Genomic DNA, 47639 nt, shown 5'->3' on the forward strand with positions numbered 1-47639 from the left:
ACTTGCGTGCACAACCCCCTTGGGCTTTCCGGTGGAGCCCGAGGTGTAGAGGATGAAGAGCGGGTCTTCGGCGTTCATCGGGCGCGGCGGGCAGTCGGGGGCGGCGTGCTCCATGAGGTAGTTGAGGTCGACATCGCGGCCCTGGATCCAGCTGGTCTGGTCGCCGGTATGCTTGACCACCAGGCAGCGGACCTTGTCCGAGCAGTGCAGGAGGGCTGCGTCGGTGTTGGACTTGAGCGCGGTCTTGCGGCCGCCGCGGGGGGCGGTGTCGGCGGTGATGACGATCTTGGCGCCGCAATCGTTGATGCGGTTGGCCAGCGCGTCGGGCGAGAAGCCGGCGAAGACGATGGAATGGATGGCGCCGATGCGGGCGCAGGCCAGCATGGCATAGGCGGCCTCTGGGATCATCGGCAGGTAGATCACCACGCGGTCGCCGCGCATCACGCCCTGGCTGAGCAGGACGTTGGCCATGCGGTTCACCTTGTCGTAGAGCTCGGCATAGGTGATGTGCTGGGCGGGATCCTCGGGGTTGTCGGGCTCGAAGATGATCGCGGTCTGGTTGGCGCGGGTCTTCAGGTGGCGGTCGACGCAGTTATAGGCGACGTTGAGCACGCCGTCCTCGAACCACTTGATATCGACGCGGCCGAACTCGAAGCTGGTGTTCTTGATCCTGGTCGGCCGGGCCATCCAGTCGAGCCGCTGTGCCTCGTCGGCCCAGAACCCCTCCGGGTCGCTGATCGAGCGGGCATACATCTCGTCATACTTGGCAGCGTCCACATGTGCGTTGCTGACGAAATCGGATGACGGCGGGTAGGTATCGGACATCTTGGCTCTCCTCCTCCTCGGAATGCGATGCGCAAGGGAACCGCGCCACGGGAGGGATGGCAATAGGCATTTGGTGGAATGTTTCGGCAACCTGCGCTGAAATTTTGCACTTGTTACCCTGGCCGCAAAGCGGTAACGGCGCGGCGACCCGGGGCCGCCGCGCGCAAGTCCTTGGAATCACGCCTCAGATGGCGAGATACTCGGCGCGCAGGCTCTCGTTTTCGAGCACCTCTGCCGCGGTGCCGTCGAACACGATCGAGCCTGTGTCGAGGATGATCGCCCGGTCGGCGAGCTGCAGCGCGCGCACCGCGTTCTGTTCCACCAGGATCGTGGTCATGCCTTGTTCCTTGACGTGGCGCAGGGTCTTCTCGATCTCGTCGACGATCACCGGGGCGAGACCTTCGTAGGGCTCGTCGAGCAGAAGAACCTTGATGTCGCGCGCCAGCGCCCGGGCGATTGACAACATCTGCTGCTCGCCGCCCGACAGCGTCACCCCCTCCTGCTTGCGGCGCTCGCCGAGGCGGGGGAACAGATCGTAGAGACGGTCGAGCGACCAGCCGATGGGCGGCGCGATCTGCGCCAGTTGCAGGTTCTCCTCGACCGTGAGGCCCGGGATGATGCAGCGATCCTCGGGCACCAGGCCCAGCCCCGCCGCCGCCGCTTCGTAGGAGGCCATCTTGTGCAGCGGCTGGTGGTCGAGCCAGATCTCGCCGTGGTTCACCTGCGGGCTGTCCATCCGCGCGATGGAGCGCAGCGTCGTGGTCTTGCCGGCACCGTTTCGGCCCAGAAGAGCGAGAATCTCGCCCTCGTGGACGTTGAAGTTGATGCCCTGCACGATGTAGCTCTCGCCGTAATAGGAGTGCATGTCCCATACGGAGAGGAAGGCCGGGGCGGTTTCCGCCTTGTTGCCGTGCTTGGAAAAATCCGGTCTGACGTTCATTCCCTGGTCTCCTTACGCATGCTCGCCCAGGTAGGCTTCCTGCACCTTGGGGTGGCCCTTGATCTTCTCCGGCACGTCCTCGACGAGGGGCGTGCCCTGCGCCAGAACGGTGATCCGGTCGGCAAGGCTGAAGACGACGTGCATATCGTGCTCGATGATGCACATGGTGATGTCGCGGCTCGCCTTGATCTGCTTGAGCAGGTCGATGGTATTGTTGGTGTCGGCCCGTGCCATGCCCGCCGTCGGTTCGTCGAGCAGCAAGAGCCGCGGCTCCTGCACCAGGCACATGGCCATCTCGAGCCGACGCTTGTCGCCGCGCGACATCGAGGCCGAGTGCATGTGCCGCTTGTCGAGCATGTTGACGTCCTCGAGCATCTGCTCGGCGCGGCCGCGCAGCTCGGATTCGCTCTCGACCGACTCGATGGCGTGCAGCCGGAAGACCCCGTCGCGCTTGGCGAAGAGCGGGATCATCATGTTCTCCATCACCGTCAGGTCGCCGAAGATCTCCGGCGTCTGGAACACCCGGCTGATGCCCATCTGGTTGATCTCGAACGGCTTGCGCCCGAGCACCGACTGGCCGTCGAACATCACCGAGCCGGTGTCGGGGATCAGCTTGCCGACGAGGCAGTTGAGCAGCGTGGACTTGCCGGCACCGTTCGGCCCGATGATGGCGTGCACGGTGTTCTCGACCACCGAGAGGTTGACCTCGGACAGCGCCTTCAGCCCGCCGAAGCGCTTGTTGACGTCCTTGACTTCAAGAATGCCCATTCTCGCTCTCCTTATTCAGCGGGTTCGGTGCTGGCCGACTTGGCGTCGTCCTCGGCCGGTTTGCGACGCAGGCGGCGCGAGATGCGCTGTCCGCCTTCGACGAGGCCACCGGGCAGGAAGATCACGATCAGCATGAACATCAGGCCCAGCGTGAGGTGCCAGCCCTTGCCCACGAAGGGGTGGATGAGAGCGACCACCAGATCCTCGAGCCCGTCGGGCAGGAACGAGACCCAGCCATGCACGACCTGGTCGTTGATCTTCGAGAAGATGTTCTCGAAATACTTGATGAATCCCGCGCCCAGCACCGGCCCGATCAGGGTGCCGGCACCGCCGAGGATGGTCATCAGCACGACCTCGCCGGAAGCCGTCCACTGCATCCGCTCGGCGCCGGCCAGCGGGTCCATGCAGGCCAGCAGGCCACCGGCGAGCCCGGCATACATGCCCGAGATCACGAAGGCCGCGAGCGTATAGGGCCGCGCGTTTAGGCCGGTATAGTAGAGCCGGTTCTGGTTCGACTTGATGGCGCGCAGCATCATGCCGAAGGGCGAGCGGAAGATGCGGATCGCGATGTAGAACGAGATCAGCATGATCACCGCGGCAACGTAGTAGCCCACCGAGAACTGGAACGCCCAGGGGCCGATGTTGAGGGTCTCGAAGCTGCGCATCTCGAGCCCGAAGAGGTTGGTCACCGGGATGCCGCCATCGGCGGTGGCCGAGACGCCGAGGATGCGCGGATCGTCGAGGGTGATCTGCAGGCCGGTCTCGCCATTGGTGATCGGAGTGAGCACCGAGTAGGCGAGGTTGTAGCTCATCTGCGCGAAGGCCAGCGTCAGGATCGAAAAGTAGATTCCCGAGCGGCGCAGCGAGACATAGCCGATCACCACCGCGAACAGGCCCGACACGATCATCGACAGCAGGATCGCCGGGATGACGTTCATGCTCAGCAGCTTGAACATCCACACCGCGGCGTAGGAGCCCACGCCGAGGAAGGCGGCGTGACCGAAGCTGAGATAGCCGGTCAGGCCGAACAGGATATTGAAGCCGATCGCGAGGATGCCGAAGATCACGAAGCGCTGCATCAGGTCGGGATAGCCCGCGTTGAACTGCGCCATGCCGCTGTCGGTGGGGAAGGGGTTGAGGATGAAGGGCGCGAACAGCGCCATCACCGCAACGATGAGAAACAGGGTGAGGTCTCTTTTGCCGAGTCCGAACATGGGTCAGTCCTCCATCACGCCCTTGCGGCCCATCAGGCCCCTCGGACGGGTCAGCAGAATGATGATGGCGACGAGGTAGATGATGATCTGGTCGATGCCGGGAAGAATGGACTTGATCTGGTTCATCGAGGCGAAGCTCTCGAGGATGCCGAGAAGGAAGCCGGCGAGCACGGCGCCCGGAAGCGAGCCCATGCCGCCGACGACCACAACCACGAAACTCAGTACCAGAAAATCCATGCCCATATGGTAGTTGGGCGAGTTGATCGGCGCGTACATCACCCCGGCAAGGCCCGCGACGGCGGCGGCGAGGCCGAACATGATGGTGAAGCGGCGGTCGATGTTGATGCCCAAGAGGCCCACGGTCTCGCGGTCGGCCATGCCGGCGCGGACCACCATGCCGAAGGTGGTGAACTGCAGGAAGGCGAAGACCGCGCCGATGATGATCGCGGCAAAGCCAAAATAGACCAGGCGCCAGTAGGGGTAGATGATCACGTTGGGATCGAAGCCCAGCATGGTGCCGAAATCGAACGAGCCGCGGAACACGTCCGGCGCCGGGGTCGGGATCGGGTTGGCGCCGAAGATCTGCTTGATGACCTCCTGCAGCACGATCGCCAGTCCAAAGGTCACGAGGATCTGGTCCGCATGCGGGCGCTTGTAGAAATGCTTGATCAGGCCGCGTTCCATGATCACGCCGAAGCCGATCATGATCGGGATCGAGAACAGGATCGCCAGCGGCACCGACCAGTCGATGATTGCGGCCCCCGTGGCCTCGCCGAAGATGTCCTGCATGTAGGGCACGTCGACCTTGAGCGGGTTGCCGAGAAAGTCGGTGCGGGTCTCGTCGACGACCTGATGCGACAGGGTGAGCAGCCGGTTGAGGGTGACGGCGCAGAAGGCGCCGATCATGAACAGCGCGCCGTGGGCGAAGTTCACCACACCGAGCGTGCCGAAGATGAGCGTCAGACCAAGGGCGATCAGCGCATAGGCCGATCCCTTGTCGAGCCCGTTCAGGATTTGAAGGATGATTGCGTCCATGATCCGTGGCCTTCGAGGTCAAAGAATGGGTGTGCGCTCCCGGCGGAAAGCCGGGAACGCTGGGGATACGCCGCTGACAACGCGATCAGCCGACGTATTCTGGGTTTTGGATCAGACGCCCGGGTTGCAGGAGCCGAGCGCACCACCCGCGAACATCGGGTGATCGGGCGCGTATTCCACCTGGCCGCGCGGGGTGATCTCGACCACCTCGAGCAGGTCGAACTCCGAGGTCGGGTTCTCCTTGCCGCGCACCACGAGCACGTCCTTGAAACACTGGTGATCCTCGGCGCGGTAGAGGGTCGGACCGTTGCCCAGACCGTCGAACTCGTAGCCCTCGAGGGCCTCGGCCACGGCGCAGGGATCGAACGATCCCGCACGCTGCACGGCATCTGCATAGAGCAGGGTCTGCACGTAGCAGGTGTGTGCCGCCTGCGAGGGCGGGAAGCCGTACTTGGTGCCGAAGGACTTCACGAAGGCCTTGGTGCCCTCGTCCTGCAGCGACCAGTGCCAGTTGGTCGAGCCAAGGATGCCCTTGATGTTCTCGCCGGCACCGCGGGCCATCAGGCGCGAGAACAGCGGCACGACGATCTCGAAGTTCTTGCCGTTGGCCTGCTTCTCGCGAAGACCGAACTGCACGGCGTTGGTGAGCGAGTTCACCATGTTGCCGCCGTAGTGGTTGAGCACCAGCACGTCGGCGCCCGAGTTCAGAACCGGCGCGATGTAGGACGAGAAGTCGGTCTGCGCGAGCGGGGTCTTCACCGCCTCGACGGTCTCCCAGCCGAGCGCCTCGGTTGCCGCCTTGATCGACTCTTCCTGGGTCCAGCCCCAGGTGTAGTCGGCGGTCAGGTGATAGGCCTTGCGGTCTTCGCCATAGGCCTTGGCCAGCACCGGCGCGAGCGCCGCGCCCGACATGTAGGCATTGAAGAAGTGGCGGAAACCGTTGGCCTTCTTGTCCTTGCCCGTGGTGTCGTTGGAGTGGGTGAGGCCGGCCATGAAGATCACGCCGGCCTCCTGGCAGAGACCCTGCACGGCCACGGCCACACCGGAGGACGAGCCGCCGGTGATCATGATGGCGCCGTCCTTCTCGATCATCGACTTGGCCGAGGCGCGCGCCGCATCCGATTTGGTCTGGGTGTCGCCGGTGACGTACTCGACCTTCTTGCCGAGGATGCCCGAGCCTTCCAGCGCCTTGGACGAGAAGGTCTGCATCATGCCGCCGTCGCCGCCGCCATTGAGGTGCTCGACCGCGAGCTCGTAGGCGCGCAGTTCGTCGGCGCCCTCGTCGGCATAGGGGCCGGTCTGCGGCACGTTGAAGCCCAGCGTCACCGAGCCGCCGGTGGGCTCGTTGGTGAAGGCCCGGGCCGACGAGGCGGTAAAGATCGTCGGCAGCGCGACACCGGCGCCGGCCACGGCACCCGTTCTCAGCACGCCACGGCGAGTCAGAGTCGTCTTGGACATGAAAATCCTCCCATTTTGTAAAAGTGCGCGGACGGGCTCCTCTTCCCCTCGGCGCGTGCACCCCTGAGTGCAAATTCAGTATTTCTCGGTATAGGTAAACCGATCAACAACTGCCTTGTTGAGAACAATTTTTTTGTCAACGACTGAACAGTATACTACAGTCTTCTGTAAATGAATTGATATTGCAGCGCAGAAACGCGTTGAAAGGACAGGGAAAGGCCTCATGGCGCGCGATACGCTGACCGGCTCCCGAATCCGCGAAAGGCGGATTATTCTCGGAATGAAACAGGCCGAGCTGGCCCGGCGCGTCGATATTTCAGCCTCCTATCTCAATCTGATCGAACACAACAGGCGCAGAATCGGCGGAAAATTGCTGCTCGATCTGGCCGAGATCCTCGGGGTGGAGCCCTCGGTCCTGACCGAAGGGGCCGAGGCCACGCTGATCGGGGCGCTGCGCGAGGCGGCGCTGCGCGAGGCCGAAGCCGGGGCCGAGCTCGACCGGCTCGACGAGTTTGCCGGCCGCTTCCCGGGCTGGGCCCGCCTGCTGGCCGAGAGCCGGGCGCGGATCGACACGCTGGAGCGCAGCGTCGAGGCGTTGACCGACCGGTTGGCCCATGACCCGCATCTCGCCGATGCGCTGCACGAGATGCTGTCGACGGTGACCTCGATCCGCTCCACCGCCTCGATCCTGGCCGAGCCGGGCGAGATCGACCCGGACTGGCAGCGCCGCTTCCATCGCAACATCTATGAGGACAGCGCCCGGCTGGCCGAAAGCAGCCGCAGCCTCGCCTCCTATCTCGAGGCCGAGGGCAAGGCGGCGGCCGAGAGCGGCACCCCGCAGGAGGAGGTCGACGCGCTGTTCGAGGCGGCGCAGTACCACATCGCGCCGCTCGATGCGGGCGAGGGGGCTGACGCGGTGGCCGAAGATCTGGGGCACGAGCTCTCGCCGATCGCGCGGGCGCTGCTGCGCCGCGCCTTCCGGCGCTATGCCGAGGATGCGGCGCTGATGCCGCTCGACAAGGTGCTGGAAGCGGTGGTGGTGACCGGCACAGACCCGCTGGCGCTGGCGCGGCGCTTCGGGACCGATCCGGCCCGCGCCATGCGCCGTCTCGCCACGCTGCCGGCGGATGCGCCTTGCGGCAGCGTCGGGCTGGCGATCTGCGACGCCTCGGGGGTGTTCACCTTCCGCAAGCCGCTGCCGGATTTCCCGATCCCGCGCTTCGGCGCCGATTGCCCGCTGTGGCCGCTCTTCGCGGCGCTCAGCCGGCCGATGTCGGTGCTGAGCCGGGTGCTGCAATCGGCCGGCCGCCAGAGCGGCGCCGTCACCGCCATGGCCTTCGCCCAGCCCTCGGGTCCGCCGCAGGTCAACCGCGAGCCGGTCTTCGAGGCGCATATGATGATCGCGCCCGCGGGCCCGCGGAGTTCCGAGATCCCCGAGGACGTGGGCATCACCTGCCGCATCTGCCCGCGCGCTGCCTGTCCCGCGCGGCGCGAGCCGTCTCTGCTGGGCGATGGGCTGGCGCAGGGCTTTTGATCTTTTGACACCCGCCGCCACATTCGCGATAAGTTTTTTACAGGGGGAGGACGGTTTTGGCTCGGGGAGGGCCGGGCTGCCCGGTGTCGGGAAGGGGACGTCATGTCGAAACGAGTGATGCTGATCGAGGATGAGCCGAATATCATCGAGGCGATCAGCTTCATCCTGTCGCGCGAGGGGCTGTCGGTGGAGACACATTCCGACGGCACCACCGCCAATGACAAGCTGCGCGCCAGCACGCCGGACCTGCTGATCCTCGACGTGATGCTGCCCGGCAAGAGCGGCTATGACATCCTGCGCGAGCTGCGCGAGGAGGCGGGCACCGCCGAACTGCCGGTGCTGATGCTGACCGCCCGTGGCCAGACCCGCGACCGCGAGATGGCCGAGCGCGCCGGGGTATCTGCGTTCATGACCAAGCCGTTCTCCAACGCCGAGATGCTCGACCAGGTCCGCGCATTGATGGCCGAGACCTCATGACCGAGGCCGGGCCGCCGCGCCGGGGCAAGCCTCCGGTGTTTCTTGAACGGCAGTCCTACCGCCGGCGGCGGGTGATCGACGCGGCACGGGTGCTGCCCTTCATCGGCATGCTGCTCTGGGTGATCCCGCTGCTTTGGCGCGAGGATGGCGCGGTCGCGGTGCGCTCGTCGAGCGCGATCCTCTACCTGTTCGGCGTCTGGATCCTGTTGGTTGCGGGCGCCGCCGTGCTCTCGGCCAAGCTCGCCGCGCAGGCCCGTGACGGCACGGCCGAGGTGGAGGCCCGGGGCGGGGAGGCGCCGTGACCATGCTCAACACGCTGGTCTTCGTCTGCAGCGCCTATGCGCTCTTTCTCTTCGCCATCGCCTTCGCCGCCGAGCGCGCGGCGATGCGCGGGCAGGCGCGCTGGCTGCGCTCGCCCATCGTCTACACGCTGTCGCTGTCGATCTACTGCACCGCCTGGACCTTTTACGGCGCGGTCGGCTCGGCGGTGCGCTCGGGCTTCGAGTACCTGACGATCTATCTCGGGCCCTCGCTGGTGCTGATCGGCTGGTGGTGGATCCTGCGCAAGCTGGTGCGCATCGGGCGCTCGCAGCGCATCACCTCGGTGGCCGACCTGATCTCGTCGCGCTACGGAAAGTCGAACCTGCTGGCGGTCGGGGTCACGATCCTCGCGGTGGTCGGCACCACGCCCTATATCGCGCTGCAGCTGCAATCGGTGACGCTGAGCTTCGAGGTCTTCGGCGTCGGCGACATCGCCACTGGCGAGGAGCAGGGCCACACCGCGCTCTGGGTCGCTGCCGGCCTCGCGCTTTTCACGGTGATCTTCGGCACCCGCAATCTCGACGCCAACGAGCGCCACAATGGCGTGGTCATGGCCATCGCCGTCGAGGCAGTGGTCAAGCTCGCGGCGCTTCTGGCGGTGGGGGTGTTCGTGGTCTGGGGGCTGTCGGGCGGAGTCTCGGAGGCGCTGGCCAAGATCGATGCCTCCAGCCTCGGACAATGGCAGATCGACGGCGGGCGCTGGGTCGGGCTGATGATGCTTTCTGCGGCGGCCTTCCTCTGCCTGCCGCGGATCTTCCAGGTGCTGGTGGTCGAGAACGAGAACGAGACCCACCTGCGCACCGCAAGCTGGGCCTTCCCGCTCTATCTCGGGCTGATGAGCCTCTTCGTGGTGCCGATCGCGGTGATCGGACTCGAGATGCTGCCCGAGGGCTCGAACCCCGACCTCTTCGTGCTCACAGTGCCGCTCAGTCAGGGCCGCGACGGGCTGGCGGTGCTGTCCTTCCTTGGTGGCTTCAGTTCGGCCACCTCGATGGTCATCGTCGCCGCCATCGCGCTCTCGACCATGGTCTCGAACCACGTGGTGATGCCGCTCTGGCTGCGCTACGCTGGCGGCGGCGCCAAGGTCTCGGGCGACGTGCGGGGCGTGGTGCTGCTGGCGCGGCGGTTGTCGATCATCGGCGTGGTGATGCTGGGTTATCTCTACTACCGCCTGTCAGGCGGCGGCGCGGCGCTGGCCTCGATCGGTCTGGTGAGCTTTGCGGGACTGGCGCAGATCCTGCCGGCGATGCTGGGCGGGATCTTCTGGCGTGGCGCCTCCCGGCTGGGCGCGCTCGTGGGGTTGACGCTGGGCTTCGGCTGCTGGGGCTACACGCTGTTCCTGCCAAGCTTCGGCGCGGGCGTGTTCCTGCCGGAGGCCTGGGTGACGGCGGGGCCGTTCGGCATAGGCTGGCTGCGCCCCCACGCGCTTTTCGGGATTGATGCCATTGATCCGCTGCTGCACGCGGTGTTCTGGTCGCTGGCGCTCAATACCGGCGGCTTCGTGCTGGCCTCGCTGGCCAGCTTCCCAGGTCCGCTCGAGCGCCTGCAGGGCGCGCAGTTCGTCAACGTCTTCGAGCATTCCGCCGCGCCGCGCAGCTGGACCGGTCGGGTGGCGCAGGCCGAGGACCTGATGATCATGGCGCAGCGCATCCTCGGCGCGCGCGATGCGCAGCGGCTGTTCGAGCGCGAGGCGCGGCGACAGGGCATGACCGATACCCTGCCGGCGCCGACCCCCAGCTTCCTCGAGACGCTGGAGCGCGAGCTGGCGGGCTCGGTGGGGGCGGCCACGGCGCACGCGATGGTCGGTCAGATCGTCGGCGGGATGTCGGTCTCGGTCGAGGACCTGATGGCGGTGGCCGACGAGACGGCGCAGCTGATGGAATATTCCGCCCGGCTCGAGGCGCAGTCGCAGGAGCTGGCGCGCACCGCCGCGCAGCTGCGCGAGGCCAACGCCAAGCTGACCCGGCTCTCGGTGCAGAAAGATGCCTTTCTCAGCCAGATCAGCCACGAACTGCGCACGCCGATGACCTCGATCCGGGCGTTCTCCGAGATCCTGCGGGACACCACCGGGCTGGCGCCCGAGGATCAGCACAAATATTCCTCGATCATCCATGACGAGGCGATCCGGCTGACCCGCCTGCTCGACGATCTGCTCGATCTTTCGGTGCTCGAGAACGGGCAGGTGAACCTGAACCTGCGCGAGGGGCTGCTCTCGGACGTGCTCGACCGGGCGGTGGCCGCGGCGGCGGCAGACGAACACGGCGCGCGTCTGCGGATCAGCCGCGATCCGGCGGCCGAGCAAATCTGGCTCAACACCGATCTCGACCGGCTCAGTCAGGTCTTCATCAACCTCGTGGCCAATGCCCGGAAGTACTGTGACGCCACGCGTCCGGCGCTCGAGATCCGGGTCCATAGCAGCGACCGGCTGGTGATCGACTTCGTCGACAATGGCACCGGGATCTCGCTCGAGGCGCAGGACGTGATCTTCGAAAAGTTCAGCCGGGTCAGCGACCAGAAGGCCGGCGGGGCGGGGCTCGGGCTGGCGATCTGCCGCCAGATCGTCACCCGTCTGGGGGGCGAGATCTCCTATCTGAAAGGGCAGGGCGGAGCGGCGTTCCGGGTTGTGCTGCCGGCAGATATCGCGATGGCCGCAGAGTAGCGGCCGACCCGGTTTCAGGGGCGCTCTAAAGCCCATGGTAACCAAATCCCTCCATACACTTCGCAGAGTCCGCCCGAGAACAGGCTGCCCGCACGATGGGAGATCCCGCAAGACAGGATGAGGTTCTGGCCCAGAAGGCCAGCGCGGCCCGCCGCGCCCTTGAGGCGCGGTCGATGTCGCCGTCCAAGGCGCTGCGCCGTGCGCTGTCGCGCACCGCGGATGTGCTTTGGGATCTCGCGCTGGTGACCCACGGGGTCGAGCAGGCGCATCTTGATCAGGACGGGGTCGTCGCCGCGCTTGGCGGTGATGCGCTGCTGATCCTGCTCGACGGGCCCGATGGCGTGCCCGGAGTGGCCCGGATCGAGCGCCCGGTGATGACCGGGCTCATCGAGGTGCAGACCATCCTGCAGGTCACCCAGATGCCGGTCGAGGAGCGACCGCTGACCCAGACCGACGCGGCGATGATGGCGCCGCTGCTCGACAGCGCGCTCGAACGGTTCGAGCGTTATCTCGAGGATCATCCGCTGCAGCCGCAGATTGCCGGATTCCGCTTCGGCGCCATGGTCGAGGATTCGCGCACGGCCGGGCTGCTGCTGGATGCGTCCGGCTATCGCGCCTTTCGGGTGTCTCTCGATCTCGCGCTTGGCCGGCGCACCGGAGAGCTGGCGTTGTTCCTTCCAGACCGTGCCGAGGCCGCCGCGGCGGACGAGGCCGGGGATTTGGGGCAGGAGGGGCCTCACGAGCAGAAAATGAAGCTGCTGCCGGTGCACATGGATGCGGTGCTGCACAGGCTGGTCTTGCCACTGTCGGCGGCGGAGAAACTGCAGCCCGGCGATCTGATCCCGCTGCCGCCCGAAGCGCTCGACGGGGTCGAGCTTCTGGCCGGCGACGGCTCGGGTGTCGCGGGCGGGCGGCTTGGTCAGATCAACGGCATGCGGGCGGTGCGGCTGGCCTGGCCCGAGGGCTGCGGTTTGCAGGATCCGGCAGAGGGCGGGAGCACGGCGCCGCCAGCTGCGTTGTCCGAGGGCGCGGCGCCGGCGGCGGCGGAAGTGGCCGCGGCACCAGCGCCCGAACGTGGGCCGGACCTTGCCGAGGATCTGCCCGAGCTGCCGCCGATGGAGTTCGACGCAGGAACCTTCGATACGGGCGCCACCGACACCGAAGAATTCGGTGGCGATTTTGGCACGGATTTCAGCGGGGAGTTCGGCTCCGGAGAGGATGCAGAGGAAAGCGGCGGGGCGGAGTTCGATTTCGCCGCCGCGCCGTTCGAGCTTGATGAGGACTGAGCCGGGGCTCAGCCCTTCTGGGCTGCCAGCGTCTCGAGCGTCGGGCGGATACCCTCGAGTTGGTAGCCGGCCTTGGCGGTGGTGGCGAGGATCTCGTCCACCGGCATCTCGCCGGCCTTGCCCATCGCCCAGACGATCGAGCAGCGGGTGCCCGAGCGGCAATAGGCCAGCACCGGTCCGTCGGCCTCGGCCAGAAGCTCGGCCTGCTGCGTCACCTGCTCGAGCGTCAGGCTCTCGTTGGTGACCGGGATGTAGACGAACGCCATCCCGGCGGCGCGCGCCGCCTCTTCCATGGCCCGATGCGACAGTTCCGGGGGAACCTCCGCGTCCGGACGGTTGCAGATCACGAGCGTGATGCCCGCGTCGGCGGCGGCCTGCACGTCCTCGAGCGCGATCTGCGGAGAGACGGAATAGCCGGGGGTGAGTTCGATCATAGCCATGCGCGCGATATCACTCGGCAGGAACGGCTTTGTCCAGACGTGATCTTACGAAAGGCGCCACAACCATGCCGGTGAGCATGGCCGCCACGAAGACATACAATCCGCTCCCGCCAAAGCTCAGCGCTGCGATCGACGGCCCCGGGCACAGACCGGCCAGACCCCAGCCGATGCCGAACAGCACCGAGCCGATGATCAGCTTGCGGTCGATCTCGCGCGAGGGGGGCGGTGGAAGCGGCACGCCCAGCACCGAGCTCTGGCGCTTGCGCGCCACCATCCACGCGATCGCCATGGGGATCATCGCACCGCCCATCACGAAGGCAAGCGTCGGGTCCCAGGCGCCGAACACGTCGAGCCAGCCCTGCACCTTGGCGGTGTCGGTCATACCCGAGATGAACAGGCCGCCGCCGAACAGGCCGCCAGCTATGAAGGAGAAGACAAGCCGCATCATCTCAGATCACTCCCAGGATATGACGGAACAGAACCACGCCGACGCCGCCGGCGAGGATGTAGCAGGCCGTCGCCACGATGCCGCGCACCGACAGGCGCGACATGCCGCAGACGCCGTGTCCCGAGGTGCAGCCATTGGCAAGACGGGTGCCGAGCCCCACCAGCAGGCCGGCGGCGACCAGCACCGCGGTGTTGTCGGTGATGTGGGTGTCGACGGTGCCATAGGCGGGCATCAGCAGCACCGGCAGCAGCACCACGCCAGCGAGGAACACCAGCCGTTCCCATTTCAGGCCGCCGGCCGATCCGTCGACCAGCGAGCCGACGATGCCCGAGGCGCCCATGATGCGCCCGTTGAAGAGCAGATAGACCGCCCCGCCGGAGCCGATCAGCAGCCCGCCGATGAGGCCCCAGATCCAGTCCTGTTCCATTTTGCGCGTTTCCTTTGTATCGATTTGAGAGTTGTTCCGATGGCCGGAACGCCAAGGCGCCCCCGGTTCGCAGCGGGGGCGCCGGCTTGGGTCGGGGGATGCGGATCAGAGCTTGTTGACCGGCACCTTGAGGAAGACATCGCCCTTCTCGTCCGCCGGCGGCATCTGGCCGGCGCGCATGTTGACCTGCAGCGACGGGATGATCAGCTTGGGCATGGCCAGCGTCGCATCGCGGCTGTCGCGCATCTTGACGAAGTCCTCGGCCGACTTGCCTTCGCCCACGTGGATGTTGAGCGCCTTCTGCTCGCCCACGGTGGTCTCCCACGCGTATTCGTCGCGGCCCGGGGCCTTGTAGTCGTGGCCGACGAAGATCCGGGTCTCGTCGGGCAGGGCGAGGATCTTCTGGATCGAGTTGTAGAGAGTCTCGGACGAGCCGCCGGGGAAGTCGCAGCGCGCGGTGCCGAAATCGGGCATGAACAGCGTGTCGCCGACAAAGGCCGCGTCACCGATCACGTAGGTGAGGCAGGCCGGCGTGTGGCCGGGCGTGTGCAGCACGTCGCCGCGCAGCTGGCCGATATGGAAGCTGTCGCCCTCCTCGAAGAGCTGGTCGAACTGCGAACCGTCGCGCTGGAACTCGGTGCCCTCGTTGAACACCTTGCCGAAGGTGTCCTGCACCACGGTGATGCGCTCGCCGATGCCGATCTTGCCGCCCACTTTCTGCTGGATGTAGGGCGCGGCCGAGAGGTGGTCGGCATGAACGTGGCTCTCGAGCAGCCACTCGACCTTGAGCTCGTGCTCCTTGACGAAGGCGATGATTGCATCCGCCGAGCGTGTGTCGGTGCGGCCAGAGGAATAATCGAAGTCGAGCACGGAATCGACCACGGCGCAGGACGACCCGGACGGATCGCGCACGACGTAGGAAATCGTGTTGGTGGCTTCGTCGAAGAATGCGGTGACGTCTGGTGAGATCATGGGATGGTCCTCCGTTTCGACATTCACATAGGTAAATGTGAATATGTTTGCAAGGATTCTTTCGCGATTGACCTGCGTCAAGGCGCCCATCCGCCGATGGTTTCATCACTATACTCGGAGGAGGCCGCGGGACCGTCATCATGTCGCACGAAACCTACAGAATCATGTTATGCAACAGGCTTGAGGAGCTCGGTGTGCGGTTGGAGGAGATCGAGAGCTCTCTCGATGCGCCGCGCCCGAAGGACTGGGAGGACAGTGCCAGCGAACGCGAGGGCGACGAAGTGCTCGAACGTCTTGGCTCCAGTGGCCAGGCCGAGATCGCGCGCATTCGCGCCGCGCTGAGGCGCATGGACGAGGGCGAGTACGGGTTTTGCGTGAAATGCGGAGAGCCGATCCCGGAAGGGCGGCTCGATCTGTTGCCGGACGCGGCGCTCTGCGCGAGCTGCGCGGACGAGGCAAGCCATCAGGCCGGTCACTCCCGGCCGCTGTGAGGAGGAAAGACACCATGATCGAAGCGCTGAAGAACCGGATTGTCGAACTTGCGGCAGCCATCCGCGAGGCAGGAGTCTCTGCCGATGCCGCCGCCGAGAAGGACTTGCTCGAGGATCTCGAGCGCCACATCGAGGAGTTGGAGGCGCGCGGCGGCAAGGTGCCCGAGAGCGCGTTGCATCTGGTCCGACCCGATGGCGACAGCGAGGTCGAGGACCAGTTCGACAACATGCCGATCTGAGCGGCCCGGTTTCCAACCTTGCCTTGAGCCCGTGTTTCCCGTCTAATGCGCCGTGATCGCGCAGATAAGCGCGGCAGGCACAGGCGCCGGCAAACGGGCCGGCAGGCAAGGACGGGCAGATGTCAGAGGCGCGGGATACGGTCGGGTATTCGGTAGGCGACGGAGTCGTACGGATCGGCATCTGCAACCCGCCGGTCAACGCGCTCGTCCGGGATGTGCGCGCCGCGCTGATCGCGGCGTTCGACCGGGCCGCCGACGAAGAGGGCGCGGTCGCGATCGTCCTTTATGGCGAGGGGGCGGCGTTTGCCTCCGGTGCCGAGCTTTCCGAGACCGACGGCACCACTGACGCTCCCACCATGGCAGAGCTCTGCGCGCGGGTCGAGGCCAGCCGGCTGCCGGTGGTGGCAGCGCTGCACGGCACGGTGCTCGGGGCGGGCGTCGAGCTGGCTCTGGCCGCGCATTACCGCGTGGCCGATGCCGAGACCCGCATCGGCTTTCCCGAGGTCAAGCTGGGCCTGATGCCGTCCGCCGGCGCGACCCAGCGCCTGCCGCGGCTGGCCGGGGCGGGCGCTGCACTCGAGATGATGCTCACCGGTCAGCTTTGGAGCATCGACGACGCGCCGGCCGAGGCGCTGGCCGATCTGGTGGTCGAGGAGGATGCGCTCGCGGGCGCGGCGCAATTCGTCGAGGCGCTGCTCGAGGACGGCGGAGCGGTGCGCCCGACCTCAGGGGTCCGCAGCGGTTTTTCCGATCCGATGGCCTACCAGCAGGCGGTGACGCAGCGCCGCGAGGCGCTCGCCAGCGCGCCGGAACTGGCCCCGCGCGAGATCGTGGCGGCGGTCGAGGCCGCCATCCTGCTGCCCTTCGAGGCCGGGCTTGCCTTCGAGGCCGATGCCGCCCAGACCTGCCGCGACTCCGAGCAATCGCGCGCCCTGCGCGCCGCCTTCGTTGCCGAGCACCGGGCGCGGCGGCTGGGGCTGCCCGAGGACGCGCCACTGCCGGACCTGTCCCGCATCGCGGTGCTGGGCGGCGGCCCGCTCGCGATCCAGCTGGTCTTTGCGGCGCTGGTCCGCGGCATCGCGGTGCAATGGGGAACACGCGACCCCGCGGCGCTGCGCGAAGGCGTGCCACGCCTGCGCGACGTGTTCGACGAATTCGTCAGGCGCGGGGCGCTGTCCGAGGACGACGCGCTTGACCGGCTGGCGGATCTGCGCATCGGCGACAGCGCGGCGATGACCGGCGGGGTCGAGATGATCGTGCACGCGGCGCGCGGGCAGGGCGACGTGCCGGCCCCCGAGGGCATCCCCCGGGTCAGCGCCTTGCCCGGCAAGGTGCGGCAGGTCGGGCTGCGCTTCGCCCCGCCGATCCACGCGGCGCGCCTGATCGAGGTGATCGTCGGACCCGCGGCGATGCCCGAGCAGATCGTCGCCGCCCGCGCGCTCGCCAAGGCGCTCGACAAGATCCCGGTGCGGGTGAACTCGCGGGGCGAAAGCATCGCCTCGCGGCTGCTGGCGGCCTGTCAGCGCGCCGCCGACGCGCTGGTCGACCTTGGCCAGCATCCCTACGAGATCGACCGCAGCTTCCGCGACTGGGGCTGGCATCGCCCGCCGTTCCTTGCCTCCGACCAGCGCGGCCTGCCGGATCTCGCCACGCGTCCCCGCGCAGAGGGCGCGCGCAACTGGTGCGAGGTGATGGTCGGGCACGACCGCGCCGGCCGCACCGGTGGCGCTGGGTTCTATCTCTGGGAAGGAACGCCCCCGGTCCCATCCGAGGATCCCGAGCTGACCGCGCTGCTGGATGCCGAGCGTCCCGCGGCCAAGCCGCTGTCGCACGAACAGATCCGCCGGCTGATCTTCGGGGCGATGGCCAACGAGGGGGCCCGGATGCTGGCTTCGGGCATGGTGGCCCGGCCCTCCGACATCGACGTGGTGGCGACGCTGGCGCTCGACCTGCCGCGCTGGCGCGGCGGTCCGATGCATCTGGTGGGCGTCTACGGCCTGCTTTCGGTACGTCGCGCCATGGACGGGCTCGACCACCCGGACGCCGCCTTCTGGGCGCCGGAACCGGTTTTCGGCGAGCTGATCAAGAACGGCCGCAGTTTCGAGGCGCTGAACCGCTGACGCGGCCCGGCCCGATCTGGCCCGGCCAGGGGCCCCTCAGCCGAGGAAGATGCCCATGATGACCATCATCAGCCCCAGCACCGAGAACAGCAGCGCGCCCATGTTCAGCGGCACGACCTTGCGCACCACCTCGCGCAGCGCCTCGTCGTCGAGCCCCTTGCGGCGTGCCCCCCAGACCCGCGCGATGCAGAACAGCAGGCCCAGAAGCCCCAGCACCGAGATCAGCGCACCCAGCCAGATCAGCCATTCCATCGCGATCGTCCTTCACTCCCGGAAAACCCGGCCTGCGGTAATCCATCGCGTGGCGTGTCGCAACCCCTTGATGGTCGCGCGCGGGCTGGAGTAATCAGGGCGCCATACCGGCAGGAGACACAACCGATGCAAGACGAAGGTTCGAGCAACAGCTACGGCGTCGCGGCAGGCGAGCTGCGCAGCTTTATAGAGCGCTACGAGCGCCTCGAGGCGGAAAAGAAGGAAGTCGCCGACCAGCAGAAAGAGGTCATGGCCGAGGCCAAGGGCCGCGGCTACGACGTCAAGGTGCTGCGCAAGGTGATCGCGCTGCGCAAGCGCGACAAGGACGACATCGCCGAGGAAGAGGCGGTGCTCGAGATGTACAAGGCCGCGCTCGGCATGGAGTGAGGCTGCGCCGCCCCGCAACGGGCAGCACTCAGCGAAAGCGGCAGGGGCGATCTCGCGTCCCCGCGCCTGCCGCCTCCAGAAGCCGTGCCCAGCCAGTGCCAGCGCACAAGCTTCGCACCTCCCCCCAGCTTCTTCTGGCCGAAAATATCCCGGGGTGAATTGGCGCCTCGCGCCAAGAGGGGCAGCGCCCCTCCACCCCCGGCGGCTCCGCAACGCCCTCAGGGCGTGAGAAGCCGCACCCCCGGCATCTGGCCGATCTGCCAGACATCCTCGTCATAGAGTTCGGTCAGCATGTCGACATAGGCCGCGTCCCAACCCGGCAGGTCGAGCTCTTCCTCGATCGCCTCGTCGAGCGCATACTTGTCGAGAAACGCCGTCATCACCCGGCGCTTCTGTGCCTCGTTGACGCCGGGGTTCTCCTTCAGGAAGGCGCGGAAGCGCCGCATGCCTTCGGGGTTGATGATCTCCGAGAACACGTCGAACGAGCCGATGATCTTGCGCTCGAGCGGAATGCCGGCCATCTCGCGCAGGATCTGACCCCAGATCAGCGGCGTGTCCTCGTTGCACCAGACCGTGACCGGCATGCCCGGCACCGCCTCGCGGATGCGCCGGACAAGGTCCGACCAGCGCAGGTGCATCGGGTCGACCCCGCCGAGGAACTCGTCGAAGCTGCCATGCGGCGTGGCCTTGTAGACCGCCGGCAGAAAGGTGGCGAAATCGCGCAGCCCGAGAAACACCCCGATGCGGTCGCGGGGAAACAGCTTCTGCACGCCCTGCAGGCGTTGCTCGGTCTTGCGGTAGAGCCGCCCGCCCGCCAGCGCCAGTTTCGGCACCGAGAGCAGGTTCTCGTGGCTCAGGCAGAGCCGCGAGACGGTCTCGGGATCCTCGCTCAGGATGGTATCGAGCAGCACCTCGCGGGCCTCCGGCGCGGGCGTGCCGTCGCCAAGCCCGTTGAGCGCGTCCGACAGCAGCGCGCGGTAGCGGGAGGGGCCGGGGATCGCGACGCCGTCTTTCCGGAAATCGTCGGCATTGCGCAGCAGCCCCTTGAGCAGGCGGTCCTCATCCGTGCCGTGGACGCCGATGTGAAGACTGATCTGCATGGCCTGCTCTTTTGAAACGCGCACGGCCGGACTATAAGCGCTTTCGCGCCGAGTAAAACCGCATTCCCCGCCCAGCCCAACCGGAGACCGAGATGAGCCTGGCCGATCACAGCACCGCCAAGACCACCCGTGGACCGCGCTGGCCCAGCCCCTGGTCGGCCGGCGCGGCGCTGATCGCGGCGGTGGTGCTGGGACCGATCCTCGCGGTGCTCTGGATCGCCGCCTTCCCGGCCGAGAACATCTGGCCGCATCTCGTCTCGACCACGCTGCCACGCTACATGAGCAACACGCTGGTGCTGATGTTCGGGGTGGGCGTGCTGGCGGGATGTGCGGGCTCGGGCGCGGCCTGGCTGATCGCGCGCTACGAGTTTCCCGGGCGCAGCTGGCTGGAATATCTGCTGCTGCTGCCGCTGGCGATCCCGGCCTATGTGGGCGCCTATGCGCTGGTCGACCTGCTGGAATATGCCGGCCCCGTGCAGGCGGCCCTGCGCGGGGTCTTCGGCTGGCAGACCGCGCGCGACTACTGGTTCCCCGAGATCCGCTCCATGGGCGCCGCGATCGTGGTGCTGGCGGCGGCCCTCTATCCTTACGTCTACCTGCTGGCGCGCAACGCCTTTCGCGAGCAGTCGGCCTCCTCGGACGAGGTGGCGCAGTCGCTCGGCGCCGGTGTCTTCGGCCGGTTCTGGCGTGTCGGCCTGCCGCTGGCGCGGCCTGCCATCGCCGCGGGCGTGGCCATCGTAATGATGGAATCGGTGAACGACTTCGGCACCGTCGATTATTTCGCGGTGCAGACGCTGACCACCGGGATCTTCTCGGTCTGGCTGCAGAGCAACAATGCCGGCGGCGCGGCCCAGATCGCCGCCACCGTGCTGGCGCTGGTGATCCTCTTGGTGCTGCTCGAGAAGAGCTCGCGCCGCCGCATGCGATTTTTCAACCTCTCGACCCGTCACCGTCCGGTCGAGCGCAAGCCGCTGCCCGGACGGGCGGCGTGGCTGGTGACCCTGGCCTGCGCCATTCCCTTCCTGATGGGCTTCGTGTTGCCCGCGGGCGTGATCCTGCATCATGCGCTCGGGCACGCCGAGAATTGGTCCGATCCACGGCTCTGGCAGGCCGGGCTGCACACGCTCACGGTTTGCGGGCTTGCAGCGGTGCTGACGGTGCTGGGCGGCGTGTTCCTGGTCTACGGCGTGCGGCTCTCGGGGCGGGCGCTGCCGCGGCTGCTTCTGCCGGTGACCACCATCGGCTACGCCGCCCCGGGCGCGGTGCTGGGCGTCGGCATCCTGATCCCGCTCGCGGGGCTCGACCACGCGCTGGCCGACGGGATCGAGGCGCTCACCGGCTACGATATCGGCCTTGTCCTGACTGGCTCGGCCTTCGCGCTGGTGCTGGCCTATTTCGTCCGTTTCTTCGCCATCGCGCAGGGCGCGGCGGATGCGGCAATGGGGCGGGTCTCGCCCAACCTCGCACTGGCGGCGCGCTCGCTGGGGCGCAGCCAGGGCCAGACCCTGGCAGAGGTCTACTATCCGCTTATCCGCGCCTCGGTGGCTTCGGCGCTGCTGCTGGTCTTCGTGGACTGCGTCAAGGAACTCCCCGCGACGTTGCTCCTGCGCCCGTTCAACTACGAGACGCTGGCCACGCGGGTGCACGAGCAGGCCTCTCTGGAGAACCTCGGCGGCGCCGCGCCAGCGGCGATGCTGGTGATCGCGGTTGGGCTGGCGGCGGTCGGTCTTCTGGCCCGCGCAAACCGCTAGATATCGCTTGCACCCACCCCGCCGGCTGGCATATCCCTTGCGCCACGGTGCCCCTATAGCTCAGCTGGTAGAGCAACTGATTTGTAATCAGTAGGTCCGCGGTTCGAGTCCGTGTGGGGGCACCAGTCAAATCAAAGTCTTGAGAGGCGATGGGGCTCAGAGATTGTAGCGGTTGCTCTTCTCGGGTAACGGCGGGGGTATGGTGTGCCCGATAGTCGCTAAGTGCGACACGTGGCCTCACGTGCTGGTCGCTGAGGCAAAATAGTCAGAAAGGGAGTGTGACTAGCTTCTTGCCTCTCTGGACGAGGATTTCCAGCATAGAAGGTGCAGCAAGGATTCCGGTTAGCCGGACCATCTCGCGCCAGCGGAAGATCAGCGCGGCCGCGCGGTCTTCGATTGGCATCTTCTGGAAGCCGCGCGCCATGATGAATCCGTGAAGCCCAGCAGCTCGAAGTGCGGTGCGTTCCCTGTCTCATCTCCACTCCTTGGTGGTTACGATGAGCCAGAAACCCTCCTTTCCGAAATCAATTCAGATGTCCCATGGGGGCTGACGCCGGACAGCGACCATTCCGGTCGTTTGCCGAAGCGGCAGGCCGAAGATCAACTTGATCATCAGGCAGAACTGGATGGCTGCGTCGGAGAAGACCGGCGGACGTCCGGGCTTGCCTGCGTTCGGCGCAAGTTAGTTCATGTCCTGGTCTAGCCAGAAAAGCAGAGATCCGCGCCGCTTCAGCGCGTCGTTGTAGGATTTCCAGTTGGTCGTACGGTAGGGGGCAGGTTCGAGCTTGCTCATGGCAGGCTATTAAACCACCGGATTCACGCAGTGAATCCCGGAAACGGATGAGTTCTGCAACAACGCCGCTAGAAATCATTGCGCGAGGACCTTCGCTTTCTGGGTGTTGAATTCCTCGTCCGAAATCACGCCCTTGTCCTTCAGCGCTCCGAGCTTCTCGAGTTCGTCGGCGGCGGAAACCTGGGCGATCGAGCGAATGTAGTCGCGCTGCGCGTTTTCGATATTGGTCACCGTCTCGGCGCGGTGGGCCTCCATCTTGTCGCCGCGCAGAAGCAGATACGCCAGCACGCCGAGCCACGGGATGAGCATGACGAAGGCGACCCAGGCCGCCTTGGCAAACCCATTCAGATCGCGTGAGCGAAAGACATCGGTGACGACGCCGATCATCACCCAGAACCAGGCCACCATGAGGAACAGCCAGACTATGGACCAGATGATTTCGAAGAAGCCGATCGTTTCTTCCATGTGTCTCTTCCTTTTCGTTAATCCGAACCGGGGGCCCGGCGCGCCGCGGCGACGCTCAAGCCACGGCCGAGCGTGACCGGAGGCGCAGACCTCCGGCCACCATTGCCATTGCGCCACCGAAGGATTGCGGGCGGCGCGCCACGTCACTCGAGCGTGTTCTTGTAGATCACGCCGTCTTTCATGATGATCCTGAAGTTCGCACCCGGATCGGCAACGATCTCGATGTCTTCCAGGGGATTGCCATCGACGAGCAGCAGGTCGGCATAGGCGCCTTCCTGCACCACGCCGAGCGGACCTTCCTGATAGGGGTGCCGCGGGCCCGACAGACGGAAGAACTCCTGATTGACGCTTGTCGCCATCTGCAGCGCTTCAACGGGCGTGTACCAGTTCGTGAGCTTCACCAGCTGCGCGCCCCAGCGATCAATCATGGCAGGGTTCTGCTGCATGTCGGTGCCGAAGCCGACCTTGAGGTCGTATTCGGCGGCGAGCGTGTAGGCGGTGTCGACGCCCGCGAGCATCAGGTCGTACTTGTAGTTGCTGAATTCGCTGTCGAGCGGGATCCGGTCCTCGTCATCGAGGAACGGCTGCATGCAGACCCAGGCCTCGTTCTCGGCGATCATCTGCGCCGCTTCTTCGTCGATCATCTGGCCGTGCTCGATGCTGGTGACGCCGGCCTCCAGGGCGTGCTTGACGGCCTTCGCGGAATAGGCGTGAACAGCGACGTAGGTATTCCACCTCTTGGCTTCCTCGACAGCCGCACTGAGTTCTTCGGGGCTGAATTGTGCGCCATCCAGGGGGTCCGTTTGCGAGGCGACACCGCCGCCGGCATGGGCCTTGATCTGCGACGCCCCGCGCATCAGGTTTTCGCGCACACGCCTCAGGACCGCGGGCACACCGTCGACGATGAACGTGTGTCCGGCGATCTCCAGATCGATGAGGGCGCGGCCTTCGGGGCGCGGCAGCATGTTGGGCAAGCGCACTTCGCCATGGCCGGAGGTCATCGAGATATTGGCGCCCGACGGCAGAACGCGAGGTCCGACGATGCTCCCCTCGTCGATCAGATCCTTGATGGCGAAGAGGTTGCCGCCCATGTCGCGCACGGTGGTGATGCCCTGCATCAAGGTGTGCTCTGTCTTGAGCGCAACCTTGATGATGTTCTTGTAGGGATCGGAGAAATACAGGTCCGGATTGGAGACCGCGATCTGAAGCAAGTGCCAGTGGCAATCCGAAAGGCCGGGCATCAGCGTCCGGCCTTCGCCGGCGATGAGCGTCGCGTCGCCGGCGGCCGTCACGTCGGGGCCGATGGCGCCGATCAGGTTGCCGGTGACCAGGACGTTGGTCGCCTCGCTCAGCTCCGACCCGACCCCGTCGAATACCCGGACGTTCTCGAACAGGATCTGCGTGTCGTCTCCGTCGTCCTGGGCCCCCGCGACCGAAGCCGTGAGGACAGAAGCCGTGAGGAAAAGGGATGTCGATATCAGAAATCCGCGCATTGGAATGCTCACTCCATATCGAATTTGTAGATCACGCCGTCCTTCATGATCATGCCGAAGTTTTCCTTCGGGTCGCTGATCAGCTGGAGATCCTCCAGCGGATTGCCGTCGACGAGGATCATGTCGGCATAGGCGCCTTCTTCGATCACGCCGAGCGGGCCGAGGGGATAGGGCGTCACGAGGTCCGACATCTTCAACAATTCTGCATTGTCGCAGGTCGCCATCTTCAGCGTCTCGTAGGGCGTGAACCAGCGTTCCAGCTTTGCCAGCACCGCACCCTGCCGTTCGGCGAGATCGGCACTGAAAAGCGTGTCGGTGCCGAAGGCGATCTTGAGGCCCAGCTCCTTGGCGGTGCGGTAGACGAAATCCGTGCCGTCGGTGACGAACTTGTACTTCGCCTTCTGGAAGTCGTTCAGAGCGGGCGCGTCCTCATCGTCGAGGAAGGGCTGCATGCTGAGCCAGACATCGTTGTCCTTGAACATCTGCAAGGTCTCGCGCGTCGACATATGCGCATGCTCGACGCTCCGCGCGCCGTTCTCGATGGAATGGCGGACGGCATCATCGTTGATCGCATGGGTCGTGACATAGGTGCCCCAGGCCTCGGTCGCCTCCACGGCAGCGCGGAATTCCTCGTCGGTGAATTGCACGGTATGGATTGGGTCGTAGGCCGAGGTGACGCCCCCGCCGGCCATCAGCTTGATCTGCGTCGCGCCCTGCATCAGGTTCTCGCGGGTGCGCTTAAGCACGTCCGGCACGCCATCGGTGATGTAGAACATGTTGCCGCGCTCGAAGCTGTGCAGGTCGCCCGCCGCCTGCGGCACGTCGGTGGTTTGGCGGAAATCCTGATGGCCCGCCGTGATCGACAGCGCCGGGCCGGAAGGAAAGACCCGCGGCCCGTCGATCAGCCCCTCGTCCGTCGCCCGGGCGATGTCGAACATCGGCCCGGCAGTGTCGCGCAGGGTCGTGAAACCGCGCGCCAATGCGTTGTTCGACGCGCGCGCCGCCAGCAGGTTCCAGTAGCCCTCGCCGGTGAGCGCCAATTGCCCGATGGTCGCCTCGGCGAAGACGCCATGCCAGTGGTTGTCGATCAGGCCGGGGATGAGCGTGTAGCCCTCGGCGTCGATCTCGAACGCGCCCTCCGGCGTCGCGATGTCCGGCCCAATCTCCGAGATCAGCTGGCCGCTGACCAGTACGTCGGCCTCCGTCACCCCGTCGTCGCAGCCGTTGAAGATCTGCGCGCCCCGGATCACGACATTGTCGAACCGCATCTTGATCATGGTGGTCTCGATCTCGCCGACGACGCCGGCGGGAATGACCGCGTGATTGTCTTCGTGCGCGAGGATGACAGTGGGCGAAATGGCCATGGTCGTGCAGAGCAGACCGGTCAGTGTGCAGTTCTTCATGGCTTTCTCCAAAATGAGAGTTGAAGTGGCTTCGGTTTCTTGGTGCGGTTCTGGATGAAAGTCGTTCGGCCCGCCTAGCTGGGTGGCAGGCCCGGGGTCATGTGTCCGAACCGCCACGGATCGCCGCTGAGCGGCTCGATCTTGATGACCTCCGCACCGAGGTCGGCGAGGATCACGGTCGCGTTCGGCGCGGCCGCCATCGAGGCGACCTCGATCACTTTGATCCCGTCAAGAATTCCGGCCATTGTCTTTCAACCCTTTTTGCAGCGGTCGCAGGAATTCTGCCCGCGTCTTTCGTGTGAGGTGTTCGAGTAATTCGTCCTGAAGTCGGTCGAAGATCGCCTCGTACTCGTCCGCGCGTTCGGGCAGGTCGCACCACCGGGCACGCGCAGCGTCGGCCTCTTCCATCTCTTCGCAGATGGCCCTGAACTCCGGATCGTTTCGATAAAGCCTGGTGATGCTGAGCTCGAGGCGCGGAAATCGTGAGATCAACGTCTGCAGATATGCGTCAGCCATGTGCCCCCTCCTTGGGGAATCCTAGCTGATCAAGCGTCCGACGTGCACGTTGGAACATGTTGCAACTTGGGAGCGCGCTTCTCGGTCAGGCTATCAACCATCCGTGATCCCGTGCTAACTTTGGATCAGTCTGCGACTCATCACCTTTCGTTCAATGGCCTATCCGGACGTCAACGATCAGCCCTGTCTTGATGACGTCGACATTCGTCGGCAGCTTGACCGCATCCTCGCTTACCCCGAATTCCAGGCCAGCGATCGGCGCCGTGACCTGCTGAGGTATATCGTCGAAGAGGCACTTGCGGGCCGGCCTTCGCAGATCAAGGCGACCACCATCGCTATGGCGGTATTCGACCGGGGGCCCGATTTTGATCAGCAGTCCGATCCCGTCGTCCGGCTAGAAGCCCGCAAGCTTCGCCGGGATCTGGACAATTACTATGCCGGCGCAGGTCGGGACGACCCGATCCTGATTGCTGTCCCGAAAGGGGGCTATGTTCCGGTTTTCTCTCCTATGATAGGCGAGGAGCCGGGCCGGGACGTCCCGCAGGAAACGGTCGACACCGGCATCCCCGGGCAGGCGACGGCCCCCGAACCAGCCTACGGCGGATGGCGATCCCGGACAGTCTTCTGGCGTGCCGCGCTGACAGTGACCGTCATCGCTCTTCTCGTCGGTGCGCTGGTCTGGGCGACCCGTCCCGAGAAGCAGGGTGAGGGGGCGACGCTGGCCATGCCTTCCCGGGGTGTGACGATCCTGGTCGAGGACTTTGAACTGGGCAGTGTCGATGAACTGGCAACACTTCTCGCTCAGGGGCTGACTCATGCGGTCGCCGCGGCTCTGATCCGCTTCCCGGACCTGCGGATCTTCAGGGCCTCCGCTCAGGGCTCCCCGGGCGCAGGGGCGCCTTCAATCGAGGCGATATCACGCCAGGTGGAATTTCTTGTCGCAGGCTCTGTCTGGCGCGAAGCGGATGATCTCTTCGTGCGCGCCGAATTGATCCGCCAGGCAGATCAGCAGATCCTCTGGAGCGAGCGCTATGCCGAGGGGGCCGAGGGCCGGAGCCTCACGGAGATCGAGGATGAGATTTCATCCCGGATCGCCTCGGTCGTCGGTCAGCAATACGGTCTGGCCATGCAGGATCACCGGGACGGTCTGAAGGTTGCGCGAAGCGATCCGAGCGTCCAGGGCTTCGCCTGCGTCGCCCGGGCCCAGATCTATCGTCGGACCTATCGCACGGAGGAATACCAAGCCGCGCGGGATTGCCTGGAGGAAACCGTACGCAAGGATCCCGACTACGTACGGGCGTGGGCCATGCTGGCCTATCTGCGCAACGATGCCACCAGGTTCGGCCATGATACCGCGCGCACGCGGGAGGCCGGCTTCGACCACGCGCGCGAGGCTGCGCTGAGGGCGCTCGACCTGGATCCGGACGATACCGATGCCTTGCAGGCAATGTCGCATATCGAGCAATATTCCGGCGATATGGACCGGTCGATAGACTATGCGCGCCGGGCCGTTGAGGTGAACCCGAACGATCCCGCAGCCGTCGCCAATCTGGGCATCCGCTATCACATCCACGGTCGCTACGATCTGGCGGTCCCGCTCATGCAGCAAGCGATCGAGCTGTCCGTGTCTCCCCCACCTTTCTATTTCCATGTGCTGGCCGCGGACCACCTGATCAAGCAGGAATGGGACGACATGCTGAGCGCGGCCCAAAGGGCATCCCTTGACGGCTGGTCCTTCGGTCAGGCCATGCTCGCCATCGCCCATAACGAGCTTTCTCATGGACGAGCCGCCGCGGCGGCCCTTGGGAAGCTGGCCGAATTGGATCCGGTTCTGTCCGAAACCCCCAGAGTATGGCTCGACAGCCATCAGGCGAGTCCCGCCCTCCTGGAGGCGGTCGTCGCCGGCCTGAAGAGGGCAAATGCAGCTCAGAGGAACGGTTTGCCGTAACCATGACGGCATCAATGCCGGTCCGCCGCCGCCTAGCGCCCTGCTGGCGGCGCGGGTTGGGCGGGGTCCGACTTCAGCTCGGCCAGCGTGGCTCTGGCCCAGGCGCGGGCGGCTTCGGAGTAGGGTGCGTCAGGCGCGGTCTTGAGCCGCATCTGTTCCTTGGCGTCGGCCCGAAGGGCGTCGAGCTTGACGGCGACGCGGCGGTCGAAGTCTCGGTCTGAGGCGGGGCGCGTCGTTTCCTCGGCCCGCTCGCGGAGGTCCATTGCCAGCTCGCCCAGCGATACCACCAGCCGGTGCAGGAAGGCCATGTCGCGCATCACCCGCGTGCGGGCCTGCACCAGCCCGGTGCGGTTGAGCCCGTAGACCTGAATCGAGACCGCTCCCATCGGGCTCAGCCCGGCCTCGGCGGCGGCACGCACCATCGGGCCGGTCTCCTCCAGGGCCGGCAGCGCTCCGGCGGCATCCGTCCGCCCGGGATCGGGCCGGTCGGGATCCGGGCGCGCGTAGATCAGCCCCAGAGGGGCGGCGAGATCGACATCGAACGCGAGGTGCAGGGCCGGGTCGTCGCGGGTCGGGTCGAGCAGCAGACGGCCTTCGCCCGAGCCGTCGTCCTCGCCCTGTGCGGCGCTGTCTGCCCACCGCCTCGTCGGGTCGCGCAGGGGAAACAGCGTCTGCTTGCCGGCATTGACGTCGGTCGCGCCGGCCGGGCCCGCGATGCGCTGGCCGCGGCGTCGGTTGCAGTCGATGCAGGAGGGCAGCAGGTTGCGCCAGTCCATCGCCAGCCACCAGTAGCCGTCATGGCCCTCGGCGCCGTCGACCGCGCCCTTGGGGCGGTAGTGCTCCACGTCGACCGGCTGGACGATGTCATAGGCGCTTTCGCAATAGGCGCACTTGCGGAAGAACAGCGCCTCGAGCGCCTCGGTGACCGCATCTTCCTTGTAGCGCAGGAAGGTGTAGGATCCGGTCGCCTCACCAGCCGCCTTGCGCGCCATGAAATCGGTGACGTCGTCAAGCTCGGACAGGCCCTTCTTCCTGCCTCGGGTGAAGGGGGCCTGCAGGATCTCGGGCTCGGCCACGGCCTTGCGGTCGACGAACCTCATCGCAACAGCTCCTCGAGAAACGAGCGGATCTCCTGCTCGACCGCCTCCCGGCGCTCGCGGCGGGCGGTCGCGTCCAGCGTGCGGCGATCCCGGAGGAAATCGGCGACCGCCTTCTGCACCAGCGTGGTGACCTCGCTCACACCGGCGGGCATGCCCTCGGCGACCTCTTCGTGAAAGGCGCGCAGCTGGTCGCGTTCGATGGCGGTGAGGCCGGCATCCGGGTTCCCGGAAGCCTCGGCCTTCGCCTGTTGCCCAAGCAACCGGGCGACCTCAGCGTAGCGTCGCTCGGCGCGGGGATCATCGACGGACACCAGCTGGAACATGTCCGAGGTCAGCAGCTGCTCGATGGTCAGCCGCTCGAAAGCGCCGAAATCCGAAACCCGCTCCACCACCTCCATCTCGGAGGGGCCATCGTCTACGGCATCGGGATCACGCAGGTGACGGTTCAGCATCAGAACCTCGCCCGGTCGCATGCCACGCACGCAGAGCGGGTCATGCGAGGTGAGCAGGAACGTGGCCCGGGGCAGGGCGCGGCGCAGGCCCGAGATGATCTGGAGCTTCCAGCGCGGGTGCAGATGCGCCTCGATCTCGTCGATCAGGACAAGGGCGTTCGAGGTCCGCGCCTCGTAGACCGAGGCGCCGTCCGCCATCAGCCCCTGCAGCACGTCGCAGACCAGCGCCAGCACCGCCCGGTAGCCCGAGGAGGCGAAGGCAAGGCGCTGGCGCACGCTGCTCTTGCGGCCCTCCGGCCCGTTGCGGGTGAGGTGGATCCAGGCGCAAAGCGCGTCGCCTTCGAGCGGGTCCGGGGCAATGTCGATGGTCTCGAAGCGCCCGTCGATCTGGATGATGTGGCGCAGCGCTGCCACGACCATGTCGAGGGCGCCGTCGTCGCGTTGCGCCAGCTCGACCAGCCAGGCTTCCGGGTTCGACAGCCGGCGGCCGGATTCGAAGAGCGTGTCGTAGTGGCGCCAGGGCGTGTCGAGTGTCTCGCTGCCATAGATGCGGTTGGGGCCGTAGGCGAAAACGAAAGGGCGCGGACCGGGCAGGTCGTCGCGTTCGTCGAAGACACCGCCGCGGGCGTCGCGCCGCGCGGTGAGGGCGAGGTGGCGACCGGTCTCATCGGGCTCTTCGGGATGAAAGACGATCTCGACGCTGGCACGGTCTCGCGGTTCTTGCTCCGGGGCGCCCATGTAGCGCGGATCGAGCGTGAGGCGGCGGGGGCTCAGGCCCACGCTCTCGGCCAGCGCGGCGCGGGCCGGGGCGTCGAGGCAGGCGAGCGCCACGCCTTCGAGGATCGAGCTCTTGCCGGTGGCATTCTCGCCCAGGATCAGGAGGCAGGGGGCCGAGGGCGGCTCCATGCTGGTCTCTGTGAGGATCTCGTCGCTCTCGGTATCGAGTGCTGCGGGCAGCTTCAGGTCGATGGCCTCGAGCGACTTGAAATCGCGCAGTGCGATCTGAGCGATGCGTGGATGGGCGCGCCGGGCGGCGGTGTCGTCGGGGGGAGGCGCCGGCTGCGGTGCCTCGGGGGCCTGTTCTCCGGTGCCGGCAGTGCCCTCATCCTCGGCCTGGAACGCCGCGAGCGACTCGGTCAGGGCGCGGGGGAAATCGACGTCGCGTTCGAGAGAGAGCGTGCTGCGCATGATCTGGGAGAGCGAGAGCGGGCGCTCGAGCCCCATGCGCCCGAGCGCGTCCGCAAGCAATTGCCTGAAGACGAGATAGGCGAAGCCGGGGAACTGCAGGCCCTCGGGAATTGGGTGGGCTTCATCGGTCCGCAACCCGGTCAGCCGATGAAGGGACTCGCTCGCCCGGTCCGGCGTTTTTTCAAGACGAAGTAGCAGCTCGCGCGCGACCCGGCTCCGGGCGGCGACGAGTTCCGCGCGGTCGAGGCGGTAGGTCTTCACCGTCTCCCGGGCGCGGCGGTTGAGGGGGATCAGCGCGCCATCGAGGGTCGCGCGGAAGGCGCTGGCGGGCTGTGCGGATTCGCCCGGGTGATAGAGGATAGCTTCTTCGTCGGGCGAGCGACCCGGTGCCTGCCCGGGCCCGATGATGGTCTGGTGCACATCGCCAGAGAGCGGAAGCCGCCAGAAGCTGCCGGTCGAGCTGCTCTTGTCGGGCGCGGGACGGGGCGGAGGGCCCTCGCGAGGACCGTCGACCGGGAAATAGGTTTGCGGCGAGGGGGTGCAGTCACGACAGATCGGGAAGAAATTCGGCCACTCGAAGCTGCGCCAGAGATAGGCGATCCGCTCATCTGGGGCGGCCATCGGCATGGCATGGGCCGGCGGGCGAAACCGCCAGGCCCCGAGGCGGGCGCGTTGCTCGCAAAAGGCACAGAGCCCCATCGAACGATGCTCCAGCGCGTCCAGCACATCCCGACCCACGGGGAGCTTCCAGACCGGCGGCGGGTCGGTCTGGGCACGCTCACGTGCTCCCAGCGACAGGAAAGTGTCGATCTGGCGGAGCGCCTCCTCGACCTCGCGCGAGGCGAACCACTCGGGCGCGTCGCGCTCCCGGTCGGCATGATCGAAGAAGATCATGCGGAGCCCTCCTTGGCCGCGCCCGAGCGAGACTTCGGCCGGCGGTCGGCATCCGCCAGCAGCCGCAGCGAGGCATCCTGCCCCGGTCGCGGGCCCTCCTGCACGGTCTTCTTTTCCCCGGCCGCGCGCGCTGTAGCGACCTCTTCGCCGATCTCGGCGAGCCTGTCGGCAAACGGGGCGAGCACCTCGCGCCGCCACCTTTTCGAGGCATTCTTGATTGTGGCCTGGTCGTACTCGGTCAACAGCGTCTCGTAGGGCATGGCATCGGTGCCGACGGGTGCCTCGCGATAGGCGCGGGCGAAGCCTTCGAGATTGCTCTCGATCTCTCCCATCAGCGACATGGCGCGGCGCCAGCGGTTCTCCTCGAAGTCGAACTCGTCAACCAACATCCGCCCGGCCTGACGGCCCAGCCCGATCAGGCTCTCGATCGTGTCCTTGCTCATCGAGAGGTTCAATCCGCCTTCCTTGGCTTCGTCGAGGCGGATCTCGACGGTGCGCTCGGCAAAGCCGGGCAGCGCGGTCTGCAGCGTGTCCTGCCAGTCCTTCGCGGTGTTGAGGACAGACGACAGGAAGGCGCCGAGGCCGCCCAACTCCTGGGTCGGCAGATCCGTGCTCTGCCCGGATTGCCTGGGCAGGTGCACCCGCTCCCTGCCATGGCGTTTCGGATCCCACGAGGCGAGCGAGATCGCGAAGGTCGGGCGGCGCGGCAGCCATGCGTCGAAGAGGTGGATCGGCAGGTTCGACGAGATGCCGCCATCGGAGAACAGGCAGCGGCACCAAAGCCCGTTCTCTCCTGCCGGCGTCTTGAGTTCGTAGTCCTTGCGCCACAGCGGCACGGCCTGAATCAGCCCGGGAAAGCTCAGCGACAAGCGCGCGACGAGCAGAAGCGGGAAATCCTCCTCGATGCGCATCGGATAGAGATCGGTGGGGCCGCCGGCGGCACTGGCGTCGAACGGCGTCGCCTCGCCAATGAGATAGGCCATGATGCGCGGCGGAAACAGCGCCTCGAACTCTTGGGCCGAGAAGAAGTGATGGCCCGAGCGCAGCGGCAACTGGAAGGGCCGTTTCGAGGTCAGATCGGTGGTCATCGCGGCAAGCTCGATATTGCGCTCGTCCAGCGCGCCGACGGTCAGCGGGGGCCCCGGTTTGCCGTCGGCGCCAAGATTGCCCGCCACGATGTCGATCTTGTCGGCCAGCCAGTCGGTCAGGCCCGGGCCCTCGCCACCGGGCTGCGTGGTGCCGGGCAGCAGGCCGAAGCGGTTGGCGGGCAGATCCCTCACAACCAGCCGGCGCAGGTCGAGCGCGATGAGGCCGACCGTCAAAACCAGACCGAAGAGCGCCCCGAAGAACAGCCAGCCGAGATCGCACAGCACCGCCGCCGCGATCAGCCCTGCCAGCGCGGTGCCGGCCCCGAGCAAGATCGGGCGCTTCCAGAGGCCGGTGGCGGCGGACAGCAGGCCCCTGATCTTCGAGCGGCCTCCCGCCGGGTCCGAGACCGCTGCGAGCAGGAGCTTGAACAGCCCGGCGAAGGGGGGCGCCGGCTGCAGCAGCTTGCCGAGGTCCTCGGCCAGTTCGCCGGCGATCTTCTCGATCTCGTCGAAGCCGCCCATGTCGTCCTTCTGGGGCGACGACTGACGCCGGTATTCGGCGGCTGCGGCGAGGGCCGCGGCGATGGCTCCGGCCGAAGATCCGCCGATGCTGCGCAGGCGGTAGCTGCGCGCCAGCGCGGTGATGGCATAGGGATAGACCACCCCGGAGGTGATCCCGCCTTTCATGATCAGATCGCAGTCCTTCATCCCGGCTCCTCTCCCGCAAGCGGTGCCGCCACAGGGGCGCATGAAGGAGAGGCGTTGGCGCCTTCCCCTGCGTCAAGCATCAACACGCAAGGCGTGTGCGTCAACGAATTGCTTTCGCGAAGGGGGAGGGCGGGGAGAGGGGGCCGGGTCCGGCGGGCCTGCGAATCCGGCAGGCCGAGGCGCCTTGGGCGCAGTCACAGGCGGCACGTTGGTGTCCGCCTGCGACAGTCTTTGCGAGACGGCGGGCTCAGAAATCCCAGTCGTCGTCCTCGGTCGCGACGGCGCGGCCGATGACGTAGCTCGAGCCCGAGCCGGAGAAGAAATCGTGGTTCTCGCTGTCGGGACTGAGGGCCGCGAGGATCGCCGGGTTGACCTCGGCCGCCTCTGGGGGAAACAGCGCCTCGAAGCCGAGGTTCTGCAGCGCCTTGTTGGCGTTGTAATGCAGGAAGGCCTTGACCTCTTCGGTCAGCCCTATGCCGTCATAGAGCTCCTCGGTGTAGCGCGCCTCGATGTCATAGAGCTCGAAGAGCAGGCCGAAGGCGTAGTCCTTCAGTTCCTGCCGGCGTTCGGGGCTTTCCAACTCCAGACCGCGCTGGAACTTGTAGCCAATGTAATAGCCATGCACGGCCTCGTCGCGGATGATCAGGCGGATCAGGTCGGCGGTGTTGGTCAGCTTGGCGCGGCTCGACCAGTACATCGGCAGGTAGAAGCCGGAATAGAACAGGAAGCTCTCGAGGAACACGCTGGCGATCTTGCGCTTCAGCGGGTCGGCTTCGGGGGCATAGGTCTCGAGCACGGCGCGGGCCTTGGCCTGCAGGTGCGGGTTCTCGTCCGACCAGCGGAATGCCTCGTCGACCTCGCGGGTCGAGCACAGCGTCGAGAAGATCGACGAGTAGCTGCGCGCGTGCACCGCCTCCATGAAGGCGATGTTGGTCAGCACCGATTCCTCGTGCGGCGTGAGGCAGTCAGGCATCATCGCCGGCGCGCCGACCGAGTTCTGGATCGTGTCGAGCAGGGTCAGGCCGGTGAACACGCGGATGGTGAGCTGGCGCTCCTCCTCGGTCAGCGTGGCCCAGCTCTGCACGTCGTTCGACAGCGGCACCTTCTCGGGGAGCCAGAAATTCACCGTCAGGCGATTCCAGACCTCGAGGTCCTTCTCGTCCTGCAGGCGGTTCCAGTTGATCGCGCGGGGCACGGCGCGGGCGGAGGCGGGGGCATTGTCCTTCATGGCGGATCTCTTCCTAAGCGTTTCGGGAGGGGCTCAGAGCGTGCAGGACACGCAGCCCTCGACCTCGGTGCCTTCCAGCGCGGTCTGGCGCAGGCGCACGTAGTAGATCGTCTTGATGCCCTTCTTCCAGGCAAGGATCTGGGCGCGGTTGATGTCGCGCGTGGTGGCCTCAGCGGGGAAGAACAGGGTCAGCGACAGGCCCTGGTCGACATGCTCGGTGGCGGCGGCATAGGTCTCGATCAGCGCCTCGGGGCCGATCTCGTAGGCGTCGCGGTAGTACTCGAGGTTGTCGTTGTTCATGAACGCCGCCGGATAGTAGACGCGGCCGATCTTGCCTTCCTTGCGGATCTCGATCTTCGACACGATCGGGTGGATCGAAGAGGTCGAGTTGTTGATGTAGCTGATCGAGCCGGTGGGCGGCACCGCCTGAAGGTTGCGGTTGTAGAGCCCGTGCTCCATCACGTCCGCCTTCAGCGCGGCCCAGTCGGCGCGCGAGGGCAGGGCGATGCCGTCGAAAAGCTCCGCCACGCGGTCGCTCTCGGGCAGCCAGTCGCGCTCGGTGTACTTGTCGAAGAACACGCCCGAGGCATAGTCCGACGCCGCGAAGCCCTTGAAGCTCTCGCCACGCTCCTTGGCCAGCGCGCAGGAGGCGCGGATGGCGTGGTAGGCCACGGTGGCGAAATAGACCGAGGTGAATTCGACCCCCTCCGGGCTGCCGTAATGGATGTGCTCGCGGGCGAGGAAACCGTGCAGGTTCATCTGGCCGAGGCCGATGGCGTGGCTCTCGTCGTTGCCCTTGCGGATCGACGGTACCGAGTCGATGGCCGACATTTCCGACACCGCGGTCAGCGCCCGGATCGCCGCCTCGACGGTGGCGCCAAGATCGCGGCCATCCATGGACTTGGCGATGTTGAGCGAGCCGAGGTTGCACGAGATGTCGGTGCCCATGCGGGCATAGCTCAGGTCCTCGTTGTATTCCGAGGCCTCGTTGACCTGCAGGATCTCCGAGCACAGGTTCGACATGGTGATGCGCCCGTCGATCGGGTTCATCCGGTTCACCGTGTCTTCGAACATGATGTAGGGATAGCCGCTTTCGAACTGGATCTCGGCCAGCGTCTGGAAGAACGAGCGGGCGTTGATCTTGGTCTTGCGGATGCGCTTGTCCTCGACCATCTCGTCGTATTTCTCGGTGACCGAGATCTCCGAGAACGGCACGCCGTAGATCTTCTCTACGTCATGCGGCGAGAACAGGTACATCGGCTCGTTGCGCTTGGCGAGCTCGAAGGTCACGTCGGGGATCACCACGCCGAGGGACAGCGTCTTGATGCGGATCTTCTCGTCGGCATTCTCGCGCTTGGTGTCGAGGAAGCGCAGGATGTCGGGGTGGTGGGCGTTGAGATAGACCGCCCCCGCGCCCTGACGGGCCCCGAGCTGGTTGGCGTAGGAGAAGCTGTCTTCGAGCAGCTTCATGATCGGGATCACCCCCGAGGACTGGTTCTCGATGCCCTTGATCGGGGCGCCGTGCTCGCGGATGTTGGTCAGCATCAGGGCGACGCCGCCGCCGCGCTTCGAAAGCTGCAGCGCCGAGTTGATGCCTCGGCCGATGCTTTCCATGTTGTCCTCGAGCCGGAGCAGGAAGCACGAGATCAGCTCGCCGCGGCTCTTCTTGCCGGCGTTGAGGAACGTGGGCGTGGCCGGCTGGAAGCGGCCCGACAGGATCTCTTCCATGAACGACATGGCAAGGTCCTGATCGCCGCGCGCCAGCGCCAGCGCCACCATCACGACACGGTCCTCGTAGCGCTCGAGGAAGCGTTTCCCGTCGCGGGTCTTGAGCGTGTAGGAGGTGTAGTACTTGAACGCGCCGAGGAAGGTCGGGAAGCGGAACTTCTTCTTGAAGGCAGCGTCCCAGATCTGCTGCAGGAAGGCGCGCGGATAGGCCTCGAGCACCTCGGCCTCGTAGTAGCCCTCCTCGACGAGGTAATCGAGCTTCTCGTCGAGCGAGTGGAAGAACACCGTGTTCTGGTTGACGTGCTGCAGGAAGTACTGCCGCGCGGCCATGCGGTCGGCGTCAAAGCGGATGTGGCCCTCGTCATCGTAGAGGTTCAGCATCGCGTTCAGCGCGTGGTAATCGAGCGTCTCGCTCATGCGGTCAAGCATTCGGTCCCCCAGAAGGCGTGCAGCCCGTCTTTGACGCGGGCAATGTCGGTGAGCGTGCCAGCGAGCTCGAACTTGTAGAGCAGGGGCACGGAGCATTTCTTGGCGATGACATCGGCGGCGAGGCCATAGGTGGCCCCGAAGTTCCGGTTGCCGCCGCCGATGACGCCGCGCAGGCGGCGGCGGTGGTCGGGATCGTTCAGGAAGCGGATGACCTGCTTTGGCACCGCGCCGCGGCCTTCACCGTCGGCATAGGTGGGGCAGATCAGCACGAACTCCTCGGGAATGCGTCCCAGCACCGCCTTGGGCGAGACCGGGATGCGGCTGGCCAGCATCCCGAGCCCGTCCACGAAGCGCGCGGTGTTGCCGCTGGCCGAGGAGAAGTAGACGATCCCCGGCATGGCTCAGGAGGCGAGCGCGCCGATCATGTCGGGGCGGAAGCCCGACCAGTGGTCCTCACCGGCGATCACCACGGGTGCCTGGCGGTAGCCGAGCTCGGTCACGCGGGCCATCGCCTCGGCATCTTCGGTCAGGTCCACCACGTCATAGGGCAGGCCACGGGCGTCGAGCGCACGGGTGGTGGCGGTGCACTGCACGCAGGCGGGCTTGGAATAGACGATGATCGACATGGGCGGCGTCCTCTTTGTGGCTGGCGGGCAGGGACGCGACCGGACGGCGCGGCCTGTGCCGCTCCGGTCCTGTGACACGCCCCGAACCCTCCGTTCGTGGTCAAATCCTGTTGCTTCCGGCAGGTCTCCTGACTCGCGGCGGGTCCCGCTTGACCGGCCTTCCCGGGGTGGCAGCCCCAGTGGCATGATCGGCCTCGCGCGCCGCTTACAGTTGCGGGGGCAGTGCCGGCTTTTCACCGGCTTCCCTCTTGCCGGCGGATGATTCCGCCGAGCACCTGAAGCACCTATATCTAGATCATGCGGCCCAAGGTGCGTCAATATGCAGTTGTGCAACGGTTCCGGGCACAAGAGCTTGTGTGGCCTTGCAGGGCTGGGATTCGGGTGATTTGGGGACGGATTTTTTCGCTCCGGACGTGGAGATTGGGTGCCTTAATTATGGGCGGGCATCGGGCCGGGTCTCGTGTCTCCGGTGCGTCGCATTGTTTGAGTCCTGCTCGGTACGGAACAAAGGCCGAAGGCCGCCGCGCCATCGCCTGCCTGCCTCGACGGGGTGGCGATTTTGGGAAGTCGGGTCTGCAGGAGCGAGGTCTTTCGACTTGGCAGGGATAAATCGAGAGGCTCGGAAGGGGGGATCGCCATTTCGCGGGCGGGCTCTGGCGCGGCGGCGTCCAAAAGCTGCCACCGAGGCGCATTGCCCGGCACCTTCCGATCCTGTAGATTTGCGCCATCCGCTTTGAAGGATGCCGACATGGCCAGCCCCTCCAAGATCCCTGCCAAGCGTCTGAGCGTTGCGTTCGTTCTGGCCGACCGCTTCACCCTCTCGGCCTTCGCCAACTTCGTCGATGTGCTCCGCCTTGCCGCCGACGAGGCCGACCACTCGCGCCCCATCCTCTGCGACTGGGTGGTGTTGTCGGACAGTCTCGAGGCGGTGCGCTCCTCCTGTGGCGTGCGGGTGCAGCCGGAAAAGCGCCTGCGCCATGCCGGGCGCTACGATTATGTCGTCGTGGTGGGCGGGCTGATCGGCGACAGCGCCGCACTGGGGGGCGAGGCGCAGGCCTTCCTGCAGCGGCAGGCCGCGGCCGGGGTGCCTCTGGTCGGGCTGTGCACCGGCGTCTTCATCCTGCAAAGGCTTGGTCTGCTCAAGGGCTACCGCTGCTGTGTGAGCTGGTTCCACCACCAGGACTTTCTCGACCAGTTCGAGGCCGAGACGCCGATCTCGGACCAGATCTTCGTGGTCGACCGCGACCGGCTGACCTGCTCCGGCGGGCACGGGGCGGCGCATCTCGCGGCCTTCCTCGTGCAGCGCCATGTCGGGCAGAACGCCGCGATCAAGAGCCTCAACATCATGATGATCGAGGAAGCGATGAGTGGCGAGCGCCCGCAGCCCGGCCAGGCCACGGCGCGGCGCGCCGGCGATGCGCTGGTGAAGCGTGCGGTGCTCAGGATGCAGCAGAACCTCGAGCATCCGAAAACCGTCGAAGATCTGTCGCGCGAGCTTGGCGTCGGGCGGCGCACGCTCGAGCGGCGCTTCCTCGCGGATCTGGGACAGACGCCGCTCAAGGTTTATCTCGACCTGCGGCTGGAGCGGGCGTTGCAGCGGCTGAGGGGTTCGGAGGCCTCGATCACCGAGGTGGCGCTGGCCTGCGGCTTCTGCGACGGGCCGCACCTGTCGCGCACCCTCAAGGCCGAGCGGGGCGTGACCCCGGCGGAATACCGCAAGGCGCAGGCCGGGCAGGGGCGGGCGGAGGATCAGCCGCCGGTGGGGGTGCTGATGCGCGGCGCGGAGTGACCGCGCCACGCGTGTCTCAGATGAGCGAGATCAGAGCTCGACGGTGACCTTGCCGCGTGGGTTAGAGCAGCAGGCGAGGATGTAGCCTTCCTCGATCTCTTCCTCGGTGATGCCGCCATTGTGCACCATGTGCACCTCGCCCTCGAGCTTCTTGACCTTGCAGGTGCCGCAGACCCCGAAGGTGCAGCCCGACGGGATCGCCACGCCGGCCCCGCGCGCCGCGGCGAGCACGGTGTCGGTCTCGGGGCAGGAGGCGCTGACGCCGGAGATGTCGAAGAGGATCTCGGCCTGCACGTCCTCTTCCGGCAGATCGTCTTCCGGCAGCGGCGCTTCGACCAGTTCGGGGCCGGGGGTGCCGGGCGCCTGGAAGCTCTCCTGGTGGTAATGCTCCATGTCGAAGCCGAGGCCTGCCAGCGCTTCGCGCACCGCGGTCATGAAGCCTTCGGGTCCGCAGCAGAACACCTCGCGCTCGAGGTAGTCCGGCGCCATCAGACCCAGCATGAGCTGGTTGAACTGGCCCTGGTAGCCGGTCCACGGCTTGTACTTGTCACGCTCGGCCACGACCCAGCGCAGGTCGAGCCCCTCGATGCGCGAAGCCATGTGCTCGAGCCGCTCACGGAAGATGATCTCAGACGGCTTGCGGGCGCAGTTGACGAAGACGATGTCGCAGGTGCGGCCGCGGTCGTAGAAATCCGTCACCATCGACATCATCGGGGTGATGCCCGAGCCTGCGGAGATGAGCAGGTACTTTTCCGCCGGGTGATCGGCCGCGGTGAAACGCCCGCCCGGGCCGAGCGCGCGCAGCGTCATGCCCGGCTTGAGGTTGTCCATCATCCAGCGCGTCCCGATGCTGTCGGACTGCGCCTTCATGGTCAGGGTCAGCGACATCGGACGCGAGGGCGAGGACGAGATCGTGTAGGTCCGGTAGAGCGGCCCGCCGGGCACCGGCAGTTCCAGCGTCAGGAACTGACCGGCCTTGAAGTCGAAGGGCCGGCCCGAGGGCGACTGGAAGCACACGGTGATGACGTTCGGTGTCTCGGGCAGGATGGAGACGCATTCCAGCGCCTCGTCGTCGGTCCAGTGCCCCGATGCGGCGACGAGGGAGGTGGTCATGGGCAGTTACTCCGCTGCAAGGGTGGCGGGGGCGTGCGCAGAGCGCATGCGGCCGAGATACCAGTTCACGAACTGGATCACGCCGTCTTCGTGGGTCTTCGAGTAGGGGCCAGGCTCGAAGGCGGGCGAGTTGATGCCCTGCTGGTTGTCCTCGACCACGCGGCGATCCTCGTCGTTGGTGTGCTCCCAGACCGTGGTCAGGTTCTTGAGGTCGTAATCCACGCCCTCGACCGCGTCCTTGTTGACCAGCCAGGTGGTCTGCACCTCGGTCTCCTGCGGCCCGATGGGGGTGACGCGGAAGGTGATCGAGTGATCGGTCAGGAAGTGGTTCCAGGTGGTCGGGTAGTGGAACAGCAGCAGCGTTCCGGCGTCGAGATAGGGGATGTTGCCGAGGCGCTTCTGCACCGCGATCTTGCCCGACACGGTGTAGCTCTCGGCGCCGTCGAGCAGCGGCATGCGCGCGACGCGGTACTGGCCGCCTTCGTCAACCTTGAAACGCGACGGCGCGCCGGCGGCCTCGAGACGGTTGAAGTGGCTCTCGACCTTCTCGGGGAAGGTGCCGTCGGCGCTGACACCGGTAATGGTGGGGTCCTCGGGGTAGGTGCGGCACAGGTCGGGGTGGTTGCCGGCGCAGTGATAGCACTCGCGGTTGTTCTCCCAGACCAGCTTCCAGTTGCCCTTCTCGATGATGGTCGACTGGAACGCCACCTTGGCGTTCGACAGGTCGTGCACGCCAAGATAGGGGCTCACGGTCTGCGCGAAGGGCTCGAAATCGGGGGCCTCGGCGGCGAGGCAGATGTAGACGAGTCCGGCGTTGGTGCGGCAGTGCACCGGCTTCAGGCCGTGCTTCGACGGGTCGAAATCGGGGCCCATGTCGCGCGCCCAGAGCAGCTTGCCGTCGAGGTCGTAGGTCCACTGGTGGTAGGGGCAGGTGAGCTTGGCGACGCGGCCCTGTGCGGCCGAGCAGAGCACCGAGCCGCGGTGGCGGCAGGAGTTGTGGAAGGCGACGATCTCGCCCTTGCCGTCGCGGATCACGATGACGTCGTAGGCGCCGATGCGCAGACGCTGATAGGCGCCGGTCTTGTCCAGCATGCAGGCCGGGAAGGCAAACAGCCACTCGCGGTACCAGATCGTCTCGAGGTCGGCCTCGTAGATCTCGGGCGAGGTGTAGAACGGCTGCGAGAGCGCATGGCCGGGACGGTGCTGGCTGAGCAGTTCGGAAAGCGGGGCGGTCGGGCTGGCCATGGCGAAACTCCTGTCGCGGGAGGGCTATTTCGGCGCACAGAGCCATCCTAGCCGGAATTTGGCAATTGGCAAAATCCTCATGTGGGTTTAGTTGAATTAATGTCATGATCGGTTTTCGCTTGTTTGCGACATCCGGAGCACGAAAGCGACGCCCTTATGTCCAAGCCCTATGATCTACCCTCCCTCGGAGACCTTGCTTGTTTCGAAGCCGCTGCCCGAAATTTGAGCTTCAAGCTGGCCTCAACCGAGTTGAACGTCACGCCTGCGGCGGTGAGCCACCGCATCAAGGCGCTGGAACATGAGCTGGGGCAGGCGCTTTTCAACCGTCAGTACCGAGGAGTCGAGCTGACCGAGGCCGGCGCGCTGCTCTTCGTCTCGTTGCAGAGGGGATTCGAAACGATCTCGGAGAGTGTCACGCGTATTCGCAGCCGGCATGATCGCACCGGCGTGTCGATCGCGGCGACGACGGCGATGAGCGGACTTTGGCTGACCCCGCGGCTGGCCGCCTTCTGGAAGGCACATCCGGGCGTCGCAATATCCCAGCTCATCCAGGACGACCAGAAGGCGCAGGGGGTCGACCTTTCGATCCACTACGGCGACCCGGAGGCGGAGGATGACGAGACGCGGGTGCTGTTCCACGACCGCATCCTCGCGCTGGGCACCGAGCAGTTCGCCAGGAGCTACGGCATTGCGCGGCTGGCCGATCTCTCGGACGTGCCGCTGATCCACACCCAGTCCGGGGTGAACCCCTATACCGAGTGGCCGGAATGGTTCGCCTATCTCGACCGTCCGGCGCCGCGGGGACCGGGATTCTTCCTCAACAACTACCTTATCTCGCTGCAGGCGGCGGAGGATCACGTCGGCGCGGTGCTGGGCTGGGAGGGGCTGCTCGGGAGCCATCTGGGCAGCCGCCGACTGGTGCCGCTGGTGCCCGACGAGATGCCCTCGCCACATCCGTTCTACCTGCGCATCCACGGCCGCGCCTCGGCCAACGCGCGTCTCTTCGCGGACTGGCTGGCAGAGCACTGAGGGGGCGGCGCGTGCCGCGCCTGGAGCCCGCGCCTGCGCACGAGGCTCGGCCCATGTGCACCCGGCCCAAAACAAAACCGGCAGGCCGAAGCCCGCCGGTCAGTCGTGCCTCCTGGTGCCGCGTCAGCTGCGCGGCTTGAGGTTCTCGGGATCGTAGAGCGGCGCGTAGCCGACGCCCGCCACCTCGACCTCAAAGGGCTCGTCGAAATAGGTCACCTGCAGCTTGCGGCCGACCTCGCAATACTCCTGCGGCAGGTAGGCCAGCATGATGTTCTTGCCGACGGTCGGACCGAAGGCCTGCGAGGAGGTGTAGGAGCGGCGGCCGAGGCTGTCGACCAGCACCTCGCCGGTCTCCGGGTCCATCACCGGCATGGTGTTCACCGGGTAGCGGGCCACGCCCTGGCTGTCGGTGTTGTCATGCATGACCAGCGTGCAGAGCATCGCCGGCTGCTTGTCGCGGGCGCGGTACTCGAGATGCTTCTCCTTGCCGCGGAAGTCGGCTTCCTTGACTTTCGGACGCGCGAGATCCGCCTCGTAGAGGTTGTACTGCGTGTGCAGGTCGGCGTTCTGCAGGCGCAGCGACTTCTCGAGGCGGCGCGAGTTGGCATAGGTCTCGACACCCACCGCCATGACGCCGGCATCGCGCAGCGCGTCCCAGACGGCGAGGCCGTCCTCGTAGGGCATGTGAAGCTCCCAGCCCTGCTCGCCGACATAGGAGATGCGGAAGGCCATGACGGTCTTGCCCGCGATCTCGATTGGCTTGATCGCAGCGAAGGGGAAGTTCTCGATGTCGAGCGCGTCCGGATCCGCGACCACCTTCTTGAGGTTCTCGCGGGCGTTCGGGCCCCAGATGCCGATGGTGGTGAACTTCTCGGTCACGTCCTCGATGGTCACGTCGAGGCCGCGATCCTGCGCCATGCGCTTCATGTACATCAGGTCGCGCGGTCCGGCATCGGCGCCGTTCACGAGACGGCAGCGGTCGCCCATGCGGAACACGGTGAAGTCCGCGCGCACGTTGCCCTCGTCATCGAGCATATGGGTGTAGATGCCCTTGCCGACCATGTTGTCGCCACCGATCTTGGCGGCGCAGAGATACTCCATCAGCGCCACGTGATCCGGACCGGAGATGTCGGTCATGTGGAAGTGCGACAGGTTGATGATGCCGCAATCGGCGCTCATCTCGAGCTGCTCGGCGTTCGACACGCGCCAGAAGTGGCGGTTGTCCCACTCGTTCTCGCGCACCGGCACCTGGTCGGCGTATTTCTCGAGCAGGTGCTCGTTGGCGGCGTAGCCATGCGCCCGCTCCCAGCCGCCGAGCTCCATGAAGTAGCCACCCAGCTCGACCTCACGCTCATAGAACGGCGAGCGGCGGATGCCGCGGGCGTTTGCGAAGGGCTCGCGCGGGTGAACCGGCGGGTTGTAGATCTTCTTGGCGGTCTCTTCGCAGCGGCCCCAGATGAAGTCCTCGGTGAGCTGGTAGTCCTGGAAACGCGCGTAATCGATGCTGTTGTGATCGATATGGGTGCGTCCGTCGGTCATCCAGTCGACGATGAGCTTGGCCATGCCGGGCGCGTCCTTGACCCAGATCGCCACGGCGTACCACAGGCCGCGCACCTTGCGGCTCTCGCCCATCGAGGGGCCGCCATCGGTGGTGGTCTGAAGCAGGCCGTTGAACGAGTGGCTCTCGTTGAAGCCCAGCTCGGCCAGGATCGGGGTCAGTTCCATCGCCTTTTCCAGCGGCTCGATCACGTCCTCGAGCTCGAGGTCGCGCATCGACGGTCCAAGGCGGGCCTGGCCCTTCTCGAGAATGTCGCGCGGGTGCACCATGCGCGGCTCTTTCTCGTAGTAGTAGCCCCACTCGATCTGGCCGCCCTCGGTGGTGTTGGGATCGCCGGTGTCGCGCAGGTAGGCGGAGTTGCCCTGATCGCGCAGCAGCGGACGGCCGATCTCGAGGCCGGTGCCGGCAAACTCATCGTAGGGGCCGAAGAAGGTCAGCGGGTGGTCGACCGGCATCACCGGCAGGTCTTCGCCCACCATGTCGGCGATCAGGCGGCCCCAGAGACCGGCGCAGACCACGACGTGATCGGCCATGATGGTGCCGCGGTGGGTCTTCACGCCGGTGACGCGACCGTTCTCCTGGATCAGCTCGAGCGCCGGGGTGTTGGCGAAGGCGCGCAGCTTGCCGGCCTTCTCGCCGGCATCCACCAGCTTGCCCGCCACGGTCTGCGAACGCGGCACGACGAGGCCGGCATCCGGGTCCCACATGGCGCCCTGGATCTGGTCTTCCTCGAGCAGCGGGAACTTCTCCTTGGCCTCGGCCGCGGAGATCATCTTCACGCGGGTGCCGAAGGCGCGGCCCGAGTCGCAGCGGCGCTTGAGCTCCTGCATGCGATCGTCATCGCCGACGCGGGCCACTTCGAGACCGCCGATGCGCGAATAATGGCCCAGCTTCTCGTAGAAATCGACCGAGTAGGTCGAGGTGTAGGTGCTCAGCAGGTCGTGGCTGGTGACGTAGCAGAAATCCGAGGCGTGGCCGGTCGAGCCGATATCGGTCGGGATGGCGGATTTGTCGATGCCGACGATGTCGGTCCAGCCGCGCTCGATCAGGTGGTGCGCGACAGACGCGCCGACGATGCCTCCGAGGCCGACGATAACGACGTTTGCGCGTTCAGGAAACGAAGACATGGTGCGTTCCACTTGTCTTTGAGGGGTGTCGAAACTGTCCGATGCGCAGGCATCGGTGGCTAGCGCTCGACCGGCATTCACCGGACCGAAAACGACGACCCGCGGCCCGGGTCGGCGAAGGGCGGGGCAGGCCGCCAAGGGGGCAGGGCAGACGCGGCGCGGGAGCAAGGGGGTGCGTCGCGTCTGCCCTGCGGATGCGCCCTGGGAGGCGGGCGCGAAACATAGAGGGCAGACTTGCAGCAAAGCGCTCGCGAAAAACAGGATGATTGCGTCAATGCGGGATGAGCGCTACGACACCGTATCAGGAATCCTTCGCGCCGCAGGACTGTGCCCATGGACCAAGCCGCCCGCACCCCCTCTGTCCCCGCCCGAAACGCCTCTGCGCGTGCGCTCAGGCCGCGTAAGGACAGTGCCCGCCTGTCGGTGGGCTTCATCCTGTCGCGCAAGTTCACCCTCTGCGCCTTTGCCAATTTCGTCGACGTGCTGCGTCTGGCGGCGGACGAAGGCGACCGCTCGCGCCCGATCCTGTGCAACTGGACGGTTCTGTCGGACAGTATGGATGCGGTGATGTCGAGCAGTGGCATCACGGTGCAGCCCAAGGAGCGCCTCGGAGATCCCGGGCGCTTCGACTACATCGTCGTGGTCGGCGGCCTGATGGACGAGCTTCCGAGCCTGAGCGCCGGGCAGACCCGATTCCTGCAGGAGGCGGCCTCGCAGGGGGTGCCTCTGGTTGGGGTCTGCTCTGGCGCGTTTCTCCTGCATCAGGCCGGGCTGATGGATGGCTACCGCTGCTGCGTGAGCTGGTTCCACCATTCCGAGTTCCTGTCGCAGTTCGAGGGGCTGAACCCGGTCTCGGACCAGATCTTCGTGGTCGACCGCGACCGGCTCACCTGTTCCGGGGGCGCCAGCTCGGCGCATCTGGCGGCCCATCTGGTCGACAAGCACGTGGGTCAGGCGCAGGCCAGCAAGAGCCTGCATATCATGATCATCGATGACCAGTTGCAGGCCGAGAAGCCGCAGCCCGGCATCAGCATGGATTTCAAGACCCGTGATCCGATCGTGCTGCGGGCGCTGCTCCTGATGCAGCAGAACATCGACACACCGCTTTCCGTCGCCGAGGTCGCCAAGCGTATCGGCCACAGCAAGCGCCAGCTCGAGCGGCATTTCCGTGTCGCGCTCGATACCTCGCCGCAGGCCGCCTTTCTCAGCATCCGCCTGTCGCTGGCGCATCACCTCATCGAGACCAGCGAGAAGTCGGTGGCGCAGATCGCCCTCGACTGCGGCTTCTGCGACAGCTCGCACCTGAGCCGCATGTTCCGCCGCCAGTTCGGCTGCACGCCGCTGGCGCTGCGCCAGAGCCGCGAGGCGCAGGCAGGCTGACGCATCGATCCTGCGCTTGGCGCGGATCTCCATCCCGGCTGTCGCAAACGTTCACGCTTGAGGCAGCATCTCAGGCTACCCCACTGCGATCATCTCTGCAGCCGGGGGCCGACTCATGACGCGCTTCAACGCCTTTTCCCTCCTCAAGAACGCCCTGAGCGGCCACAAGAACTGGACCGAGCAGTGGCCGGACAGCCAGCCGAAAGACGAGTACGACGTGATCATCGTCGGCGCTGGCGGTCACGGCCTCGGTGCGGCCTACTACCTTGCCACCCAGCACGGCATCACCAACATCGCGGTGATCGACAAGGGCTGGCTCGGCGGCGGCAACACCGGCCGCAACACCACGATCATCCGCTCGAACTATCTCTATGACGAGAGCGCGCGGCTGTTCGATCACGCGGTGGACCTGTGGCAGGGGCTGAGCCAGGAGCTCAACTACAACGTCATGTATTCCAACCGTGGCGTGCTGATGCTGGCGCATAACGTGCACGACGTGCAGAGCTTCAAGCGCCACGTCCACGCCAACCGGCTGAACGGCGTCGACAACCGCTGGCTGACCACCGAAGAGTGCAAGGAATACTGCCCGCCGCTCAACGTCTCGCCCAATGCCCGCTACCCGGTGATGGGCGGTGCGCTGCAGCAGCGCGCCGGCACCGCGCGCCATGACGCGGTTGCTTGGGGTTATGCCCGTGGGGCGGCGATGCGCGGCGTCGACATCATCCAGAACTGCCCGGTCACCGCGATCCGCCGCAACGCCGACGGCTCGGTGGCAGGGGTCGAGACCGGCAAGGGCTTCATCAAGGCCAAGAAGGTCGCGGTGTCCGCCGCCGGCCACACCTCGGTGGTGATGGAGACCGCCGGCGTGCGCCTGCCGCTCGAGAGCTACCCGCTGCAGGCTCTGGTCTCTGAGCCGGTCAAGCCGATCTTCCCCTGCGTGGTGATGTCGAACGCGGTGCACGCCTATATCAGCCAGTCCGACAAGGGCGAGCTGGTGATCGGCTCTGGCACCGACCAGTACACCTCCTACAGCCAGCGCGGCGGCCTGCCGCTGATCGAGCACACCGTGGCCGCGATCACCGAGGTGTTCCCGATCTTCAACCGCATGCGGATGCTGCGCAAATGGGGCGGTATCGTCGACGTGACCCCGGACCGCTCGGCGATCATCTCGAAGACGCCCGTCTCGGGGCTCTAC

At 66.2% G+C, this 47639-nt stretch carries 43 protein-coding genes, 1 tRNA gene, 1 pseudogene and 1 riboswitch; of the genes and pseudogenes, 16 read left to right on the forward strand and 29 right to left on the reverse strand.

Annotation, left to right across the window (positions count from 1 at the left end):
- The 6 genes from R2601_RS10625 to R2601_RS10650 form a co-directional block, all read right to left on the reverse strand.
- Positions 1–825: AMP-binding protein (locus R2601_RS10625; RefSeq protein WP_007797780.1), on the reverse strand; the 825-nt coding region annotated here is incomplete at its 3' end.
- A 184-nt stretch (positions 826–1009) separates the two neighbouring features.
- Positions 1010–1765: an ABC transporter ATP-binding protein gene (locus tag R2601_RS10630; RefSeq protein WP_007797783.1), complete on the reverse strand. Its 756-nt coding sequence runs from the start codon at positions 1763–1765 to the stop codon at positions 1010–1012.
- Between the two features lie 12 nt (positions 1766–1777).
- Positions 1778–2533: an ABC transporter ATP-binding protein gene (locus R2601_RS10635; RefSeq protein WP_007797785.1), complete on the reverse strand. Its 756-nt coding sequence runs from the start codon at positions 2531–2533 to the stop codon at positions 1778–1780.
- Between the two features lie 11 nt (positions 2534–2544).
- Positions 2545–3747 (reverse strand): branched-chain amino acid ABC transporter permease, encoded by a 1203-nt coding sequence (locus tag R2601_RS10640; protein ID WP_007797787.1) that lies wholly within the window; start codon positions 3745–3747, stop codon positions 2545–2547.
- 3 nt (positions 3748–3750) lie between these two features.
- The gene (locus R2601_RS10645; protein ID WP_007797790.1) at positions 3751–4782 is read right to left on the reverse strand and encodes a branched-chain amino acid ABC transporter permease; all 1032 of its coding nucleotides are present in this window, start codon (positions 4780–4782) and stop codon (positions 3751–3753) included.
- Between the two features lie 111 nt (positions 4783–4893).
- Positions 4894–6240: a substrate-binding protein gene (locus R2601_RS10650; protein WP_007797793.1), complete on the reverse strand. Its 1347-nt coding sequence runs from the start codon at positions 6238–6240 to the stop codon at positions 4894–4896.
- Between the two features lie 223 nt (positions 6241–6463).
- Here R2601_RS10650 and R2601_RS10655 point away from each other — a divergent pair, with 223 nt between their 5' ends.
- The 5 genes from R2601_RS10655 to R2601_RS10675 all read left to right on the forward strand — a co-directional run bounded on the left by R2601_RS10655 (position 6464) and on the right by R2601_RS10675 (position 12517).
- The gene (locus R2601_RS10655) at positions 6464–7774 is read left to right on the forward strand and encodes a helix-turn-helix domain-containing protein (RefSeq protein WP_007797796.1); all 1311 of its coding nucleotides are present in this window, start codon (positions 6464–6466) and stop codon (positions 7772–7774) included.
- 102 nt (positions 7775–7876) lie between these two features.
- On the forward strand, positions 7877–8251 hold the full coding sequence (locus R2601_RS10660) for a response regulator transcription factor (RefSeq protein ID WP_040544601.1): 375 nt from the start codon (positions 7877–7879) through the stop codon (positions 8249–8251).
- Positions 8248–8553: a hypothetical protein gene (locus R2601_RS10665; protein ID WP_007797805.1), complete on the forward strand. Its 306-nt coding sequence runs from the start codon at positions 8248–8250 to the stop codon at positions 8551–8553. The genes R2601_RS10660 and R2601_RS10665 overlap by 4 nt, the downstream gene beginning before the upstream one ends.
- On the forward strand, positions 8550–11231 hold the full coding sequence (locus R2601_RS10670; protein WP_110740009.1) for an ATP-binding protein: 2682 nt from the start codon (positions 8550–8552) through the stop codon (positions 11229–11231). Before R2601_RS10665 ends, R2601_RS10670 begins: the two co-directional genes overlap by 4 nt.
- Before the next feature lie 95 nt (positions 11232–11326).
- Positions 11327–12517 carry a flagellar motor switch protein FliM gene (locus R2601_RS10675; protein WP_007797811.1) on the forward strand — a complete coding sequence of 397 codons (1191 nt, stop codon included), beginning with the start codon at positions 11327–11329 and terminating at the stop codon, positions 12515–12517.
- A gap of 8 nt (positions 12518–12525) precedes the next feature.
- Here R2601_RS10675 and R2601_RS10680 read toward each other — a convergent pair whose 3' ends face one another.
- The 4 genes from R2601_RS10680 to R2601_RS10695 form a co-directional block, all read right to left on the reverse strand.
- Complete coding sequence (locus R2601_RS10680) at positions 12526–12951, reverse strand: protein tyrosine phosphatase family protein (RefSeq protein WP_007797814.1); 426 nt, start codon at positions 12949–12951, stop codon at positions 12526–12528.
- 16 nt (positions 12952–12967) lie between these two features.
- Positions 12968–13405, reverse strand: a complete 438-nt coding sequence (locus tag R2601_RS10685; RefSeq protein WP_007797816.1) for a DUF6691 family protein — start codon at positions 13403–13405, stop codon at positions 12968–12970.
- Between the two features lies 1 nt (position 13406).
- On the reverse strand, positions 13407–13832 hold the full coding sequence (locus R2601_RS10690; protein ID WP_007797819.1) for a YeeE/YedE family protein: 426 nt from the start codon (positions 13830–13832) through the stop codon (positions 13407–13409).
- A gap of 105 nt (positions 13833–13937) precedes the next feature.
- The gene (locus R2601_RS10695; RefSeq protein ID WP_217626383.1) at positions 13938–14801 is read right to left on the reverse strand and encodes an MBL fold metallo-hydrolase; all 864 of its coding nucleotides are present in this window, start codon (positions 14799–14801) and stop codon (positions 13938–13940) included.
- A 143-nt stretch (positions 14802–14944) separates the two neighbouring features.
- On the opposite strand from R2601_RS10695, the gene R2601_RS10700 reads away from it, so the two are divergent.
- The 3 genes from R2601_RS10700 (at position 14945) to R2601_RS10710 (ending at position 17654) form a co-directional block, all read left to right on the forward strand.
- Positions 14945–15295 (forward strand): TraR/DksA family transcriptional regulator, encoded by a 351-nt coding sequence (locus tag R2601_RS10700; RefSeq protein ID WP_007797825.1) that lies wholly within the window; start codon positions 14945–14947, stop codon positions 15293–15295.
- 14 nt (positions 15296–15309) lie between these two features.
- Positions 15310–15534, forward strand: a complete 225-nt coding sequence (locus tag R2601_RS10705) for a hypothetical protein (protein WP_007797830.1) — start codon at positions 15310–15312, stop codon at positions 15532–15534.
- A 119-nt stretch (positions 15535–15653) separates the two neighbouring features.
- Positions 15654–17654, forward strand: coding sequence for an enoyl-CoA hydratase-related protein (locus R2601_RS10710; protein ID WP_007797833.1), 2001 nt, complete (start codon positions 15654–15656; stop codon positions 17652–17654).
- Positions 17655–17690: 36 nt separating this feature from the next.
- Here R2601_RS10710 and R2601_RS10715 read toward each other — a convergent pair whose 3' ends face one another.
- Positions 17691–17906 carry a hypothetical protein gene (locus tag R2601_RS10715; protein WP_007797836.1) on the reverse strand — a complete coding sequence of 72 codons (216 nt, stop codon included), beginning with the start codon at positions 17904–17906 and terminating at the stop codon, positions 17691–17693.
- A gap of 126 nt (positions 17907–18032) precedes the next feature.
- Between R2601_RS10715 and R2601_RS10720 the strand changes: the two genes are divergently transcribed.
- Complete coding sequence (locus tag R2601_RS10720) at positions 18033–18293, forward strand: DUF2312 domain-containing protein (protein ID WP_007797838.1); 261 nt, start codon at positions 18033–18035, stop codon at positions 18291–18293.
- Between the two features lie 218 nt (positions 18294–18511).
- Here R2601_RS10720 and R2601_RS10725 read toward each other — a convergent pair whose 3' ends face one another.
- Entirely contained in the window at positions 18512–19393 is an 882-nt protein-coding gene (locus R2601_RS10725; RefSeq protein WP_007797840.1) for a hypothetical protein, read from the reverse strand.
- 92 nt (positions 19394–19485) lie between these two features.
- Between R2601_RS10725 and R2601_RS10730 the strand changes: the two genes are divergently transcribed.
- Positions 19486–21144, forward strand: a complete 1659-nt coding sequence (locus R2601_RS10730; protein ID WP_007797843.1) for an ABC transporter permease — start codon at positions 19486–19488, stop codon at positions 21142–21144.
- A gap of 49 nt (positions 21145–21193) precedes the next feature.
- Positions 21194–21269, forward strand: a tRNA-Thr gene (locus R2601_RS10735).
- Positions 21270–21409: 140 nt separating this feature from the next.
- On the opposite strand, the gene R2601_RS26785 is transcribed toward R2601_RS10735, so the two are convergent.
- The 7 genes and pseudogenes from R2601_RS26785 to R2601_RS10755 form a co-directional block, all read right to left on the reverse strand.
- Complete coding sequence (locus R2601_RS26785; RefSeq protein WP_007797847.1) at positions 21410–21568, reverse strand: hypothetical protein; 159 nt, start codon at positions 21566–21568, stop codon at positions 21410–21412.
- 135 nt (positions 21569–21703) lie between these two features.
- Positions 21704–21937 (reverse strand): annotated as a pseudogene (locus tag R2601_RS25860) (transposase); the annotation flags it as partial.
- Between the two features lie 75 nt (positions 21938–22012).
- The gene (locus tag R2601_RS10740) at positions 22013–22402 is read right to left on the reverse strand and encodes an SHOCT domain-containing protein (protein ID WP_007797848.1); all 390 of its coding nucleotides are present in this window, start codon (positions 22400–22402) and stop codon (positions 22013–22015) included.
- Between the two features lie 143 nt (positions 22403–22545).
- Positions 22546–23895 (reverse strand): metal-dependent hydrolase family protein, encoded by a 1350-nt coding sequence (locus R2601_RS10745; RefSeq protein WP_007797852.1) that lies wholly within the window; start codon positions 23893–23895, stop codon positions 22546–22548.
- Positions 23896–23903: 8 nt separating this feature from the next.
- On the reverse strand, positions 23904–25298 hold the full coding sequence (locus tag R2601_RS10750) for a metal-dependent hydrolase family protein (protein ID WP_007797854.1): 1395 nt from the start codon (positions 25296–25298) through the stop codon (positions 23904–23906).
- A gap of 74 nt (positions 25299–25372) precedes the next feature.
- Positions 25373–25543, reverse strand: a complete 171-nt coding sequence (locus R2601_RS25865) for a CoA transferase (RefSeq protein WP_007797857.1) — start codon at positions 25541–25543, stop codon at positions 25373–25375.
- Positions 25527–25814, reverse strand: coding sequence for a hypothetical protein (locus tag R2601_RS10755; protein WP_007797859.1), 288 nt, complete (start codon positions 25812–25814; stop codon positions 25527–25529). The genes R2601_RS25865 and R2601_RS10755 overlap by 17 nt, the downstream gene beginning before the upstream one ends.
- A 154-nt stretch (positions 25815–25968) precedes the next feature.
- On the opposite strand from R2601_RS10755, the gene R2601_RS10760 reads away from it, so the two are divergent.
- Entirely contained in the window at positions 25969–27762 is a 1794-nt protein-coding gene (locus tag R2601_RS10760; protein WP_007797861.1) for a tetratricopeptide repeat protein, read from the forward strand.
- A gap of 32 nt (positions 27763–27794) precedes the next feature.
- Here the strand turns inward: R2601_RS10760 and R2601_RS10765 are convergent, their stop codons facing one another.
- The 7 genes from R2601_RS10765 to nrdH all read right to left on the reverse strand — a co-directional run bounded on the left by R2601_RS10765 (position 27795) and on the right by nrdH (position 37203).
- The gene (locus R2601_RS10765; RefSeq protein WP_007797863.1) at positions 27795–28862 is read right to left on the reverse strand and encodes an HNH endonuclease family protein; all 1068 of its coding nucleotides are present in this window, start codon (positions 28860–28862) and stop codon (positions 27795–27797) included.
- Positions 28859–31396 carry an AAA family ATPase gene (locus R2601_RS25480; protein ID WP_007797866.1) on the reverse strand — a complete coding sequence of 846 codons (2538 nt, stop codon included), beginning with the start codon at positions 31394–31396 and terminating at the stop codon, positions 28859–28861. Before R2601_RS25480 ends, R2601_RS10765 begins: the two co-directional genes overlap by 4 nt.
- Entirely contained in the window at positions 31393–33192 is a 1800-nt protein-coding gene (locus R2601_RS10775; RefSeq protein WP_007797869.1) for a patatin-like phospholipase family protein, read from the reverse strand. Before R2601_RS10775 ends, R2601_RS25480 begins: the two co-directional genes overlap by 4 nt.
- Positions 33193–33439: 247 nt before the next feature.
- Positions 33440–34420, reverse strand: a complete 981-nt coding sequence (gene nrdF, locus R2601_RS10780) for a class 1b ribonucleoside-diphosphate reductase subunit beta (protein WP_007797871.1) — start codon at positions 34418–34420, stop codon at positions 33440–33442.
- A gap of 33 nt (positions 34421–34453) precedes the next feature.
- Positions 34454–36577 carry a class 1b ribonucleoside-diphosphate reductase subunit alpha gene (gene nrdE / locus R2601_RS10785; protein WP_007797873.1) on the reverse strand — a complete coding sequence of 708 codons (2124 nt, stop codon included), beginning with the start codon at positions 36575–36577 and terminating at the stop codon, positions 34454–34456.
- The gene (gene nrdI / locus R2601_RS10790; RefSeq protein ID WP_007797876.1) at positions 36562–36975 is read right to left on the reverse strand and encodes a class Ib ribonucleoside-diphosphate reductase assembly flavoprotein NrdI; all 414 of its coding nucleotides are present in this window, start codon (positions 36973–36975) and stop codon (positions 36562–36564) included. Before nrdI ends, nrdE begins: the two co-directional genes overlap by 16 nt.
- A 3-nt stretch (positions 36976–36978) precedes the next feature.
- On the reverse strand, positions 36979–37203 hold the full coding sequence (gene nrdH, locus R2601_RS10795; protein WP_007797878.1) for a glutaredoxin-like protein NrdH: 225 nt from the start codon (positions 37201–37203) through the stop codon (positions 36979–36981).
- Between the two features lie 101 nt (positions 37204–37304).
- Positions 37305–37497, reverse strand: a riboswitch (cobalamin riboswitch).
- Between the two features lie 454 nt (positions 37498–37951).
- Between nrdH and R2601_RS10800 the strand changes: the two genes are divergently transcribed.
- The gene (locus R2601_RS10800; RefSeq protein ID WP_007797881.1) at positions 37952–38992 is read left to right on the forward strand and encodes a GlxA family transcriptional regulator; all 1041 of its coding nucleotides are present in this window, start codon (positions 37952–37954) and stop codon (positions 38990–38992) included.
- Between the two features lie 30 nt (positions 38993–39022).
- Here the strand turns inward: R2601_RS10800 and R2601_RS10805 are convergent, their stop codons facing one another.
- Positions 39023–40105 carry an FAD-binding oxidoreductase gene (locus R2601_RS10805; RefSeq protein ID WP_007797884.1) on the reverse strand — a complete coding sequence of 361 codons (1083 nt, stop codon included), beginning with the start codon at positions 40103–40105 and terminating at the stop codon, positions 39023–39025.
- Positions 40106–40111: 6 nt separating this feature from the next.
- Positions 40112–41350 carry an aromatic ring-hydroxylating oxygenase subunit alpha gene (locus R2601_RS10810; RefSeq protein WP_007797887.1) on the reverse strand — a complete coding sequence of 413 codons (1239 nt, stop codon included), beginning with the start codon at positions 41348–41350 and terminating at the stop codon, positions 40112–40114.
- Between the two features lie 156 nt (positions 41351–41506).
- Between R2601_RS10810 and R2601_RS10815 the strand changes: the two genes are divergently transcribed.
- Positions 41507–42379, forward strand: a complete 873-nt coding sequence (locus R2601_RS10815; protein WP_007797890.1) for a LysR family transcriptional regulator — start codon at positions 41507–41509, stop codon at positions 42377–42379.
- A 123-nt stretch (positions 42380–42502) separates the two neighbouring features.
- Here the strand turns inward: R2601_RS10815 and R2601_RS10820 are convergent, their stop codons facing one another.
- Positions 42503–45064, reverse strand: a complete 2562-nt coding sequence (locus R2601_RS10820; RefSeq protein WP_007797893.1) for a GcvT family protein — start codon at positions 45062–45064, stop codon at positions 42503–42505.
- Positions 45065–45397: 333 nt separating this feature from the next.
- On the opposite strand from R2601_RS10820, the gene R2601_RS10825 reads away from it, so the two are divergent.
- Together R2601_RS10825 and R2601_RS26965 are read left to right on the forward strand one after the other, a co-directional pair.
- A complete protein-coding gene (locus tag R2601_RS10825) occupies positions 45398–46444 on the forward strand; it encodes a GlxA family transcriptional regulator (RefSeq protein WP_040544607.1) in 1047 nt (348 codons plus the stop codon).
- Positions 46445–46559: 115 nt separating this feature from the next.
- Positions 46560–47639 (forward strand): sarcosine oxidase subunit beta family protein (locus R2601_RS26965; protein ID WP_007797898.1); only part of this gene is annotated, 1080 nt, incomplete at its 3' end.

Origin of the sequence: Salipiger bermudensis HTCC2601 (assembly GCF_000153725.1) — a bacterium.
Classification (GTDB): Bacteria; Pseudomonadota; Alphaproteobacteria; order Rhodobacterales; family Rhodobacteraceae; genus Salipiger; species Salipiger bermudensis.

Bases quoted from the DNA above. Each gene is read 5' to 3' on its own strand.
- R2601_RS10630 (WP_007797783.1), bottom strand. From the start codon at position 1,765: ATGAACGTCAGACCGGATTTTTCCAAGCACGGCAACAAGGCGGAAACC.
- R2601_RS10635 (WP_007797785.1), bottom strand. From the start codon at position 2,533: ATGGGCATTCTTGAAGTCAAGGACGTCAACAAGCGCTTCGGCGGGCTG.
- R2601_RS10640 (WP_007797787.1), bottom strand. From the start codon at position 3,747: ATGTTCGGACTCGGCAAAAGAGACCTCACCCTGTTTCTCATCGTTGCG.
- R2601_RS10645 (WP_007797790.1), bottom strand. From the start codon at position 4,782: ATGGACGCAATCATCCTTCAAATCCTGAACGGGCTCGACAAGGGATCG.
- R2601_RS10650 (WP_007797793.1), bottom strand. From the start codon at position 6,240: ATGTCCAAGACGACTCTGACTCGCCGTGGCGTGCTGAGAACGGGTGCC.
- R2601_RS10655 (WP_007797796.1), top strand. From the start codon at position 6,464: ATGGCGCGCGATACGCTGACCGGCTCCCGAATCCGCGAAAGGCGGATT.
- R2601_RS10660 (WP_040544601.1), top strand. From the start codon at position 7,877: ATGTCGAAACGAGTGATGCTGATCGAGGATGAGCCGAATATCATCGAG.
- R2601_RS10665 (WP_007797805.1), top strand. From the start codon at position 8,248: ATGACCGAGGCCGGGCCGCCGCGCCGGGGCAAGCCTCCGGTGTTTCTT.
- R2601_RS10675 (WP_007797811.1), top strand. From the start codon at position 11,327: ATGGGAGATCCCGCAAGACAGGATGAGGTTCTGGCCCAGAAGGCCAGC.
- R2601_RS10680 (WP_007797814.1), bottom strand. From the start codon at position 12,951: ATGATCGAACTCACCCCCGGCTATTCCGTCTCTCCGCAGATCGCGCTC.
- R2601_RS10685 (WP_007797816.1), bottom strand. From the start codon at position 13,405: ATGATGCGGCTTGTCTTCTCCTTCATAGCTGGCGGCCTGTTCGGCGGC.
- R2601_RS10690 (WP_007797819.1), bottom strand. From the start codon at position 13,832: ATGGAACAGGACTGGATCTGGGGCCTCATCGGCGGGCTGCTGATCGGC.
- R2601_RS10700 (WP_007797825.1), top strand. From the start codon at position 14,945: ATGTCGCACGAAACCTACAGAATCATGTTATGCAACAGGCTTGAGGAG.
- R2601_RS10705 (WP_007797830.1), top strand. From the start codon at position 15,310: ATGATCGAAGCGCTGAAGAACCGGATTGTCGAACTTGCGGCAGCCATC.
- R2601_RS10710 (WP_007797833.1), top strand. From the start codon at position 15,654: ATGTCAGAGGCGCGGGATACGGTCGGGTATTCGGTAGGCGACGGAGTC.
- R2601_RS10715 (WP_007797836.1), bottom strand. From the start codon at position 17,906: ATGGAATGGCTGATCTGGCTGGGTGCGCTGATCTCGGTGCTGGGGCTT.
- R2601_RS10720 (WP_007797838.1), top strand. From the start codon at position 18,033: ATGCAAGACGAAGGTTCGAGCAACAGCTACGGCGTCGCGGCAGGCGAG.
- R2601_RS10725 (WP_007797840.1), bottom strand. From the start codon at position 19,393: ATGCAGATCAGTCTTCACATCGGCGTCCACGGCACGGATGAGGACCGC.
- R2601_RS10730 (WP_007797843.1), top strand. From the start codon at position 19,486: ATGAGCCTGGCCGATCACAGCACCGCCAAGACCACCCGTGGACCGCGC.
- R2601_RS26785 (WP_007797847.1), bottom strand. From the start codon at position 21,568: ATGGCGCGCGGCTTCCAGAAGATGCCAATCGAAGACCGCGCGGCCGCG.
- R2601_RS10740 (WP_007797848.1), bottom strand. From the start codon at position 22,402: ATGGAAGAAACGATCGGCTTCTTCGAAATCATCTGGTCCATAGTCTGG.
- R2601_RS10745 (WP_007797852.1), bottom strand. From the start codon at position 23,895: ATGCGCGGATTTCTGATATCGACATCCCTTTTCCTCACGGCTTCTGTC.
- R2601_RS10750 (WP_007797854.1), bottom strand. From the start codon at position 25,298: ATGAAGAACTGCACACTGACCGGTCTGCTCTGCACGACCATGGCCATT.
- R2601_RS25865 (WP_007797857.1), bottom strand. From the start codon at position 25,543: ATGGCCGGAATTCTTGACGGGATCAAAGTGATCGAGGTCGCCTCGATG.
- R2601_RS10755 (WP_007797859.1), bottom strand. From the start codon at position 25,814: ATGGCTGACGCATATCTGCAGACGTTGATCTCACGATTTCCGCGCCTC.
- R2601_RS10760 (WP_007797861.1), top strand. From the start codon at position 25,969: ATGGCCTATCCGGACGTCAACGATCAGCCCTGTCTTGATGACGTCGAC.
- R2601_RS10765 (WP_007797863.1), bottom strand. From the start codon at position 28,862: ATGAGGTTCGTCGACCGCAAGGCCGTGGCCGAGCCCGAGATCCTGCAG.
- R2601_RS25480 (WP_007797866.1), bottom strand. From the start codon at position 31,396: ATGATCTTCTTCGATCATGCCGACCGGGAGCGCGACGCGCCCGAGTGG.
- R2601_RS10775 (WP_007797869.1), bottom strand. From the start codon at position 33,192: ATGAAGGACTGCGATCTGATCATGAAAGGCGGGATCACCTCCGGGGTG.
- nrdF (WP_007797871.1), bottom strand. From the start codon at position 34,420: ATGAAGGACAATGCCCCCGCCTCCGCCCGCGCCGTGCCCCGCGCGATC.
- nrdE (WP_007797873.1), bottom strand. From the start codon at position 36,577: ATGCTTGACCGCATGAGCGAGACGCTCGATTACCACGCGCTGAACGCG.
- nrdI (WP_007797876.1), bottom strand. From the start codon at position 36,975: ATGCCGGGGATCGTCTACTTCTCCTCGGCCAGCGGCAACACCGCGCGC.
- nrdH (WP_007797878.1), bottom strand. From the start codon at position 37,203: ATGTCGATCATCGTCTATTCCAAGCCCGCCTGCGTGCAGTGCACCGCC.
- R2601_RS10800 (WP_007797881.1), top strand. From the start codon at position 37,952: ATGGCCAGCCCCTCCAAGATCCCTGCCAAGCGTCTGAGCGTTGCGTTC.
- R2601_RS10805 (WP_007797884.1), bottom strand. From the start codon at position 40,105: ATGACCACCTCCCTCGTCGCCGCATCGGGGCACTGGACCGACGACGAG.
- R2601_RS10810 (WP_007797887.1), bottom strand. From the start codon at position 41,350: ATGGCCAGCCCGACCGCCCCGCTTTCCGAACTGCTCAGCCAGCACCGT.
- R2601_RS10815 (WP_007797890.1), top strand. From the start codon at position 41,507: ATGTCCAAGCCCTATGATCTACCCTCCCTCGGAGACCTTGCTTGTTTC.
- R2601_RS10820 (WP_007797893.1), bottom strand. From the start codon at position 45,064: ATGTCTTCGTTTCCTGAACGCGCAAACGTCGTTATCGTCGGCCTCGGA.
- R2601_RS10825 (WP_040544607.1), top strand. From the start codon at position 45,398: ATGGACCAAGCCGCCCGCACCCCCTCTGTCCCCGCCCGAAACGCCTCT.